The organism is Flavobacterium reichenbachii (assembly GCF_002217435.1).
Taxonomy (GTDB): Bacteria; Bacteroidota; Bacteroidia; order Flavobacteriales; family Flavobacteriaceae; genus Flavobacterium; species Flavobacterium reichenbachii.
In genome coordinates, this window is sequence record NZ_MUHF01000008.1 from 57,672 (window position 1) to 115,342 (window position 57,671).

General features: G+C 33.8%; 48 protein-coding genes (2 of these 48 cut by a window edge). 26 read left to right on the forward strand and 22 right to left on the reverse strand.

Features of this window, described 5'->3' with window-relative positions:
* The 5 genes from B0A68_RS09170 to B0A68_RS09190 form a co-directional block, all read right to left on the reverse strand.
* Positions 1-1,013, reverse strand: the 5' portion of a protein-coding gene (locus B0A68_RS09170; RefSeq protein WP_035679988.1) for a TlpA family protein disulfide reductase. It extends 994 nt beyond the left edge of the window; the window shows 1,013 of its 2,007 coding nt (coding positions 1-1,013); the start codon lies at positions 1,011-1,013; its stop codon lies beyond the left edge, outside the window.
* 62 nt (positions 1,014-1,075) lie between these two features.
* A complete protein-coding gene (locus B0A68_RS09175) occupies positions 1,076-2,473 on the reverse strand; it encodes a RagB/SusD family nutrient uptake outer membrane protein (protein ID WP_035679984.1) in 1,398 nt (465 codons plus the stop codon).
* A gap of 9 nt (positions 2,474-2,482) precedes the next feature.
* Positions 2,483-6,064, reverse strand: coding sequence for a SusC/RagA family TonB-linked outer membrane protein (locus B0A68_RS09180; protein ID WP_035679981.1), 3,582 nt, complete (start codon positions 6,062-6,064; stop codon positions 2,483-2,485).
* A gap of 95 nt (positions 6,065-6,159) precedes the next feature.
* Positions 6,160-7,362, reverse strand: a complete 1,203-nt coding sequence (locus B0A68_RS09185; RefSeq protein ID WP_051892412.1) for a FecR family protein — start codon at positions 7,360-7,362, stop codon at positions 6,160-6,162.
* A 99-nt stretch (positions 7,363-7,461) separates the two neighbouring features.
* Positions 7,462-7,968, reverse strand: coding sequence for an RNA polymerase sigma-70 factor (locus B0A68_RS09190; protein WP_165571315.1), 507 nt, complete (start codon positions 7,966-7,968; stop codon positions 7,462-7,464).
* A 590-nt stretch (positions 7,969-8,558) separates the two neighbouring features.
* Between B0A68_RS09190 and B0A68_RS09195 the strand changes: the two genes are divergently transcribed.
* The 5 genes from B0A68_RS09195 (at position 8,559) to B0A68_RS09215 (ending at position 14,012) form a co-directional block, all read left to right on the forward strand.
* Positions 8,559-10,946, forward strand: coding sequence for a TonB-dependent receptor (locus B0A68_RS09195; protein WP_084678950.1), 2,388 nt, complete (start codon positions 8,559-8,561; stop codon positions 10,944-10,946).
* Positions 10,947-10,972: 26 nt separating this feature from the next.
* On the forward strand, positions 10,973-11,692 hold the full coding sequence (locus B0A68_RS09200) for an HmuY family protein (protein WP_035679975.1): 720 nt from the start codon (positions 10,973-10,975) through the stop codon (positions 11,690-11,692).
* Between the two features lie 30 nt (positions 11,693-11,722).
* Positions 11,723-12,505, forward strand: a complete 783-nt coding sequence (locus B0A68_RS09205) for an HmuY family protein (RefSeq protein ID WP_165571314.1) — start codon at positions 11,723-11,725, stop codon at positions 12,503-12,505.
* A 19-nt stretch (positions 12,506-12,524) separates the two neighbouring features.
* Positions 12,525-13,259 (forward strand): hypothetical protein, encoded by a 735-nt coding sequence (locus tag B0A68_RS09210; RefSeq protein WP_035679973.1) that lies wholly within the window; start codon positions 12,525-12,527, stop codon positions 13,257-13,259.
* Between the two features lie 84 nt (positions 13,260-13,343).
* Positions 13,344-14,012 (forward strand): hypothetical protein, encoded by a 669-nt coding sequence (locus B0A68_RS09215; RefSeq protein WP_035679970.1) that lies wholly within the window; start codon positions 13,344-13,346, stop codon positions 14,010-14,012.
* A gap of 28 nt (positions 14,013-14,040) precedes the next feature.
* Here the strand turns inward: B0A68_RS09215 and B0A68_RS24760 are convergent, their stop codons facing one another.
* The gene (locus B0A68_RS24760) at positions 14,041-14,169 is read right to left on the reverse strand and encodes a hypothetical protein (protein ID WP_262486738.1); all 129 of its coding nucleotides are present in this window, start codon (positions 14,167-14,169) and stop codon (positions 14,041-14,043) included.
* An 83-nt stretch (positions 14,170-14,252) separates the two neighbouring features.
* Between B0A68_RS24760 and B0A68_RS09220 the strand changes: the two genes are divergently transcribed.
* Positions 14,253-15,275, forward strand: coding sequence for a hypothetical protein (locus tag B0A68_RS09220; RefSeq protein ID WP_035679966.1), 1,023 nt, complete (start codon positions 14,253-14,255; stop codon positions 15,273-15,275).
* Between the two features lie 133 nt (positions 15,276-15,408).
* On the opposite strand, the gene B0A68_RS09225 is transcribed toward B0A68_RS09220, so the two are convergent.
* From B0A68_RS09225 to B0A68_RS09250, 6 genes are all read right to left on the reverse strand, one after another.
* The gene (locus B0A68_RS09225; protein WP_035679960.1) at positions 15,409-16,476 is read right to left on the reverse strand and encodes an NAD(P)-dependent alcohol dehydrogenase; all 1,068 of its coding nucleotides are present in this window, start codon (positions 16,474-16,476) and stop codon (positions 15,409-15,411) included.
* Positions 16,477-16,503: 27 nt separating this feature from the next.
* Entirely contained in the window at positions 16,504-17,013 is a 510-nt protein-coding gene (locus tag B0A68_RS09230; RefSeq protein WP_240475217.1) for a (R)-mandelonitrile lyase, read from the reverse strand.
* A gap of 37 nt (positions 17,014-17,050) precedes the next feature.
* On the reverse strand, positions 17,051-18,034 hold the full coding sequence (locus tag B0A68_RS09235; protein ID WP_035687591.1) for an aldo/keto reductase: 984 nt from the start codon (positions 18,032-18,034) through the stop codon (positions 17,051-17,053).
* Positions 18,035-18,274: 240 nt separating this feature from the next.
* Positions 18,275-18,655, reverse strand: a complete 381-nt coding sequence (locus B0A68_RS09240) for a nuclear transport factor 2 family protein (protein ID WP_035679956.1) — start codon at positions 18,653-18,655, stop codon at positions 18,275-18,277.
* Between the two features lie 36 nt (positions 18,656-18,691).
* The gene (locus B0A68_RS09245) at positions 18,692-19,531 is read right to left on the reverse strand and encodes an aldo/keto reductase (protein WP_035679952.1); all 840 of its coding nucleotides are present in this window, start codon (positions 19,529-19,531) and stop codon (positions 18,692-18,694) included.
* A 35-nt stretch (positions 19,532-19,566) separates the two neighbouring features.
* On the reverse strand, positions 19,567-20,544 hold the full coding sequence (locus tag B0A68_RS09250; RefSeq protein ID WP_035679949.1) for an aldo/keto reductase: 978 nt from the start codon (positions 20,542-20,544) through the stop codon (positions 19,567-19,569).
* 192 nt (positions 20,545-20,736) lie between these two features.
* On the opposite strand from B0A68_RS09250, the gene B0A68_RS09255 reads away from it, so the two are divergent.
* The 6 genes from B0A68_RS09255 (at position 20,737) to B0A68_RS09280 (ending at position 26,219) form a co-directional block, all read left to right on the forward strand.
* On the forward strand, positions 20,737-21,633 hold the full coding sequence (locus B0A68_RS09255) for a helix-turn-helix domain-containing protein (protein ID WP_035679944.1): 897 nt from the start codon (positions 20,737-20,739) through the stop codon (positions 21,631-21,633).
* A 124-nt stretch (positions 21,634-21,757) separates the two neighbouring features.
* The gene (locus B0A68_RS09260; protein ID WP_035679940.1) at positions 21,758-22,441 is read left to right on the forward strand and encodes a response regulator transcription factor; all 684 of its coding nucleotides are present in this window, start codon (positions 21,758-21,760) and stop codon (positions 22,439-22,441) included.
* Positions 22,438-23,811, forward strand: a complete 1,374-nt coding sequence (locus B0A68_RS09265) for a HAMP domain-containing sensor histidine kinase (protein WP_035679937.1) — start codon at positions 22,438-22,440, stop codon at positions 23,809-23,811. The genes B0A68_RS09260 and B0A68_RS09265 overlap by 4 nt, the downstream gene beginning before the upstream one ends.
* A 141-nt stretch (positions 23,812-23,952) precedes the next feature.
* The gene (locus B0A68_RS09270) at positions 23,953-25,278 is read left to right on the forward strand and encodes a hypothetical protein (RefSeq protein WP_051892410.1); all 1,326 of its coding nucleotides are present in this window, start codon (positions 23,953-23,955) and stop codon (positions 25,276-25,278) included.
* An 11-nt stretch (positions 25,279-25,289) separates the two neighbouring features.
* Positions 25,290-25,700 carry a Dabb family protein gene (locus B0A68_RS09275; RefSeq protein WP_035679933.1) on the forward strand — a complete coding sequence of 137 codons (411 nt, stop codon included), beginning with the start codon at positions 25,290-25,292 and terminating at the stop codon, positions 25,698-25,700.
* A gap of 30 nt (positions 25,701-25,730) precedes the next feature.
* Positions 25,731-26,219: a cupin domain-containing protein gene (locus B0A68_RS09280; protein WP_240475216.1), complete on the forward strand. Its 489-nt coding sequence runs from the start codon at positions 25,731-25,733 to the stop codon at positions 26,217-26,219.
* Between the two features lie 80 nt (positions 26,220-26,299).
* On the opposite strand, the gene B0A68_RS09285 is transcribed toward B0A68_RS09280, so the two are convergent.
* Complete coding sequence (locus B0A68_RS09285) at positions 26,300-27,754, reverse strand: serine hydrolase (protein WP_035679931.1); 1,455 nt, start codon at positions 27,752-27,754, stop codon at positions 26,300-26,302.
* Between the two features lie 176 nt (positions 27,755-27,930).
* Positions 27,931-28,314 (reverse strand): winged helix-turn-helix transcriptional regulator, encoded by a 384-nt coding sequence (locus tag B0A68_RS09290; protein WP_035679930.1) that lies wholly within the window; start codon positions 28,312-28,314, stop codon positions 27,931-27,933.
* 94 nt (positions 28,315-28,408) lie between these two features.
* Here B0A68_RS09290 and B0A68_RS09295 point away from each other — a divergent pair, with 94 nt between their 5' ends.
* From B0A68_RS09295 to B0A68_RS09340, 11 genes are all read left to right on the forward strand, one after another.
* Entirely contained in the window at positions 28,409-28,852 is a 444-nt protein-coding gene (locus B0A68_RS09295; RefSeq protein WP_316930953.1) for an NAD(P)H-dependent oxidoreductase, read from the forward strand.
* Positions 28,773-29,018, forward strand: coding sequence for an NAD(P)H-dependent oxidoreductase (locus B0A68_RS24810; RefSeq protein WP_317044646.1), 246 nt, complete (start codon positions 28,773-28,775; stop codon positions 29,016-29,018). Before B0A68_RS09295 ends, B0A68_RS24810 begins: the two co-directional genes overlap by 80 nt.
* Before the next feature lie 5 nt (positions 29,019-29,023).
* Entirely contained in the window at positions 29,024-29,548 is a 525-nt protein-coding gene (locus B0A68_RS09300; RefSeq protein ID WP_035679927.1) for an SRPBCC family protein, read from the forward strand.
* A gap of 43 nt (positions 29,549-29,591) precedes the next feature.
* Positions 29,592-30,614 carry a beta-propeller fold lactonase family protein gene (locus tag B0A68_RS09305; protein ID WP_035679925.1) on the forward strand — a complete coding sequence of 341 codons (1,023 nt, stop codon included), beginning with the start codon at positions 29,592-29,594 and terminating at the stop codon, positions 30,612-30,614.
* Between the two features lie 386 nt (positions 30,615-31,000).
* Positions 31,001-31,588: an RNA polymerase sigma factor gene (locus B0A68_RS09310; protein WP_035679923.1), complete on the forward strand. Its 588-nt coding sequence runs from the start codon at positions 31,001-31,003 to the stop codon at positions 31,586-31,588.
* Between the two features lie 228 nt (positions 31,589-31,816).
* Positions 31,817-32,857, forward strand: a complete 1,041-nt coding sequence (locus tag B0A68_RS09315; RefSeq protein ID WP_051892409.1) for a FecR family protein — start codon at positions 31,817-31,819, stop codon at positions 32,855-32,857.
* Between the two features lie 261 nt (positions 32,858-33,118).
* On the forward strand, positions 33,119-36,421 hold the full coding sequence (locus B0A68_RS09320) for a SusC/RagA family TonB-linked outer membrane protein (protein WP_165571313.1): 3,303 nt from the start codon (positions 33,119-33,121) through the stop codon (positions 36,419-36,421).
* An 11-nt stretch (positions 36,422-36,432) separates the two neighbouring features.
* Complete coding sequence (locus B0A68_RS09325) at positions 36,433-37,827, forward strand: RagB/SusD family nutrient uptake outer membrane protein (protein WP_035679921.1); 1,395 nt, start codon at positions 36,433-36,435, stop codon at positions 37,825-37,827.
* 66 nt (positions 37,828-37,893) lie between these two features.
* Positions 37,894-38,841 carry an ABC transporter ATP-binding protein gene (locus tag B0A68_RS09330; protein ID WP_035679918.1) on the forward strand — a complete coding sequence of 316 codons (948 nt, stop codon included), beginning with the start codon at positions 37,894-37,896 and terminating at the stop codon, positions 38,839-38,841.
* Positions 38,842-38,852: 11 nt separating this feature from the next.
* Positions 38,853-41,120 carry a Gldg family protein gene (locus tag B0A68_RS09335; RefSeq protein WP_035679915.1) on the forward strand — a complete coding sequence of 756 codons (2,268 nt, stop codon included), beginning with the start codon at positions 38,853-38,855 and terminating at the stop codon, positions 41,118-41,120.
* 11 nt (positions 41,121-41,131) lie between these two features.
* Positions 41,132-43,942: a M16 family metallopeptidase gene (locus B0A68_RS09340; protein WP_035679912.1), complete on the forward strand. Its 2,811-nt coding sequence runs from the start codon at positions 41,132-41,134 to the stop codon at positions 43,940-43,942.
* A gap of 245 nt (positions 43,943-44,187) precedes the next feature.
* On the opposite strand, the gene B0A68_RS09345 is transcribed toward B0A68_RS09340, so the two are convergent.
* Positions 44,188-45,018: a M57 family metalloprotease gene (locus B0A68_RS09345; protein ID WP_035679910.1), complete on the reverse strand. Its 831-nt coding sequence runs from the start codon at positions 45,016-45,018 to the stop codon at positions 44,188-44,190.
* A gap of 555 nt (positions 45,019-45,573) precedes the next feature.
* Here B0A68_RS09345 and B0A68_RS09350 point away from each other — a divergent pair.
* Together B0A68_RS09350 and B0A68_RS09355 are read left to right on the forward strand one after the other, a co-directional pair.
* Entirely contained in the window at positions 45,574-48,288 is a 2,715-nt protein-coding gene (locus B0A68_RS09350; protein WP_035679907.1) for a S8 family serine peptidase, read from the forward strand.
* Positions 48,289-48,623: 335 nt separating this feature from the next.
* The gene (locus B0A68_RS09355) at positions 48,624-49,478 is read left to right on the forward strand and encodes a fatty acid desaturase family protein (protein ID WP_035679904.1); all 855 of its coding nucleotides are present in this window, start codon (positions 48,624-48,626) and stop codon (positions 49,476-49,478) included.
* A gap of 191 nt (positions 49,479-49,669) precedes the next feature.
* Here the strand turns inward: B0A68_RS09355 and B0A68_RS09360 are convergent, their stop codons facing one another.
* From B0A68_RS09360 to B0A68_RS09370, 3 genes are all read right to left on the reverse strand, one after another.
* On the reverse strand, positions 49,670-50,509 hold the full coding sequence (locus B0A68_RS09360) for a T9SS sorting signal type C domain-containing protein (RefSeq protein WP_051892407.1): 840 nt from the start codon (positions 50,507-50,509) through the stop codon (positions 49,670-49,672).
* Between the two features lie 934 nt (positions 50,510-51,443).
* Positions 51,444-52,262, reverse strand: coding sequence for a 1-acyl-sn-glycerol-3-phosphate acyltransferase (locus tag B0A68_RS09365; RefSeq protein WP_051892406.1), 819 nt, complete (start codon positions 52,260-52,262; stop codon positions 51,444-51,446).
* 519 nt (positions 52,263-52,781) lie between these two features.
* Positions 52,782-53,153, reverse strand: a complete 372-nt coding sequence (locus B0A68_RS09370; protein ID WP_035679902.1) for a winged helix-turn-helix transcriptional regulator — start codon at positions 53,151-53,153, stop codon at positions 52,782-52,784.
* A gap of 174 nt (positions 53,154-53,327) precedes the next feature.
* Between B0A68_RS09370 and B0A68_RS09375 the strand changes: the two genes are divergently transcribed.
* The gene (locus B0A68_RS09375) at positions 53,328-53,933 is read left to right on the forward strand and encodes an FMN-dependent NADH-azoreductase (protein ID WP_035679899.1); all 606 of its coding nucleotides are present in this window, start codon (positions 53,328-53,330) and stop codon (positions 53,931-53,933) included.
* Positions 53,934-55,209: 1,276 nt separating this feature from the next.
* Here B0A68_RS09375 and B0A68_RS09380 read toward each other — a convergent pair.
* From B0A68_RS09380 to B0A68_RS09395, 4 genes are all read right to left on the reverse strand, one after another.
* On the reverse strand, positions 55,210-55,404 hold the full coding sequence (locus B0A68_RS09380; RefSeq protein ID WP_089069724.1) for a hypothetical protein: 195 nt from the start codon (positions 55,402-55,404) through the stop codon (positions 55,210-55,212).
* Positions 55,405-55,502: 98 nt separating this feature from the next.
* Positions 55,503-56,510, reverse strand: a complete 1,008-nt coding sequence (locus B0A68_RS09385; protein WP_035679892.1) for an RHS repeat-associated core domain-containing protein — start codon at positions 56,508-56,510, stop codon at positions 55,503-55,505.
* 416 nt (positions 56,511-56,926) lie between these two features.
* Positions 56,927-57,229 (reverse strand): hypothetical protein, encoded by a 303-nt coding sequence (locus tag B0A68_RS09390; RefSeq protein ID WP_035679891.1) that lies wholly within the window; start codon positions 57,227-57,229, stop codon positions 56,927-56,929.
* 239 nt (positions 57,230-57,468) lie between these two features.
* Positions 57,469-57,671, reverse strand: partial view of a hypothetical protein gene (locus B0A68_RS09395; RefSeq protein ID WP_035679888.1) — the end only. It continues 226 nt past the right edge of the window; the window shows 203 of its 429 coding nt (coding positions 227-429); its start codon lies off the right edge, out of view; its stop codon occupies positions 57,469-57,471.

A 57,671-nucleotide genomic window follows, 5' to 3' on the forward strand; every position in this document is an offset into this window, starting at 1 on the left:
GGAATTGAAACCAAATGCCAGTGATAATCTAATAAATTGGTAAACGAAACTTTCTTGACGCTGTTAATGGCGTAATTGTAGTCTTTGTTGTTTACGATGTAAGTGTATGCAATTGCTTTAAACATTTTATCATAAAACAAACTCTCTGTGTCGGTATAAACATCTTCAAAACTGCTTTGAGGAAAATTCTTTTCAAAAGCTTCGTACAGTTTTACTTTTTTATCAAAAGCAGACTCCATAAAAACCTTTCTGATTTCCTGATCGCGGGCTAAAACTCCTTTTGGGTATTTTGCCAATAAAACGGTTTGTACAGAATCTACAAAAGCTTTGTTTGCTTCTAATGGCAGCAATGCAAGCGATTTCTGAATGCTGTATTGTGCTGTATTATCTAAATTATTATCTGCCAATACGAAGCGTAATTCTCTCTTAATCAGTTTAGCTTCATCTTGTCCTGTTACAAGCTGCTTTAATTTTAATCCTTCAAAAAAGATACGCTTGCGTGATTCCGGATGGTATTTTAGTTCATAATTCGCCCACATTAACCCAACTTCATTTTTTATGTATGCGCTGTCATGTACAATATTGGGTACCTGATCCTGAAAAGGTTTGCTTCGTAATAATCCCCAGCCTATATAGGCTCCGGGTACTTTTTCGAACATCCAGGCGTGAGGCATTTTTTCTCCTTTATCAACTAAAGTGTCTGATTTGAAAACACAGGAAATAAAAGACGCATGATCTGAAAGTTTCATTTTGGTCTGCCATTTTTTATCGCCTGCAGGCTGCATTGTAATGTCATTTGCCAGCCACTTAAAATTATCAAACGTATATACAACTCCAGTTACATTCTTTGCATTTTGTAATGGACTATCTGAAGCAATGTAGGTAATCGTTATTTCGTCTCCAGGATTAGGATGTTCCGGAGAAAGTGAAAATTTTTGTACAGGTGCGGCCTCTTGTGCCAATATAGCATTAGTGATACTGAACAAAAACAGTATCCATTTCATTTTTTTCATTTTTCTTTTTTTTGAAATTTAGTGCACCCAGAAATTCGGGTGCACTTTGATAATTAACCTAATTATGGATTTTTTTGTAAGTTTGGTGCGTACTCAAAATAAATAGGCGCATACGGCATTTGGTAACGATCACTGTTTGGTGCAAGTGTAAAAGTCTGTCCTCCAAAAACATGAGTAATAGTTTTGGCAAATTCCGGCTCTTTATTTAAACGTTTCAAATCAAACCATCTAAAACCGCCCTGCCCCATTAATTCTCTTCTTCTTTCTGCTAAAACTTTGATTAGAGCATCTTTACTATCTGTTGCAGTCATCGCAGTATATTGTGAAGCTCTAAATCTTTTTTGTCTTAATTTATTTATTTCAGCCATTGCCAATTCACCAGAACCTGCTCTTGCTTGACATTCAGCTTTTATCAACATCATTTCAGATACCGTTGGACCTCCATTTCTGCTTTCTCCAGTTATACCTTCTTTAGCGAAGGTTCTTCCTACTGTATATTCAGAATTAAAATTACTGGATGGCTGTGTTAACAATACATATCGTAAATCATTTGTATCAAACGAGTTAATTAATTCATTACTTAACGAGAGAATTTGAGGTGCATAAGAAAAAGAAGTATATCCATTCCATTTTGACAAAATTAGTTCTGCATCTAGTCTTCTGGTAGGAAAAGCATTAAACTCAAAATCTTGATAATTATTTAATGTACTTTGAATAGCCAATGCTTTTTGTGCATTTTCTAAAGCCAAAGGATAGTTACGCATATACAAATAGGTTCTTGCTAAAAGTGCATAAGCGGATGCTCTGGATGGAAATGCTACATTGTTACCAGAATTGATTGGTTTTAAACCTGAATTTACGGCATCATTTAAATCACTTAGAATAATATCATAAGCATTTTGAACTGTAGATCTCTTTATGTCTTCTGAAACTGTTGGAGTTGTAAAAAGCACAATTCCAAGATCTGTTGCGGCCGTTGTGGCATCATACGCTTTTCCAAATGTGTTAACTAAGGTTAAAAAGATGTAAGCTCTATGTACTTGTGCTTCTCCTTTTATCGCTAGTTTTTCAGCTTCTGTTCCGTTTTTACTTTTCATTACTTCATTGATTACAATATTTGTGTTGTACAATGACGTATACATACCATTCATATTATAATCTATCTCAGCATCAAAATAAATTTGATCTGCCCATTTGTAAAAATTAACAAAAGGACGATAGTAATCTGATGCTCCTAGTGCAGTGGTCTGCGCTTCATTCTGAAAACTTATATCATCTGAGGCAACATCTGCAGCACCATAGGTAAGATCATATACATATGAATTCTGCAAAAGATATCTATAGTTTTCGGTTTCTTCGGGTATTAATCTACCTTCGGTTTTAATATCGACATAATTATCGCAGCTTAAAACAATTGCTCCTAAAGCAATGATCGTGATGTATTTTAAATATTTTTTCATCTTTAAAAATTAAAAATTAACATTAAAACCAATTGAGTAGATTGCCATTGCCGGCAGCTTCATGTTAGTTCCTGTGTAAGGCAGAAAGTCAGGATCTAAACCGTCTTTATTTTTTCTCCAGAAGAAGCCAAGATTTCTTGCTGTAAAGGTTACAGACGCGCCTGTTATTGAACCTCTGTCAATTAGTTCTTTCAAATCATATTTTAGTGAAAGTTCTCTAAAACGAATATGATCTCCGTCGAAGATTTGATCTTCTCCATTTATATATCTTATGTAGCTTAGTCCTGTTGAACCTTGTATTCCCGGTACAGAAGTGGTAGCTTCATCTCCTGGATTTCTCCATCTTTGGTCTATGTCTGTATTCAAATCATATTGGTTAAATCTTCCTTGTCTGTTGACATAACCTCCGTAAGTTGGCTTAAACAATACGTAATCAAATTTGTAAGTTGCCAAGATGTACAATGAAACTTTTTTATAAGTGAAAGTGTGACTAAAACTTCCAAAATAAGAAGGAATATTGGTTCCCATATATTTCATATCATCAATTTCTTTAAGAGAAGTGAAAGAATTAACGATATTACCTGATTTATCATAAACCTGAGTTCTTCCTGTTGCATCTAATCCTGCAGATCTAAAAGCAAATACACTGTTTAGTGGATAGCCTTTAACGGGTGTTGTTCCGCCAGATCCATTTAAATATTGGCTGAAATTTTGAAAACGTGAATCGGTTACTTCTGAAGTATTATAAGAAACTACAAGACCTGAATCCCATGTAAAATCCTTACTTTTAAGAATGGTAGCATTTAAGCTTACATCTACTCCTTTTCCAGATATCGTTGCTGCATTCTGCTTTAAACTGTTATTTTGAACACCGTAAAATGGCGAAATTGGAAAATCTACAATTAGATCTTTACTATCCTTTGTGTAATATTCTATAGTACCGCCTAATCTATTGTTTAAGATAGAGAAATCTACTCCAAAATTTAAAATTGCTGTTTTTTCCCAACGCAGATTAGGATTTGCCGGCGCAGTAATAAATGCAAAAGGCTGCTGTGAAAAAGTATCTAAATTACTCAAACTAATGTTTGTAAAAGGGAAAACATCCAAATTGATATTCCCATTGTAACCGTAACTTGCGCGCAAAGACAGACTATTAAATAATTCGGATTCTTTAAGAAATGATTCTTCTTTAATATTCCATTTTGCCCCTGTAGACCATAGTGGAGTTCTTCTTAATCTTTTATCTACTCCAAAATTATTGTAGTCGTCTAAACGTGCACTTCCTGTAATGGTGTATTTATTTTTATAAGTATAACCAGCATTTCCATAGTAAGATAAAAATCTTCTGCGGACATCTTTATGATCGTTACCGTATTGAAGTGTATAGTTATATCCGTTCACATCAATATAATTCATTGAAGGAATATCGACAGAAGTTTGCGTTTTTGGATTATATCCAAACAATGTTCTGCTGTCTTGACTTTCTCTGGTCTCTCTGGCTTCAATACCTCCCATTGCATTAATCAAATGGTCTTGGCCTATTATCCCATCGTAATTTAATTGTCCTCTTACGGTGTAACTGCTTGTTCCAAATTCATTGTTTTGATAAATACCTCCTTTTGGAATTGCATTTACCAGATCGCCATTATTATTTATAGAAGTTGTCGAGTTGATTCTGTCACGCGCAAAAAATGTATCTTGGTTGTACATATTATCATTTGAGGTGCGTGAATCTTCTATAGAATACGTACCTACTGCGTCTAAACCTTTTAATATTGGTGCTGTAGCCGAAATAGTAGCACCAAAATTCAGTTCATTTGATGACTTATCGCTGTTTTTTAATTCATCGATATAATTGTAAGTCCATGGTAAATATCCGGCTTGCTCCAACGGAATAGTTTGCGCACTATAATAACGCTGATAATAATTTACTGAATTCCCGTCATCTCCAACAATTTGATCATAAGGCAGTAATGTATTCGCTGAAATACCCAACGGTTTAATTCCTAAACCATTATCCGCATATTTAAATATAGAACCTCTTAAACTTGTTGACATTTTTAAATAATTGAAGAGTTTAAAGTCCTGATTAGATAATAATGTCAAACGTTGTCCGCTATTTCCTTTTGCTTGAGTTTCTTCCTTAGAATACGATCCTGACATGAAATACGAATAATCGTTTTCTGCACCGCTGAATGATAAATTGTAATTTTGAGTAGTCGCAGCTTGCAGCAAATACTTTTCTGCTTGTCCATACGTGTTACGATTACGTAAAACATCTAAACCAGCATTTTTCTGAGCTTCTGTAATATCACCGCGTTTGTATTGAAACATCAAATCCATTCCCTGACTTACAGGAGTTGTCAGCATATAACTAATACTTGCCGGATCTGATACTAGGTTTTTATCTACAAATTCCTGCTCTAAATTCAGCACCTGAGACGAATTCATCAAAGGTAATTTTGACAAAGAAGGTTTGTTGGAAAAACCATAATTTTGAGAAAAATTGATTCTTGTTTTCCCTTGTTTTCCTTTTTTAGTATCAATTACCATAACTCCATTTGCCGCTCTTGCTCCATAAATAGAAGCTGATGCTGCATCTTTTAGAAACGTAATTTTCTCAATATCATTTGGGTTGATGGTTCTGATATCTAATTCTGTTGGTGTTCCGTCTAATACTATCAATGGCATTGCATTGGTTTCTAATGTAGATTTTCCTCTAATGGCAACATTATAACTATTTCTACCCTGACCGTCTCCATAGGTAGTTCCGTATACAAAAGTGTTGTCAGAATCTAAAATATTCAGCTGCAGACCCGCAACCTGACCTTCTAATCTATGAAGTACGTTGTTTACCGGAACTTTTTCTAAATCTTTAGCCGTAATTGCAACAAAAGATCCCGTAGAACGCTCCCTGTCAATTTTTTGATAACCTGTAGATACGATTTTTACTTCATCAAGTTTACTTACATCCTCCAATAAAATGGGATTAATAATTAAGCTGTCTGTAACTGTTACTTCTAATTTTTTGTATCCCAAATACTCAAAAATTAAAACGTCTCCTTTTTTGGCCATGATCTCATAAGAACCATCAAAGTTGGTAATCGCACCGTCTTTGGTACCTTTTACCCAAACGGTAGCCCCAATTAAAAATTCCTTTTTAACGTTTGTTACTACCCCTTTAATTTTAACTCTTTCTTCTGTAAGAGAAGATTTAATTGTTTTTGCTTTTTGGGTTAATGCAATAACAATCAATTTATTATTTACCAATTCGGCTTTATAATCATCGCCGATTAGTTCTTTTATAACATTCATTATATCAGCATTATTTACTGATATGTTTACTCGTCTCTGCGCATCGAAAACGTCATCACTGTAAAAAAACTCGACATTCGTTTTTTTCGTAATTGTTTTTAACACATTCGATACAGACTGGTTTTTCGCATTTATGCTTACTTTTTGGGAATAAGCAAATGCAACTATGTTAAAAAGAAAGATGGTTAATATTAGGGATTTCTTCATAATGTCAAGAAATTTATCCCAAAGAGCGGATTTTACCCCACAATCTTTTGCGGATAGTTTTTTTTTCATACTTTTAAATGTTTTGGTTGGTTAATAGATTTTAGACTCTCTTGTCGACTGAACAAATACTCGCCGGGAAATACGCCAATATTTTCCGGTTTTTTTTACTTAATTAAGGTTACTTCATACGTCTGGTTTACTTGGGTTATTTTATATTTAATATTGGATGTTTTAGTGATAATATCGAGCAGTCGATCTATTGGTTCTTCTTTGAGCACAATACCCGTAAACTTAATCTGCTCTAAAGATTTGTTCTCAAACTTTACATTAAAATTGTACCATCTCGACATTTTGGTCAGAATGCTTTTTAGGTCTTCATTTTCAAAATAAAACTTGCCGTCTTTCCAAGCTGTGTAAACAGACGGATCAACTTCTGCCACTTCTACACCTTGCTTTTTATGATATATTCTCCCTTGCTGTCCCGGTTTTAAAACAACAGTATTTTTATCTGAGGCATTTGCAGTTTCAGAAACGCTAACTTTTCCTTCGGCCAGAGTCGCTGCAAATACTTGATCTTCTATATACGAACTAATGTTAAAATGGGTTCCTAACACGGTTACATTACCTGATTTTGTTTTGACGGTAAATGGACTATGCGGATTTTTTGCTACTTCAAAATAAGCTTCTCCTTCTAAAACAACCGTTCTTTTGTTTCCGCTAAATTCTACTGGATATCGCAAAGATGATTTTGAGTTTAACCAAACTTTTGTTCCGTCAGAAAGATTTACGGCATAAATACCGCCAACAGGAACTATTAAAGTATTTTCTCCCGTTGAAGTACCTTGTAAATCTTTGGCATCATAAACCAAAACTTTATTTACGTTGGAGATCACACCATTTTTAGAAACAATCTTTTCTTTTTTAGGTTCTAAGGAAACCACTGTGCCATCTGCCAAAACTAAAGTTGGATTATTGTATTTTGGAGAAATACTGCTTACTACAATTTCTTGTTTTTGATTTTCTTTATTATTTCTAAAAATAAAAGCAGCAGAAAGTCCTGCTAAGACCAAAAAAACCGCTGCATATTTTAGCAGCTGTTTGTACCTGAATAAAGGAACAACAAGTGTATCTTTCTGATTGATCTTTTCTCTAATTTTTTCGAATGCAATATTGGTATTTATACCGCTGTAAAATGCTTCTTTTGATTTTAAGGTTTCGAAATTGATAACCTTTTGGTAATATTCCTGATTTTCGGACACAGAAAGCCATTCTTGCAAAAAAGCATTTTCTTCTATCGATAACTCTCCTACAAGCAATTCTTTCCTTATAAGATCAGCAACTATAAATTCTTTCTTTTCTGCAGCCATATTTTTGATATTAAGTATCGGTTATTAACACTTTAAGTAAATGTTATATAACTAAGAGTACGAAACATTAAAAATGGGTGGAAAGATTTTTGAAAAATTTTAAAGAAAAAGCAAAATAAATAAAAGTTCAGAGTGATTCTTAAGTTTTTCCTTTAATAATTCTATAGCGCGGGCACGCTGTGACTTGACCGTATTTACAGAAATAGCAAGCTGTTCGGCGATATCTTTGTATTTCATTCCCTCTAAACAAGAAAGTTCAAAAACTTCTTTACATTTTTCCGGCAGAGAATTTAAAGCTTCAATTAAGACAGAATATACTTCTTCTTCCAAAATATTAAAATCAAATTCTAATACCTCTTCAGAAATGGACTCATCAAGCTTAACGTTTTTTTGTTTCTGTTTTAATGCGCTTACAGAACCATTTTTTACCATTGTATACAAATAGGATTTGACATCGTTTACTTTTTCAAATTTTAAACGATTCTCCCATAACTGCAGCATAACATTTTCTACCACTTCTTCTGCAGCAAAATTATCCTTCAAATAGTTAAAACTATAGCTTACGAGTCTTGGATATAAGGAATAAAAAAGTTCCTTATAGTACACTTCATCGATTTTAATATTTTCTTGATCCGGATTAATTTCTCTATGCTTTTATATGCACAAATATAATTTTTAAATGAATAAAACTGTAATATCAGAACACAATTAGCATTAAATATCTAATATCATTAAAAAAAATGTAGGAAATAAACACTTTTTAGGAATTTATCCCAATGAATAATTATAAATCAAGGTCATTAAAAAATAATATGCTGCAGCGGGTATCTTATGAAGCACTATTAGAGGTATACTCTAAAATTATTTAAGTAAATATTTCTCTTATGATATTTTAACATTAATAACTTCTAAGAATAAGCAAGTTATAGCTTGCATTATTAGGTCTTAAAATGTTAAAATTTAGTTAAAGCAAAGTTATCGCTAAAAACACTTAAACAATAAACAAAATACTGATTTATAGCAATTTAAAACTTTAAAAAGTAAGTTTTACTTTAAGTAAATCTGCTCTTATTTATAAATTAATTATTATAAATGTAAAAAAAATACTATTACTAAATCATAAATAACTATTTTTACACAGTCTAAATAAGAATAGTATTCATTATTCTGTATAGAAAATTTACAATAAATAATTAATGAAAAATATAAGCTTTCCGCTGCCGATCACAAAAGCAATGATTACAATTTTGGTTTTAATACACGCTAACTTAATTCAAGCTCAAAATAAAACAGTTATAAGTGGAGTAATCAATAGTTCCGGCAGACCAATACCAAAAGCCGTAATTACATTGGAGCCTTCTGGTAAAACTATACTTTCTGATGATCAAGGCTTTTTCTCATTTTCTGGAATATCCAACGGAAGTTATACGATCAGAATTACGAATATGGGTTTTAAAGAATACATACAAGAAATCAGTTTAAACGGGCATTCACTGCAGCCGCTGCGTATTGAAATGGAACCCGGCATTGACCTGAAGGAAGTCAATGTAACCAGCCGCATTACAAAAAGCAATCCCGAAAACCTCGTTAATGCGCAGTACAGCGCAATGCCTGTCACTATTATAGACCGAAGAACTATAGAACTTATGGGCAGCCGCAGACTGGACGAAATATTAAAAGAACAAACCGGAATAGCCATCGTGAACAACATTGGCGGAGGCGCAAGATCTGTTGGAGTTCAAATGCAGGGTTTTGGCAGTGAATACATTATGGTGCTGATAGACGGCCAGCCTATGGTAGGAAGAAACAATGGAAATTTTGATTTATCGAGAATCAGCGTTTCTAATATTGAACGAATAGAGATTATAAAAGGTGCCTCTTCCAGCCTTTACGGAAGCGAAGCTCTTGGAGGAACAATTAATATTATTACGCGTCACGGCGTGGTAGATCCGCAGATGCAGGCAACTCTCAATTATGGTTCATTAAATATAATTGATGCCACTGTAGAAGGAGAAACTCCTTTTTTACAAAATAAAGGAACTGCCAATATTGCCGCAAATTATTACAGAACAGACGGCTTTAATACCAATTCAAAATACATTCAAGGTACAACTTCACCTCCTTACGACAATTACAGCCTGCAGGGACGTTCTCGTTATCAGGTAAGTGAAAATAGTTTTTTGGCGTTAAGCGGCCGTTACGGACTCAGACGTTCGTTTATGCAGAAAGATTTTGGGCTCGGTCACATATCCGGCGATCATCAGGACGAACAGGATCTTAATCTTTCTGTTTCTTTTGATCATCGTTTCAGCAGTAATTTAAGAAGTATTACCCGATACTATTTAACGCATTATTCGGCAGATATGAGTGTGGCATGGCAGCAAAATAATAGTGCTGTGAGTCAGGATGTTTTTAAACAAACATTGCATCGCGCTGAACAGCAGTTTTCATACAGCAGCAATAATTCCTATCAGCTTGTTGGTGGTTTTGGAGGCAGTATCGAGAATATGAACGATGATGCGTTGACCGGAGCAAACTCATTAGAAACACTATTCTCTTATGTTCAGGGAGAATGGACACCTTTTAAGAAAATAAAAGCGGTCGGCGGTTTACGATACGATTATACTAATAATTTTGGAGGAAGATTGAATCCAAGTTTTGGACTGCAGTATTTTATTACTCCAAAAATAACCTTTAAAACAGGAATAGGAACCGGTTTTAAAGCACCAGACTTCAAAACAAATTATCTTGTTTTTTATAATTCTAATGGAAATTATCTCGTAATCGGAAACGCTGTTTTGGCTCCCACGCTCCAACAGCTTCAGCAAGACGGACAAATAAGTGAAATCAGGCAGTACGTATTAAATCAGACGGCAGGAAACCTGCAGGCTGAGAAAAGCACTTCGTACAATGCGGGATTAATTTATGAGCCTTCTAAATCTTTAAAAATAGAAGGAAATGCTTTTTATCATAAAATAACCAATCAGATAAACAGCATACAAGTTGCTACGGGTGCGGGTAACAGAATTATTTATACGTACCAAAACCTGCCTGAAGCGGTAAACAAAGGTTTTGAGCTTGCCATAAAATTAAGTCCGCTCAAGAATCTGGAAATAAGTGCAGGTTATCAATATTTAATTGCTCAGGATCTCAGCGTTAAAGACAGCATCAGAGCAGGAAAATGGCCTTACAACCAAAACATACACGATCCTGCAACGGGAAATTCGTATAAACCCCGCCCTTCTGATTATTGGGGAATCGAAAACCGTTCTCGTCATATGGCCAATGCATCGATCTTTTACCGCCATGATCCTTGGAAAATCAACGCAAATGTCAGGGTGAATTTTAGAGGAAAATATCCGTTTGGAGATCGCAACGGAAACCAGTTTATAGACAAATACGACATTTTTGTCAAGGATTACGTTCTCACAAATGCCAGCATCGAAAAACAGATTTTAAAAGATCATCTCACCATTCGGTTTACCGCCGACAATATTTTTAATTACACCGATCCCTTAATGCCGGGACAGCCGGGAAGAATTCTCCTTGCAGGGGTAAGTTATCGTTTCTTTAAAAATAAATAGAAAATTTAAAAACTAAATAGTACCAAATGACAACAATTCAAACCATTAGAAAAAGCTCTATACTCCTACTTACATTGGCTGTGATGAGCTTTATTTCCTGCAGCAGTAATGAAGAAGATACAGCAGCCTCGCTTACAGACGGAAAAAGTAATGTTATTACAGATCTTGCGGGAGATACAGGAGCTTCTATGGGAAGCGGAACTGACGGAAAAGAGCAAAGAAGCTTTCATACTTTTTTATTTCGCTTCAGCGATCAAAAACAATTCTGGCTGCACACAAAAGCAGATTCTCTCCAATACATGAAAACAACCGACTGGGATCTTGCTTTTACGGGACCGTATAACAGTGAGGTTTTTGTAAACAATGCCAAATACCAATACAATCCAGGTTATGGCGGTCCAGCAGAAACTACGGCTGTTATACTCTTAAAAGAAGCCTATAAAAATGTAACACAGGCTCCTTCTGATGCTGATTTTAATACCAGCGAAATAACCAAAATTGGATGGTCCTCTTCTGAAAGTTCTGCCGGCTGGTTTTATTATAGTTTAAGCAGTCACATCATGCAGGCTATTCCGGATCGCACGTATGCTATACGACTTCCAAGTGGAAAATATGCCAAGTTACAGCTTGTAAATGCTTATAAAGGAAATCCTCCGGCGGTTACAGATCTTAACTGGCCTGCTCCCTATTTTACCTTTAGATATTTTGTACAAACTGACGGAACTAAAAATTTAAGCACAAACTAATACTGCACTATGAAAAAAATGAAAGCCCTAATGAATAAAATACCCTCTGGAATAATGATGGTGTTTTTTATCGCTGCACTATCTACAGCATGTTCTTCTGATGAAAAAACTGCCGAAGAAAATGGAAGCGAAGAAAATCCAGGTACCGAAATACCAGATCCAAATCTTTATAATAAAGTTATTCATGTAAAAAATTATCAGGGAAGTACTTCAGATGCAAATCCAACCGCTCCTTCAGCAACATTATATTACAGTCTTGAAGAAAATAAAGCGGTAGAGGGTTCTTATAAAAAAACTAAAAAATGGGATTTAGCTTTTGGCGGACTTTATGCAAGTTTCTTATCGGGAAATAACAGCAGTAATATGCAGAATAACGGTTACTTGGGAGGCGGCGCTGGCGGTATTACGATTGTTGCTAAACATTTTAATGATGTAGTCGATGTTCCTGCTGACAGTGAGTTTAAAACGGGTATCGACCTTATTGGAACAGATGACGCGGGTTCTTTTGGCAACGGAATCGGATGGTATTTATACGATTTTGGAGGTGAAGTGGTAACCGATGGAACTAATCCGCAGAAAGCTCACGTGGCTTATGCGCTTGGAGAGCCTCTTAAAATTAACAACGGAACTGTTATTCCGGCCAGAACTATTATTCTTAAAACCGCAAACGGAAATTATGCTAAAATTAAAATGATTTCTGTTTACAAAGATATTTATACTCCGGCAGAATGGTTTAAAGATACCCCACATATGTACTACACTTTTGATTACGTGATGGTTCCAAGCGGAAGTACCAAATTTGAAATTAAATAACCAATCCAAATAATAATCAATGAATACTAAAATCATTACATTAAAAACGCTTTTGTTTTTTACTGCTTTTGCATTCTTCGGTCTCTTAACTTCATGCGATAATGAAGAGGAAAGATGGACAGATGTAAAAGAAGATCCTGTTACAGAAATCATCACCGATCTGGATGCCAGAAGAATTATATCTTTTAAAGTAACAAATCCCGGTGAAGCTCAGGCTATATACAGTGCTGTAAATAATCTTGAAAAAACAATTACTGTTTATCTGCCGTCTTATTATGAATATCAATATCTGGAAACAGCAATAGCACTTCCTGAAAAAACGACTATTTCTCCTGCAGCAACAGAGCTGATTCCTGTATTCAGCAAAACTCCTGTTACGTATACAACTAAAGCCGCAGACGGAACAACAGCAGTTTACACCGTCAAAATTGTGATACAACAGCCTAAAATAATTTTAAATGAATTATCGACTGCGACATCTACGTATACCGTTCAGGCAGGAGGTTCTATAACAGTGAAGGGAGAAAATTTTGTGCCGTCGTACGAAGTAACCAAAATGTTTATTGTAGATGCACAGGGAAATAAGAAACTTCAAATGAAGCAATATAATGATGGACTTGATATTGCAAGTTTTTACATTACATACTCTTTTGGAGCTATTGATACAGGACTTCAAACCGATACTGATTATTGGATACTCATAGAAAGTTATAACCTGTCTGCTACTATGAAACTCCCTTTTAGAATAAGATAATAAATAAAATTTAGAAAATATAAATGCCTGTATTGAATGTTGAGGTAATGAAAGAAGCCAACTAATCTATTAATATAAATAATTATGAAAAAATTAATTTTATCAATTGTAGCATTGGCTGCTATTTCACTTACATCTTGCAGCTCTGACGAACAAACTAACGATTTACAAGGGCAGGCTCAAGAACAACAAGTTTCAAATAATACGCGTAAAGCAGCTTTAGCAGAATTATGCTCAGTTACCTCAACATCTATAACGGTAACAAGATGGCAGGCACCATCATCTGTCGATTCTAACTGGACACCAGTATCTGCCGCTATCGGCGGTGTTAATGTACAGTGGGAAGGTATTTATGGTGCTTCTATTCGTCCAACTGGCAACGCAGCACAATGGTATGTAGGTACAATAGCTTTAAACAGCAGCTGTGATGAGTGGGATATCTGGAAAGCAAACATTCTGGTTAAAAATGCATCTGCAAATTTAGGAACCGCTCCAACAGATCCGTACAATGTATTAGGATATCATGGAACTATCTCAGGATCAAATTATGGATTAGGATATTATTCTTATGATATTTCTACACATATAATGACTCCGGCAAGAGCAATAGTAATCTGGAAAACATCTGGAACAAATTCTCAATCGGTTACTAGTCCTTCATCAGCTACAGAAGCTTATCTGGTTAAAGTAACGGCTGTTACTCCTGGAACTTCAAGCAGTACTATAAGCTATAATTGGACACAAGTATTGTAATTAATAACAACGTAAAAAGAACATGGGATCACGAAATAGACAAAGGTAATTGCAGCAAAAGCTGACCGGCAATCTCTGCAGGCACCCAGCCCCATATCATTCTCCCATGATTATCAAACGGCTTTATAATTACCGTAAGCATTGAATATACAGGCATTTTAAAATATAAAAGCCCTTTTCAATAAGTGGCAAAAGTAACAATAAATAAAATTATTTAAAAATTAAATAACGAATAAAATCATGAATAAAAAAAACAATCTGAATACCTTTCTATATGCCATTGGAGCACTTTTTTTATCAGCATTATTTTTTTCTTGTGATACCGAATATATTGATAAGGTCAATTCTGTTCCCGGCGACGTAATAAAAGTCTCCGGATATACCCATATTGAATCCTTTATTATAAAAGATACAGAAAATAACGCCATAAGTGCTGCGCTTACGACAGACAATATCGTAGTTACATGGAGCAATTATATGGCTCTTCCGGCAACTATTAAACCCGAGATTGTTCTGGGTACCGATGCTGTGATTTCTCCAGCATCTGGTCAAGAAGTTCCTTTTAAGGATGGTACTGTTTATACTGTTACCTCAAAAGCCGGTACAAAAAAACAGTATACGCTAAAAATAGACCTCAGACAAAAAGAACCTAAAGCATGGAATTATAATGGAGGGGATGTTTTAAGCAAAGGAGCATTGCTGAAAATGACAAACGATGCTCAAACAAATGCTATATCCGATTTATGGCTGAATATAAATGAAACAAGAGTCTATTTTGTATCTGCAACTGACCAGACGGAATACACCGCAGAAACAGTTTATGTGGGCAGCGGAGAAACTACAGGACCGTTTAATACTTATGGAATTTATTATTTTCTTCCAGAAAACATAGCAGTAGGAATGTATGATATGCGCATAAAAAATGGTGCCTATACATTGCAGAATGCAAGTGTCGAAAACAGATTTAAAATAGAAATCATCGAGCCGGTTAATTTTTCAGCCACATTATATGGTTCTCCTGCGACAAAACAAATAGGAGAAACACTAGAAATAAGAGGTGCATTATTAAATACTACTACATCTGTAGAAATGTATGATAGCAGTAACAGTGCTGTAATTTACCCTGTAGAAATTGTCAGCCTTACACCATACAGAGCTGTATTAAAAATCCCTGCCGGAACGCCCGCCGGAATATACAATAGAATGAGATTTAGAAGAGGCACTTCCAGTACACTTACCGCTTACACGGTAACTGTAAAATAATAATATTTGAGGTTAAGAAAATTGTTTAAAAAAGCCTTTAGATTCTTATATCCAAAGGCTTTTTATATGAAATTTTATATTCTGAAAACTAATTTACACAGCCAAAGAATACTATTTCTAAAGCTGGTTTTATTTATTCAGCAGAAAGAGAATTCATGTCAATTACAAATCTGTATTTTACATCACCTCTTTCTAAACGTTCAAAAGCTGCGTTTACATCCTGAATATTAATAATCTCACTTTCAGCAGTAATATTATGCTCAAAGCAGAAATCAAGCATTTCCTGAGTTTCAGCTATTCCTCCTATATTAGAACCCGAAAAACTTTTTCTGCCCATAACAACATTAAATGCCCCTATTTCTAAAGCTTCTGGAGGCAGACCCACAAGCACAACACTTCCATCGTGACGAAGCAGGTTAAGATATATATTGACATCATGCTTTGCCGAGACAGTATCTAGTATAAAATGAAGGCTTCGAGCATATTGCTGCATTTTTTCATTGTCTGATGACAAAACAGCTTCGTCTGCTCCTAATCGTATAGCATCTTCTACTTTTGATGGCGAAGTGGTAAAAACGGTTACATGCGCACCCATCGCTTTGGCAATTTTAACAGCCAAATGTCCAAGACCGCCAATTCCTAATATTCCTATTTTTTTTCCGGGTCCTGCCTGCCAGTGTTTCAATGGAGAATAAACTGTGATTCCCGCACAAAGTAAAGGTGCAGACGCAGCCAAATCTTGGAACTCGGGCATGTGCAATACATATCGCTCATGACATACATATGTTTTTGAAAAACCTCCTAAAGTTGCTCCTCCAAGATATTTATCCGGACTGTTAAACGAATACGTTGTTCCCTCATCACAGAATTGTTCTATACCGTCATTACAATATTCGCAATGATCACAGCTATCTACGATACAACCAACTGCTGCAAGCTCACCAACTTTAAAATTCTTTACATGGTTTCCTACTGCTGTTACTCTGCCTACCATTTCGTGGCCGGGAACAATAGGAAACATAGTTCCTCCAAAATCATCTTTAATCTGATGCAGATCAGAATGACAGATCCCGCAGTATAAAATTTCAAATTCTACATCATGAGCCTGAATTTCCCTGCGGTCAATTAACATTTCTTTTAGTGGTTCTGCTGCAGACGTTGTTCCGTATGCTTTTGTTTGTTTTGTTTGTTTTGTTTGCATGCTATTATTTATATATTTTATTCGTATTTAATATGTATTGTATTCTTCGTCGCTTACAGGCTGCAACCATTCTGTTTTATCCTTATCGTATTCAGGAACAATTGCAATATGACGCATCATGCTGTCGTTTGAAGCTCCATGCCAATGCTCTGTATTTTTTGGAATTTTAACCACATCACCTTTTTGTATTAACTGAATAGGCTTGCCTTTTTCCTGATAATACCCAATTCCTTCAATTACAAATAATAACTGACCGCTTGAGTGTTTGTGCCAATTGGTTCTGGCTTTGGGTTCAAAAGTTACCGTTCCAGCATTGATGTTATAACCTTCCTCTGGTTTTACATTCATATTTACCCAGACAGTTCCTGTAAAATTTGCTGCGGGTGCCGCGTTTCCTTTATCTGTAAATGATGTCATTTTTTGATTTTTATAATTACTATTAACTTGTGCTTTTACTGCAGCTATTCCTATAAAAAGAAAACCAAGCAACGTTAGTAAAAGTCTTATTTTCTTTTCTCTAAGATTTGAATTTATCATTAGCTGCTTTTAATTTTTAGACGTTATAATAATAGTTTTACTTACCCACTCTATCCTGTAATTGCTGCGGATAACGTGCGCCGACAATTTCTATATCTTTAAGTGCCAAATCGATATTATCCAATTCGTCTTTGCTTAAATGAACAGCTGCTCCTCCAATGTTCTCCTCTAGACGATGTACTTTCGTCGTTCCCGGAATTGGCACAATCCAAGGTTTTTGTGCAAGTAACCAAGCTAATGCAATCTGCGACGGCGCTGCTGTTTTTTCTGCCGCGATAGATTTTATTAAATCTACTAATGCCTGATTCGCTTTTCTATTTTCTTCAGAAAATCTGGGTACGATGTTTCGAAAATCAGAAGCTTCAAATTTTGTTTCTTCGTTTATGGCTCCGGTCAGAAAACCTTTTCCTAATGGACTGAAAGGCACAAAACCAATTCCTAATTCTTCTAAAGTCGGAATAATCTCTTTTTCAGGTTCCCGATAGAATAATGAATATTCGCTTTGCAGTGCAGCAACCGGCTGAATTTTATGAGCTCTGCGAATCGTTTCTGAACCTGCTTCAGAAAGACCAAAATGTTTTACTTTACCTTCCTGAATTAATTCTTTTACCGTTCCTGCAACCTCTTCTATAGGTACATTAGGATCGACCCTATGCTGATAAAGCAAATCAATATAATCTGTTTTCAACCTTTTAAGTGAAGCTTCTACAACTTCTCTAATTCTGGCAGGACTGCTGTCTAAACCTTTGGTAGAATCACCACCCTGAAAACCAAATTTGGTTGCAATAACTGTTTCCTTTCTAAACGGTTCTAAAGCTTCGCCTACTATTTCTTCATTTGTAAAAGGCCCATAACATTCTGCAGTATCAAAAAAAGTGATGCCTTGTTCAAATGCTTTTCTTATCAAGGTAACGGCTTCTTGCTTTTCTGTTGGTTTACCATATCCGAAACTTAATCCCATACAACCCAATCCAAGAGCCGAAACTTCTAATCCATTTTGTCCTAATATTCTCTTTTCCATAATTTCAATTTTTATTATTTTTATCTGTTGGGTGTAATTATTTTCAACACATAGAAACATAGTTTTTTGAAGATTAAAAAAAGGCGTTTCACTAATCTAAATGCACATAGTCTATCTAGGTGTGGAAACTGGTTTCTTTTGATCTCTTTTTCGACACAATCCCGTCCAGATGCTTCGGGATCTTTACTATGTTTCTATGTGTTAAAGTATATTCTTATAATTTTTTCCAACAGGTTATTTTTAAAATATAACAGCTGTAGATTTTAGAATAACCCAGCTCTTATTTTGTTTTTCAAGAAGCATTGTCTGCTGCAGACGCCAGGTATTCCGTGTACCCCAGATTCTCGCATCCAAAAGATTTTGGCCAACAAATGTGGCTTTGTCGCCCTCAATTGTAACAGAAGTTTTTACCTCCTGATAGTAGTAATATTTCATTCGTTCGCTTTCAATTTCTGCAAACCATTCCTCTTTAGACTGAACATAACCTGTAATGTGTGTGAGTGTAAAATTTACATCTACTATCTTATTCATTCCTGCCGTATTCTGGTCAATCATAAAATCTGTGAGCTGACGCGTTACATCAAGAATTTGTGTTTTATTATCTGTAGCAGCCGATTCCATATTTACTTTTGGTTTTGATTGTGATTGATTTAATAATTACATACTGCCAATCCATTTTACAATCTCGGGATCACGATGATCAAAGAATGCGCTCTTTTTGGTATCTAAAATGGAAATTACATCCATGTCTTCCAAGCTTAACTCAAAATCAAAAATGTCAATATTTTCTATAATTCTTTCTTTTTTAGCCGATTTAGGAATAGATACAACATCTCTTTGTACCAGCCAGCGCAAAATAATCTGAGCCACACTTTTTTCGTATTTTTCTGCTATTGAAACCAATAATTTATTGGTAAACATATCATTTCTACCTTCTGCAAACGGTCCCCAGCTTTCGATCTGAACATTGATTCCTTTTAAAAAATTTTGGGTTTCCATCTGCTGGCAGAATGGATGTGTTTCAATTTGGTTTACCGCAGGTACGACTTTATTATGAATAATTAAATCCATCAAACGATCGGGTTGAAAATTACTCACACCAATTGCTTTAGTCTTTCCTTGGGCATACAATTCTTCCATCGCGCGCCACGAACTGTAAACATCTCCGTATGGCTGATGGATGAGGTATAAATCAAGGTAATCTAACTGCAATTTTTTAAGCGAAGTTTCAAATGCTTTTTTTGTTTTTTCAAAACCTGTATCCGAAACCCAAAGTTTTGTTGTTACAAACAATTCTTCTCTTTTTATGCCGCTTTTTTTAATAGCTCTTCCTACTGCTTCTTCATTTCCATAAGCAGCCGCGGTGTCAATTAATCTGTAACCTGCTTCGATGGCATTTATTACACTTTTTTCACATTCATCTGCGTTTGAAATCTGGTAAACACCAAATCCGAGAATAGGCATTTCGATTCCGTTATTTAAAATAATATTTTTCATTTTTTTTATTTAAAAATTGATAATAAACTGCCTCTTTATTCTTCTGACAAACCAAGCAATTCGTCGTTAAGTCTAGCTCCCTGAAAAGTTATTTTTGCTAATCCTTCTTCAATTTCCTGTAAGTCTTTTGCAGCAAGCTCAACAGCTACAGATTTAATATTATCCTCTAGGAATTCGATTTTATCCATTCCCGGAATCGGCACAATAAACGTTTTTTGAGCCAATAACCAAGCCAGTGCAATTTGTACCGGTGTAGCATTTTTTCTGTCAGCAATTTTCGTAAGCAGTTCTACAACAGGCATGTTGGCTCTAATTGCTTCTGGTGTAAATCGCGGAAAAGCAGCACGAAGATCTGTATCACTGTCAAATTTGGTATCAGGAGTAATTTTACCCGTTAAAAAACCCGTTCCAATTGGCGCCCAAGGCACAAAACCAATTCCTAATTTTTCGCAAATTGGTAAAACGCTGGTTTCCGGTTCTCTCGTCCAGATTGAATATTGATTCTGAACCGCTGAAACAGGCTGAATATTGTGAGCACGCTGAATCGTTTCGGCACCCGCTTCTGAAAGTCCAAAATATTTTACTTTTCCTTCCTGAATTAAATCTCTAATAGTTCCTGCCACATCTTCAATAGGTACATTTGGATCTACACGATGCTGATACAATAAATCTATATAATCTGTTTGCAGTCTTTTTAAAGACGCTTCGACTACCTTGCGTATGTGTTCCGGTTTACTGTTTATTCCAGTGTCTGAAATCATTCCGAATTTTGTAGCAATAATGACATCTTTACGAAAAGGTTTCAACGATTCGCCAACTAATTCTTCATTTGTATAAGGTCCATAAGCTTCTGCAGTATCAAAAAAAGTAATGCCTTTTTCATAAGCAGAACGGATTACTTTAATTCCATCATTTACAGCCGCAGCTTTTCCTGTTCCGAAACTTAAATTCATACATCCCATTCCTAATGCTGAAACTTCTAAACCCTGCGTGCCTAATATTCTTGTCTTCATTTTTAAATATTTTATAATTCTTTATATAATGATCTTGCCAGCATTTTGATACTACAAAGTTCTTTCAATAATATTGTCGGGTTATTATACATATTACTGTTGTTATTACCATTTTTACTGATTTGAACATGCTTGCTAACTAATTAGCAATCTGAGTAGTATATTTGTATACTCATTTGAACTGCTCATGTTATGGAACATATTATAAAACTTGAAAAAATTGCTGCTTATAATAAATTGAAAGGTGTTGAAACCCAGCATCCTTTAATAAGTGTATACGATAATTCAAATTCCAAAGCGCTGCCCAACAACAATCGTATGCATTTTGGTTTTTATGCAGTATTTCTAAAAGCCGGAAACTGCGGCGAATTAAAATATGGACGTAATAACTATGATTACGACGATGGTACAATGGTTTTTGTAGCTCCTGGACAAGTACTAGAGGTTAAAAATGAAGATAATTACCAGCCAACAGGAATGGGACTTCTTTTTCATCCTGATCTGATAAAAGGGACTTCGCTGGCAAAATTAATGAGTCAGTATTCTTTTTTCTCGTATGAATTTCACGAGGCTCTTCATTTGTCTTTAAAAGAACAGCAGATTATAAAAGATTTGTTTAATAAATTACAATACGAACTCAGCCAGTCTATTGATAAACACAGCAAAAGTATTATAGCAAATAATATCGAACTGATGCTGAATTATTGTGTGCGCTTTTATGACAGACAGTTTATAACCCGCGAAAACATCAATACAGATATCTTATCAAAATTCGAAAATCTGCTTAATGACTATTTTCAATCAGAAAATGCGCAGCATATTGGTCTGCCTACAGTTGGATATTTTGCAGATCTATTGCATCTTTCTCCTAATTATTTTGGCGATCTGATTAAAAAGGAAACAGGAAAATCTGCTCAGGAAAATATTCAGTTAAAGTTAATTAATCTGGCAAAAGAGCGAATTTTTGATACCGAGAAATCAATCAGCCAGATCGCATTTGAACTTGGATTCAAATATCCACAGCATTTTAATCGAATGTTTAAAAAGAATACAGGATATACTCCGATTGAATATCGAAGTTTAAACTAAAAAAGTTAGAGATTACGGCCCATAATAATTACTCACGAATATCCTTTATAACTATACACTTTTAGTATAAAGGTGTAATTTATAAAATAACCGTATTTTTGTATTTCTACAAAACGATTTATTCATGCATATTTTAATTATTGAAGACGATAAACGCGTGGCCGAACTTATTCAAAGAGGTTTAGAGGAGCAGGATTTTCAAACTTCTGTGGCTTATGATGGTGTTTCGGGTTTAAAAATGGTTTTGCATAATGAATTCGATTTTGTGATTACCGATATCATTCTTCCTAAAATGGACGGTCTGGATTTATCTCGGGAAATTAGAAGTTTAAAACCAGATTTACCTATTATTATGCTTACCGCTCTGGGAACAACTGATGATAAAATTGATGGTTTTGATGCCGGAGCAGATGATTACATGGTAAAGCCATTTGAAATTCGGGAATTGGTAGTACGCATCAAAACATTATTAAAAAGATATCAATACCGAAGTTCAAATCCTGGTTTTATTTTGCGTTTCAGCGATCTTGAAATGAATTTGAATACCAAAATTGTAAAGAGAAATAATATAGAAATAAGCCTGACACCAAAAGAGTTTAAGCTTTTAGAATACATGATGCAAAACTCAGAAAGAGTACTTTCCCGCAATGAAATTTCTGAAAAAGTATGGGAAACAAATTTTGACACAGGTACCAATTTTATTGATGTATACATTAACTATCTTCGAAAGAAAATAGACAAGAACTTTGATAATAAACTGATTCACACAAAATCAGGAATGGGTTTTATTCTAAAAAATGAAGAATGAAAATTACCTTAAAACTTACCATTCTTTTTACCATAATTACAGCCGGAATCTTATTTCTGTTTGCTTTTATCATTTTTCAATACGCCAAAAATGACCGCGAAAATGAATTTTATGACCGCATAAAAATCAAGTCTTATGTAAAAGGAGAATTGTTTTTTGATGCAAAAGCCTCGCCATCTACACTTCAGGATATTCATATGAATAATCTTAAAGTTATGAATGAAGCCGAGATTGCCATTTATGATGCTGATTTTAATTTGCTTTTTCACGATAACAAAGCGGCAGACAGAATCAAAGAAACACCAGAAATGTTACAAAACATTCTTAAAAATGGTGAACTAAAATCTTATATAGGCGATTGGCAGATGGTAGGTGAAGTATATCATTTTGGAGAAAAAAAATACATCATTACAGCTATAGCCTACGATCATTACGGGTATAACAAAATTGACGATATGTATACGCATATGGTTTATGCTTACATACTTTCAATTGTAGTAATTTGTCTTTCGGGATTGTTTTTTTCTAAAAAAGCTTTTGAACCTGTGAAAGACATGACCCGAAAAGTAAATAAAATTACAGCCAGTAAATTTAACGTAAGACTGGATGTTAAAAACAGCAAAGATGAATTGTCTGCTTTAGCCATTACTTTTAATGAAATGCTCGACAGATTAGAAAATTCTTTTGAAACCCAAAAAAGCTTTGTTTCTAATATTTCGCACGAACTTCGAACTCCGCTCTCTGCTATTATTGCAGAACTTGAACTTTCTCTTTCAAAAAATCACAAGGAAGAAGAATACAGACAGGCTATTGAAAATACAATGCTTGATGCCCAGCGATTGGTGAGATTATCATCAAGTCTGCTGGATCTTGCCAAAGCAAGTTATGATCCTTCTGAAATTTCTTTTAAAGAAATACGAATTGATGAAATTTTACTCGATGCCCGTCAGATGGAACAAAGACTAAATTCTGAGAATAAAATCGACATTCATTTTGATGTTGATTTCGAAAACGATCAGGAAATGCTAATCTCCGGCAATGAATATTTATTGAAAGTAGCATTTGCCAATATTTTTAATAATGGCTGTAAATATTCCTTTGATAAAAGATGCAGTGTCGCAGTATCTTTTGAAAATAATAAGATCATTTTACTTTTCTCTAATAAAGGAATCGGAATTAATCCCGAAGAATTGGATTCGATTTTTAAACCCTTTTTCCGTGGAGAAAATAAGCAGATTGCTCACGGTAACGGAATTGGACTTTCGCTAACGCAAAAAATAATTGCACTTCACAAAGGAACTATTTCTGTTACTTCTGAAATTAATAAAGAAACCAGCTTTAAAGTTATTCTCCCTTTGGCTGCTTTCTAATGAAATTCTAATTTTTTTCTATAACCTTTCTAATGGCTGTCATTGCTGTTTTGGAGGAAATTTGTAACGTCTTTAAGGACTGATACTTTAATCAGTTTTTTAAAAACTTCAATAAATTACAAATAGAAAAAGTTAGTTAAAATGACACTTAAAAAGTTTAATCTTTTGTTGATAATTGGTGTTTTGAGCATTTTTAAAAGTAATGCGCAAAATACCGATTTCAAAAATCCCGCTTTAAAATATTATTTAAATCCAGAGAAAACCCGTTTTATTCAGTTTAGCGGTTATATGGAGTTTTGGGCAAGATATTCTGAACTCAATCCGGGAAGTTTGGTTAACGATCAGCACGAGACAGAAGTTTACGATTTTTCGATCAGAAGAATACGTGCCAAAATGACCATGCGTCCTACCGAAAAACTTACTGTGGTTTTGCAGATTGGACCTTCAAATGTCAATGTAAATTCTAAATCTAATACTTATATGGATTTACTTGATGCTTACGCAGAATACAAATTCTCAGATTACATTTCTGTCGGCGGAGGCCGCTCAACTTGGACAGGTTTATCAAGATTTTCAACAGGTCCAATGGCAACACTGCTTTATGACATGCCCGCTTTTGCAACAGCAAATGCTGGAAATACAGATGTAACGGTTAGAAAATTGGGTGTTTATATAAAAGGACAAATTGGAAAATTAGATTACCGAATGACTTTGGCAGATCCTTACACAGACGGAGCTTCAACACCAAAATTAAATACCGCAGTTTTTAATACCGATGGCGCGCACCAACTCGTAAGCGGGTATTTTAAATACCAATTTTTGGATAAAGAAAGTAATGAAACTCCTTTCAGCCCGGGAACTTATTTAGGAAAAAAGAAAGTATTCAATATCGGAATTGGAGCTGAATACATGGCTGATGCACTTTGGCATACGACCAATTCTGGAGAAGTAGTTCATGATGCTATGAAAAATATGGCGGTCGATATTTTTTATGACACTCCAATAGATAAAGAAAGAGGAACTTCATTTAGTGCCTATGCAATTGCTTTAAAAAATGATTACGGACCAAATTTTATCAGAAACATTGGAACTAATAATCCTGCAACAGGAGTTGATGCGACCGCTGTTTCTTTTAACGGAGCAGGAAATGCTTACCCGGTTGTTGGAACAGGAAATACCTATTACGCACAAATTGGAGGAACCCTTCCCTACTTCGATCATGAAAAAAAAGGCATGCAGTTAATGCCCGCGGCTTCTGTACAGTATTCAACATTTGACAGACTTGCAGATCCGGTGGTGGTTTATGATGCCGGAGTTACTTTATTATTCAACGGACATTCTTCTAAAATGACTTTTGATGCGCAGCGCCGTCCCATTTTTGGCAATGTTGCGAGTCTGGAAGATCAGCCTGCGGTGACAGCACATAGAATGACTTATCTTTTAAAATACAGAATCGATTTTAATTAAAAACAAATACAATGGAAAGAAGAAAATTTATAGTAAGTACTGCAATAGCCGCTATTTCGACTGGTGCAATGGCAAACGTTTTAGGAAGTGAACCTTTAGTAAATACAGAAAAAAAATTCTACAATCATTATCTATTATTCTGGCTGAAGAAAGACCTTTCTGAGAAACAAGTAGAAGATTTTGCTCAGTTTTTTAGAGACTTAAGCAAGCTTCCTTACTTAAAATCGATTCATTATGGCAAACCGGCCAACTCTTCGCCGCGTGCCGTTTTGGATAACAGTTTCAGTTATAATGTCGTAATGACTTTTGATAGTCTGGATGATCTTGAAACTTATGGAAAACTGCCTGAACACTTAGCAATTGTAAAAAAATACAGTGTCTTTTGGGATAAAATGCAGGTTCACGATTCTGTTTTAATTTAAATATTTAATAATTATAATAATTTTTCAAAAATGAAAAAAACTCTTTTAATTCTAGTTTTAGCGATGTTAACAGGAATAAATTCTAACGCAAAAAATAATGTAGACGGCAGCAGCAAGAAAAAGTCTAAAAAAGAAAAAACTAAAGCAGTAGAACACGATCACTATATTAAGGCCATCCGATTATATAATACCGAAGATGGAAAATGTACTTTTGAGATTGGAAAAATTCCAAACAAAACTACTATTGACTCTAAAGGTTTTTTTGCTCAAACTCACGTTGATGCTTATGAAAAAGTAGCACACGCAGCACCAAGAAAACAATATGTAGTTACTCTAAAAGGTAAATTAAAATTTAAAGTAAGTAATGGCGACACTTTTATTATTGAGCCGGGAGTTATCTTAATTGCAGAAGACACAAAAGGATCAGGACACACTTGGGATCTTGTAAAAGGAGACAAATGGGAACGTTTGTATATTCCGTTGACAGAAGATGGATCTGATCAGTTTATTAAAGATTAATTTCTTTCAAAAAAGCAATTAATCCTATTTATTTATAATACACAAAAGTCCGATTCAGAAGAGTCGGACTTTTGTGTAATTTACAAATTCGAATTTAAACGCTCTATAATTTTTTTTCCATGTTCATTATTTGGATTCAACTCAATTGATTTTTTATACATTTCTATTGCTTTATCTTTATTCCCTGTTTTCAAAAGGATTTCGCCATAACTATCAAAAGTATTCCAGCTCTCTGGAAATAAATAGGCGTTTAATTTTAAAATCTCCAAAGCTTCTTTATTTTGTTCTTTAGACATCATACGGTACGCCCATTCATTCAGTTCAAATTCATCGGGTGTAAAAGATGGGTTATTTTCCATTTCTTTTTTTGAAAACGGAATGGCATTCTCAAAACCAATTTTGCGCAATGTCGTACGAAGATTTGTTATCGGGTCAGCTTTTGGGATTCCCGCATTATATACTCCTGCTATTTCTTCTAGAAAATCTTCTGGATAACTTCCTCCCAAATTAGTAAGAACAATAACCGCCAGATCATCATCAGGATATATTAAAAAAGCAGATCTTCCGCCTCCAGACATTCCAACGGCGCGATGTTTTTTTCTATATTTATTCATTCCCCAGCCCAATGACCAAGGTGTAGATTTGCCATTATTAAAAACAGAAGGCGACCACATTTTCTCAAGTAAACTTAAATCATTCAGTAATTTACCTCCCTGCAGCGCAATCACCCAATGTGCCATATCTTCTGCCGTACTATTTAAACCCGCCGCAGTTCTTCTAAAATAAGGAAATTCATAGTAATTATTGATCAGCTTAGAATTTTCAAATGATTGTCCGTCTATATTTTTTCTCCAGAAATAAGTAGGAGCAAAATTTGGAATTACATCACGAGAATCTCCAAAAACAGTATGTTTCATTTCAGCTGGTTTAAACTGCAAATCCTCAAAATTTTGTGTAAAAGGCTTTTCGGAATATTTATCTATTAGTTTTCCCAATAAATATGCATTCGTTTGATTATAGGCAAACTTCTCTCCCGGAATAAAATCCATCGGCATTGTTTTGAGTTTTTCCCAAACGGCTTCCTCCGTTTTTAAGATGCCTACTCCGCCTGTAATTGGATCAAGAACCTTGAGTAGATCTGGAAGTCCTGAAGTATGTGTAAGTAAATGTTTAATTGTAATAGAGGCATTCCAGTTCTTTGGAAGTATATCCAAATAATGAGATACAGGTATTGAAAGATCTAATTTCCCTTTTTCTACTAACTGCATTACAGCTACACCAGTAAAAACTTTTGTAATTGAGTTTAAGGCAAATACAGACTGGCTGTTTACCGCAATACTATCCTGTATATTTGCGAAACCATAACTTTTGCTTACGGCAATTTTTCCATGCTGAATAATAGCAAGCTGCAGTCCTGGTATCTTTCTTTCCTGCATTTCCCGTCGAACAATAGCGTCTGCATCTTTTATTTTCTGCTGAGCATTTATCTGTGAACTAAATAATAGAACGATTATCGTAGAAAATAACTTCTTCATTTATTGCTAATTTTAAAGTTCGTACTTACAATTAGATAAATAAAGAAATAAAAGGTTTAATAACAGGTACTTTACAATATTTATGCTACTGTTCGAAATAACCTTAAAACCCAGCAGCTTCTTAAAAAAACAAAGAAGAATCAAAAAATTAGCAGATTTATAAATCGGCTAAAAAATTAATTTTCTGATACAAATTGTCCTTTTTCACTAACAACCTGATTTCCCCAATTGGTTATTGCTTCCAGAGCCGGAATAAAAGTTTTTCCAAAATCTGTCATTTCGTAAATTACTTTAATAGGCGGTTTTTCGCCATACACTTTTCGTGTTATCAATCCATCTTTCTCCAATTGTTTCAACTGCAGGCTTAAAGTCATTTCGGTTACCATTGGAATTTCCTTTCTCAATTCGCTAAATCTTTTTTCAGCATCTTTTAAGTGATACAGAATTACCGCTTTCCATTTTCCTCCAATTAAATCCATTGCCAGGCTTACTGTACAAGGATAAATCTTGCCATCTACTTTCACATAATTCCCTACACATTCTTTTCCCTCTTTTCCCACTTTACTCTTTTTTAGAAGACTATCTAATTCGATAGGTATTGCAAAATTATTAAACTATCAATAATTTTGCAACTATAATTTTTATAGTACCAAGATGAAAAAAATATTCGTGATAAACGGAGGAAAGAAATTCGCCCATTCCAAAGGGAAATTAAATGAAACCATAACACAATGGGATAAAGATTTTTTTAATGTTCAAAACGGTTTCGAACTTCAGTTTACTGAATTAAGCATTCCTTATGAAACGAATGTTGAAATCGAAAAATTCTTATGGGCAGATGTTATCATTTACCACTTCCCGATATGGTGGATGTATATTCCGTTTCAGCTAAAAGAATATCTTGACAATGTGCTTACGGCAGGGCATCGAAAAGGAATGTATTACAGCGACGGACGCAAGGCAGAAAATCCGCAGCGTAATTACGGGCACTGGAGGATTAATGCAGGACACAAAATATATGGTTACGACGACATGGAATGCACCAGAAATGGCTTTTATACTGCCCGAAGAATTCTTTCAGGGACGCAGTGTAGATGATGGAATACTATTTCCTTTTCATCGCATGAATGCGTTTTGCGGTATGCAGCAACTTGAGAGTATTCATTTTCATGATGTCGAAAAAAATGGTTCTCCAGAATTGATTGCTTCTTTTAAAGAGGAATATTTGAGCCATCTAAATAAAACTTTTATACTTAATAAATAAAAAACATGACACAAAATGCAATTATATGGCCGGAAAAATACCTTCCGGGCACAACAGACAATTATTGCTCGAATGAGGTAATTGTTGCCGGTTTAACGACAAATGAAGTTTGGCCTTACTTAAGTAATCCTTTTTTCTGGCCAAAATATTACAGCAATTCTTCTGATATAGAATTTATTAATAGAGAATCTCAATTATTAAATCAAGACGTTCGCTTTCGTTTTAAGACTTTTGGTTTTCCAATAGAAGCTCAAATAACCGAATTTGTCAAACCAGAATCAGGTCAGCCCGCAAGATTAGCATGGCACGGCTGGGCCGAAGGTGATGCAGAAACAAGATTAGATGTTATTCATGCATGGCTTATTGAGGATTTACCAGGCGGAAGAGTTCGAATCTTAACTCAGGAATCTCAAATTGGCAAACCAGCAACAACATTGGCAAATACAAAACCAAACCCAATGATAAACGGACATCAGGATTGGCTGGATGGTTTGGTAAAAGCTGTGAAAGAAAATGTGAAAATTGACTGATCTTAAAAGTTTTAAAAACTATATTTGATATTATACCATAGCAATGAAATTCTTAAAACACACTTCGGTAATCATTTCGCTTATTATTTATAATTTCTCTTTCGGACAAAGCAAAAACTATATTTTGATTTTGGCTAAAGCCGAAAAGAAAATGATTGTTTTAGATTATACTACTCTGGATACAATTGCGAAGATTCCGGCTGGAGAAGATCCGCACGAAATAGTCACAAACGATGACAATTCTCTTGCGTATATCTCTAATCCTGTAATGAATGGAAACGGGCACGAGATTCATGTGATAAATTTAAAAACATTAAAACCTGAAAATGTTATTGACACTAAACCTTTTGTGATTCCGCACGGATTGGTTTATCAAAATGACAAATTATGGTTTACGGCACAAGGTTCTAAAAGTGTGGTATTGTACGATATAAAAGAAAAGAAGATTGATCAGGTTTTTGGAACAGGACAAGATTTTACGCATCTTATTCAGGTTGCTCCTGACGGAAATCGTTTTTACACCACAAATGTTGAATCTGGTACGTTAAGCATTTACGAGAAAAAAGAGATTCCGCCCTATATGCCGCCAACCGGAGTTTTACCTGCAAATGCTAAACCTCGCCTTGAGTGGCGACAGGATTTGATTAATGTTGGTTTTGGAAGCGAAGGATTTGATATTTCAAAAGACGGTACAGAACTCTGGACAGCCAGACCAGACGGTTATATTGTTATTGTAGATTTGGTAAAAAAAGAAATTAAAGCCAAAATCGATTCGAAAGTTTTAGGACTGCACCGTCTTAAAATAACACCAGACGGAAAAACAGTTTGCATTGTAAGTGTCAAAACAGGCGATCTTTTATTTTATAATGCACAAACGCGAAAATTAGAGCAAAAAATAAACATTGGTCAGGGAGCTGGAATTTATATGGATGCGAAAAGCAACCGAATGTTTATTTCCTGTACACCAAACAATTATGTAGTAGTTATAGATTTAGCAACGAGAAAAGAAATCAAACGTATCACTGTTGGAAGACCTGATAATATAACAAGTGTCACTATAAAATAATAAGTCACCCGGATATGAAATAGTGTCTGTAAGAGATTTCAGAAACTTTATATGGATCATGTCAATGCTGTTAAAATAAAAAACGGTGTAAAAAGAGCAGCTATTTTATTTAAAGGTCTATAGTTTTTCTACTGATTCTTTAAAAAAGCTTTTATTTTTTATTTAATAATACTATTATTCTTAGTAAAACGGGAGTTAAGCTGTAATTATTTAATTACACATTGGTCCGGCAAGAAAGATTTATGCAAAACGCAGGCTTAAATTTTTATAATTCCATATTATAAAGCCCGCTAATTATCAAAATGGCATTTTTAGGGCAGATATAAAATAAAATATCCAGCTTTAAAAAAATTTAAATAATATTGCTTAACAATTTATTTTTGCAAATGGCTGTTAATTCTACTTTTGATGAAACTAAACTTATTCGTGAGTTATCTCAGGGAAGTGAGCCAGCGTTTACAAGTTTATACAATCACTACAAAAATGCTGTTTATGCAACGGCTTTAAAAATTACAAAGTCAAAAAATCTTGCAGAAGAAACAGTTCAGGATGTCTTCTTGAAAATTTGGCAAAATCATGAAAATTTAGGCGAAATAGCCAATTTCGAAAATTATCTTTTTATTATTTCTCGCAATCACATTTTTGATATGCTGAAAAAAATAGCAAGAGATACGAGTCTAATTTCAGACATTAAGTACAAAAACACTTCTTCCAGTGATACTGATACGGCTATTAAAGATGCCCAATATGCCGTAATTTTAAATCAGATCGTAGAACAGCTGCCTCCACAACAGCAGAAAATCTACAAAATGGCCAAATGGGAAGGTTTAAGTCATCAAAAAATTGGTGAAAACTTAGGCATTTCTACAGAAACCGTCAAAAAACATATGGCGCAGGCTTTAAAGTTTGTGCGTCATAAAATTTCTCCTTACATGAATATGTTTATGAGTCTGTTTTTGTTTTTTAATCTCTAGAGCTGCAGACTTTTCTTTCAAAACAAAACACAGAAACATTTCTTTACGTTTTTTTTACATTTTTTTTACTTTTCACTACTCCCTCCTGTTTTTTTAATCGTCTTTATATAAAAGAGCAGCATTTAAATGGGCTTAACCCCTATTTTTTTGATGATTTGAAAAAAAAAAAAAAAAAAACTAGCCCCCAATTTATCATTACAAACAAGTACTAACTTAATTTACGAGCAAATGCAGCAAAAAAAATTCGAAGAATTATTTGAAAGTTATCTGCAAAATAATCTATCAGAAGTCGAGCAGCAAAAAATGATGGAGATTATTGCACAAGGCGCACATGATGATTTCATAAAAGAAAAAATTCATATGATGCTGAAAGGAAATCATACTACAGAAGCAATAGACAGCGAGCAGGGAGAATTCATTTTAAATTATATTTTATCTAAACCAGAAAATGAACCAAAAGTGATTACACTGGAACCGGTAAGAAGAAACAAAAAAATCGTGCGTTTTGTTTTTGCTGCCGCTAGTGTTATTGTTTTAGCATTTGTTGGGAGTACTTTCTTTTTCAAATCAAGTCCTGTGGTTCCTGAGACGGTTATAGAACAACCAGCCGCTGCAGAAAGTGCTTTAATTGCTTTTAGCGGAAAACAATTGGTTCATCTCCCAGACGGAAGTACGGTTCTCTTAAATGATAACAGCAGCTTAAAATACAATCAGGATTATTTTGGCGGTACAACCCGCGAAGTTACTTTGACCGGAGAAGCTTATTTTGATATTAAAAGAAACGAGCAAAAACCTTTTATCGTACATACTGGTAAAGTGCAGACCAAAGTTTTGGGTACAGCATTTAATATCAATGCCCGCAGTTCGTCTGACAATATTGAAGTTACCGTTGCCCGAGGAAAAGTTCAGGTTGGAGATACCGAAAAAATATACGGCGTAATTACGCCAAATCAGCAGATTAAAGTAAATAAAAACACTTTGAACTTTGAACAGAATAAAATAAACGCAGCTGTGGTAACAGAATGGAAAAGCAATTACCTGATTCTGGATGATATCAATATGCAGGAAGCAGTTGCTTTAATTTCTCAGAAATATAAAGCACAGATTTTACTATCAAATGAAAAAATCAAGAATTGCAGAATAACAGCGAGTTTCTTAAATGAAGAAGATTTAGATCATGTTCTAAAGGTAATCTGCAGTGTTATTGAAACTGAATATCATTATAACAAAGCCGGTACTATTGTTTTAGAAGGAAAAGGCTGTGAATAAAATTTAAATAAAGAAATAAGGCCGACTAACCTCCTACTTAGAAAGCTGAAAAAAAAGAATATTAACCTTTAAAAACAAATACAACTAACCAAAAACTAAAATAAAAAAGCCATCCAGCTCCTACACCAGATGGCCAAGATTCCTAATAATTAATCCAGTAACCATTAAAAAACATGCAAATTTATGAAATTACGCTGTAAAACAACCATGTTTGACAGGGAAAAGAAATCATCTTTTTTCCATTTGTCAAAAAAAACAATTATGATTATGCGAATCAGTTTATTCCACATTTTCTTACTGACCTGCGGCACTCATATGGTCTTTGCTACCGAAATGAACGGCCAAAATTTAGAATCAATATCTGTTGACATTGAACTTCACAATCAAGATATTAAGACTTTATTTAAAACAATAGAAAATAAAACGGGATTACTGTTTGCTTATCAGCCGCAAACCATAAAAGATTTTCCAAAGGTAACTACACAAAGAGGACGCCGCAGTGTGAGTGAGCTTTTGAATTCTGTATTTCAAGGCAGTAATTTAGTCTACAAACAAGTAGATAAAAATGTTGTGATTTACAAAAAAGAGATTGCCAAAACTGCTGAAAAAACAGAAAATAACAGTGAAGCAAACTATATGCTTAACGGAAAAGTTCTGGACGAAAACGGACAACCTTTGCCTGGTGTTTCTATTGCAGTTGCAGGCGGAAACAAACAAGGGATTTCAGATTTTGACGGACAATTTTATATTGAATTACCAACGGGAAAACACGTCTTGAAAGTATCTTATTTAGGATATAAATCACAAGAAGTTACGGTCGAAAATCAGACTTCGATTATCATAAAAATGCAGCCCGATTTGGCAAAATTAGATGAGGTTGTCGTTATTGGTTATGGTACTACTACCAGAAGAACTTCTACCGGATCTGTAGTTAAAATTACTGCTGAAGATATTGAAAAACAACCCGTAACTAATATTTTGCAAACTTTGCAGGGAAGAACTCCGGGAGTTTTTGTTTCTCAGACTTCTGGTTATGCAGGAAGCAACATTAATATCAATATTCGTGGTTTAAACTCTATTTTATCTAATAATTTACCTCTTTATGTAGTCGATGGTATTCCTTACATCTCCAATGACATCAAAGAGCAGGTTCAGGGAGACCGTGTTATCAGAGGTGCACAAAAATCAACAAGCCCATTAAATATCATCAATCCAAATGATATAGAAAGCATCGAAATTCTTAAAGATGCAGATGCTACGGCTATTTACGGTTCTAGAGCTGCAAATGGTGTTGTACTTATTACAACCAAAAAAGGAGAATCAGGAAAAACAGTATTTACTGTAAATACAAATTCTGGAATCTCAGAGGTTGGGCACATGATCAAAACGCTGGATACGCCTACTTATCTTAATATGCTGCGTACGGCATTAAACACGACAAATACTGCCCCTACAGGATTTAGCAACGGAATTGCCTTAACAGCATTTGACCAAAATGCTTATACCAACTGGCAGGAAAAATTAATTGGAGGCGCTGCTAATTTTAATGACTTTTCTGGAAGTTTAAAAGGCGGAAATGACACTACAAATTTTCTTTTAAGCAGCAGTTATCACAAAGAAAGTACTGTTTTGCCGGGAGATTTTGGTTATAATAAATTTTCTACCAACTTTAATATTACTCACAGCACATTAAACAAAAAACTAAAGGTAGGAGCTTCAGTTTTGTATTCTGCTGACAATAATAAACTGCCATTTTACGACATTACCAATTATGCTGTTGTTACGGCACCAAATCATCCTATATATAATCAAGATGGATCTTATTATTGGTCACCAACTTATTTTAGTGATGTAAACCCAGTTGCCGCTTTAGACAGAAGAGTTGAAGACAAAGGGAATAATTTGATTACCAGTTTTAATTTTCAATTTGAACTTGCAAAAGGCTTGTCTTTTAAAACCGATTTAGGATACGGAAAAGCAGAAATGATTACAAAGCAGATTTTGCCTGCGTCGGGTATGAATAATGTGTATTATACAGCGAGTAACCTTTCGCTAAACCTTTCAAGATCTTACACGGTTTCAAACAATAATACCAACAACTTTACTATAGATCCGCAGTTAAACTATACAACTCCTTTATGGAAAGGTAATCTTTCTGTTTTGGTTGGTGGCTCCTGGCAGAACAGAAAATCAGAAATGCCGTCTTATGTAAGTACATCTGGCTACAGTGCAGATAACTTAATAGGTATTACAGGTTCTGCAACCAATATCACTTCGTACAATGGTACTTCAGAATATAAGTATGCTTCTCTTTTCAGCAGGGTAAACTATAATATTTTAAGTAAATATATCTTGAATGCCAATTTTAGAAGAGATGGATCGTCTCGTTTTGGCGCCAACAAAAAATATGGAAATTTTGGATCTCTTGGTGCTGCCTGGATTTTTTCTGCAGAAGATTTCTTAAAAGACAGCTCTGTTTTAAGCTTTGGTAAACTTCGTTCCAGCTATGGAGAAGTTGGTAATGATCCGTCTGAAGAATATGGATATGCTGACACTTACAGTTCTAGTACTTATGGTGTTGGAAACTCTGCTTTGGCTACAACCCGTATTGCAAATCCAAATTACAGATGGGAAGTTACTAAGAAATTTGAAGCTGCAATAGATCTTGGTTTTCTTAATGATCGTTTATCATTTAGTGCTGCTTTTTACAGAAATACTTCTGGAAACCAATTGGTTACTGCAACTCTTAGCCCTCAGGCAGGTTTTACAGGTTATATAGCAAATTTAGGTGCATTAGTTGAAAATAAAGGATGGGAATTTACACTTAATTCAACCAACATTCATACTAAAAACTTAAACTGGTCGACATCGCTTAATTTTTCTACAAACTCAAATAAACTTTTAGAATTCGAAAACTTACAAAATTCAGCATATTACTCTCAATATGTTGTAGGAAATTCAATATCTGCAAGGTATTTATACAACTATACTGGTGTAGTAAATGGAATTGCTCAGTTTGAAGATACTAATGGAGACGGAAGAATTAGTACTGGTTTTGCTCAGACGGGTGCTGGTGACAGAAAATATTATGGTTCTACCGCTCCTAAATATTACGGAGGAGTTTTAAACTCTGTAAGTTATAAAGCATTTTCATTAGACTTTTTATTTCAATTTGTAAAACAAGACGGAAGAAGCATGTTGGCTTCTACTGCAGTACAGCCGGGTTACCCATACGGTTTAGCCAATTATCAGGTTGATGAATACAATGAATACATTGCTCAGGGAAATATTTTGAGTACAGCGTATCAGCCAAGTTTCTTAAACTATGCAGGTTCTACTGCTACGATTGTTGATGCTTCTTACATTAAATTAAAAAATGTAAGCGCGACTTATACTATTCCCCTGGATCAAAAAACGCAAAAATTCATTCAGAAGATTCGTCTTTCCTTACAAGGACAAAACTTGGTGACTTTTACTAAATACAAAGGATTTGACCCTGAAACTCAAGGTTTAGCTTTACCTCCACTACGTACGATAACTCTTGGAACTCAGTTTACATTTTAAATCTAAAAATCATGAAAAATAATTCTATAAAATACTCGTATATATTTTCGTTTTTTCTTTTAGTAGGACTAACGAGCTGCGAAAGCTTACTTGAAGTTGAACTTCCGAGCAGTGAATTATCATCTGCTACGGTATATGCTTCTGACGCTACTGCTGAAGCTGCTGTAAACGGAATTTACCAAAGTATGGTAACACTTACTTATTATAATTCACTGCATATTATTCCCGGACAAACATCTGATGAACTTTTACCGGTGTCATTGATTGAAAATGTTTACACTACAAATGAAATTCCGATCACAGACGGTACCAATGGAAGTATGTGGACAGAATTTTATAAAACCATTTACAATGCTAATGCCGTTATAGAAGGTATAACTGCAAGCAAAACTCTTACTGAAGCCAAAAGCACGCGTTTTGTTGCTGAAGCAAAATTTATAAGAGCTTTCTGTTATTTTTATCTGACCAATTTATATGGCGATGTTCCTTTAGTTTTAAGTACAAGTGTAGAAAAGTCTTCTCTGGCTCCCCGCAATACTCAAACTGAAGTTTACAATCAAATTAATATTGATCTTGAAGATGCTTCAAACAATCTTCCTGTTAATTACAGCAATTATACCAATCAGCGTATCAGAGCTACAAAATGGACTGCACAAGCTTTATTAGCAAGAGTGAATCTTTATTTAGGAAAATGGACTGAGGCATCAACTTATGCAAGTGCAGTAATAAGCCAGAATGGGACTTATAAAATGATCAACGGACTAACAGCAACAAACAGCCCTTTTATCGCAGATAATACAGAAGCAATCTGGCAGATTCCTTACTTTAATACGGCTTATACGTATGAAGGAGGCGCTACTTTTACAGCACCAAATGCTGCTACACAAATTGGTGGTACTTTTATTCTTAGAAAAAGTGCAACGTTATTTGAAACCGATGACGCCAGAAAAACAAACTGGACTGTTCCTATTAAATCATCTGCAGGAGTTTCTATAGGAATTGGTCCTAGAAAATACAAAAACTCGTATACTACAGCTCCTGTAGAACGCTCGACAGTATTGAGATTGGCAGAACTTTATTTAATTAGAGCAGAAGCCAGAGCAAAACTAAATGATATAACCGGAGCGCAGCAAGATATTAACGTAATCAGAAACAGAGCGTTATTAGCATCTACTACATTGACAGATCCAAATCAATTGTTAGACTTAATCGCTTTAGAAAGACAACGTGAATTTTTTGGAGAATTTGGCCACAGATGGTTTGATCTTAAAAGAACTGGAAAAGCTGATGAAGTATTAGGAATAATACCTGCAAAAATCTGGGCAGCTACAGATAAACTCTATCCTATACCAGAAACGGCTACTCGTTCTAATCCTTTTTTAACTCAAAACGAAGGATATTACTAAAATAATAAAAATGATGCAGGAATGTATTTTCAATAAAAATACATTTCTGCAATTTTAAAAAACACTATGGAAACAACAATTGTAAGAGTTGAGGATTTGTCACATCAATACAGCAAGGATTGGGCAATACAAAATATAAATTTTGAAATTAAAACAAATAGGATTTTAGGTCTTTTAGGATCTAATGGCGCAGGAAAATCAACCACAATGAATATACTTTGCGGTGTTTTAAACCAAACCAGCGGTAATATTTTTATTGACGGAATTAATCTGAAAGAAAATCCTGTTGAAGCCAAAAAACTAATTGGTTTTTTACCGCAGACACCGCCTTTACATTTAGACTTAACTGTAAATGAATATTTGATTCACTGTGCAGAATTACGTCATGTAAAAAAAGAAGATTTAAAAAATGCTTTAGAGAAAGCCAAAGAACAATGCGGTATTTCACATTTCAGCCACCGATTAATTCGAAACTTATCTGGAGGTTACAGACAACGTGTGGGTATTGCGCAAGCTATTATTCACGAACCTAAATTAGTAGTTTTAGATGAACCGACGAACGGACTTGACCCAAACCAAATTCTAGAAGTTAGAAAATTAATCAAAAAAATATCAAAAGATAAAGCGGTTATTTTCTCTTCACACATTCTTTCTGAGGTTCAGGCTACATGTCAGGATATCAGAATGATAGAAAACGGACATATGGTTTTTTCTGATACGCTGGATGCATTCAACAATTATATTGAAGCTGATAAACTAACGGTAAGTTTTGAAAATCCGCCGCAACTTACTTCTTTAACTGATATTCCAGAAATTACGGACGCCGTTTTTATTTCGCCTAAAAAAATGCAGATCACTTTTACAGGAACACAGGAAATTGCTGAAAAAATTGTATCGCTCAGCGTTAACAACAATTGGAAATTACGTGAGATTCAATTTGAAAAAGTATCACTAGACGAAATTTTTGCTCAATTATCTAAAAAAGCGCCATCTAAAAACGCTATTCTTTCTTAAAAAACAAACAAATGAAAACAATATATAGAATTGCTAAAACAGAGCTTAACACTATGTTTTACTCCCCTGTCGCGTGGGTAGTTTTGGTAATATTTTCGATCCAGTCCAGCTGGAAATTCTTCGGTACAATTGAACGTTTTGAAAAATCACAAAAAATTGGGCAGCACATGGACAATCTGTCTCAAGTTATTTTTTCTGGTTTCAGCGGTTTATATACCGAAATGCAGAGTTACTTATATCTTTATGTACCACTTTTAACAATGGGATTGGTAAGCCGTGAAATCAACAGCGGTTCTATTAAACTCTTACTTTCTTCACCAATTAAAATTAAAGATATTGTATTGGGCAAATATTTAGCTATTGCCGTTTACTGCCTTTTATTCATTGCAGTATTGGGCTTACAAGTTGCTATCGCCTACTTCTCTATTGAAAATTTAGATTTAAAATTTGCAATATCAGGACTTATTGGTTTGTATTTATTGGTTTGCACCTATGCTGCTATTGGTCTTTTTATGTCTTGTTTAACATCTTATCAAGTGGTTGCTGCGATCAGTACTTTGGTGGTTTTGGCAGGTTTAAATTTCATCGGAAAACTTTGGCAGGATGTAGAAGTTGTAAAAGACATTACCTATTTCCTTTCGATTGCAGGACGTGCCGATGAAATGCTGGAAGGACTTATTATCAGCAAAGATGTATTTTACTTCGTTTTAGTAAGCAGTCTTTTTATTGTATTGAGTATCTACAAATTACAAACAGGAAGAGATGCACAAAGTATCTCAAAAAGAGTTCTAAAATATACTTTATTGATTACGATTGTATTATCATTGGGATACATTACCTCAAGAGCTTCTCTGACATCATATTATGATATGACTCGTACAAAAGACAGAACGCTGACAAAAAACAGTTTAGCTATTGTTAAAAAAATAGACGGGCCAATAAAGTTAACAACATATGTAAACTTATTAGATATTAATTATTACATGGTAATGCCTTATTCTCAAAACCAGGATATTTCCAGTTTTGAAAAATATACACGTTTTTTACCTCAAATGGAAATGGAATATGTGTATTACTATGACACGTCAAACAATACAGCTTTGTATGCTCAAAACCCAGGATTGAATGACAAACAGCTTGCAGAGAAAATGATCGAAACACAGAGCATGAAACTCAAAAAGTTATATTCTCCTGCAGAAATCAACAAAATTATTGACCTTAAATCAGAGCAGAACAGAGTTGTAAGAACAGTTGAATACAACGGGAAGAAAACATATTTAAGAATGTTTGATGATATGTTTAAAGTTCCGATGGAGAAAGAAATTTCAGCAGCTTTAAAACGAGTAGTTGTCACAGCGCCAAAAATTGTTTTTGTAACCGGAAACATGGAAAGAAGCGTTGATAAAATTGGAGATAAAAATTATAAAACAGGATTTAACGAAATTTCTTTTAGATACTCACTTATTAATCAAGGATTTGATGTTTCTTCTGTAGATATTAATGCACATAATATTCCCAAAGAAACGACCATTCTGATCATTGCCGATCCGAAAACGCAATTGAGCCAAGGTGCTGTAGACCGAATCAATAAATATATTGACGAAGGGAAAAATCTAATGCTTTTGGCAGAACCAGAAACCAACTCAGCTTTGGCGGCAGTAACAGACAAATTAGGATTGAGCTTTACGAAACAAGCACTGGTTCAGGAAAGTGAAACCAATTCTCCTGATTATTTAGTAACCGAAGTTTCAAAAAACATAGACTCAACAGTTATTAAATTAAGTAAAAACAGAAATGAGAGTCCAATTCCGTTTTTAGGAAGCTGCGGTATCAAAACAGTAAAAGATACAGGATTTAAAGTTACACCGCTTTTAAAAACAAATCAGCATCCGGCTTGGGAATCACAGACTGGAATCACTTCAATTACTGAAGATTTAAAAAAACAGCCTTCCGTGACTTCTGTTCCACTTGCTGTTGCTTTAACAAGAAATGTAAATGGAAAATCGCAAAAAATAATTGTAGCCGGAGATGCCGATTTTATGGGTAACGCCGAGTTAAGCCGAAGCGGATCTGGAACATTTCAGTTTGTAACCGATATTTTCAGCTGGTTCAGCAATTATGAGTTTCCTATTGATACCACTCGTCCAGAGCATATTGACAGCGGCATAACAATAAATGCGAATCAGGTTTTCATCAATAAAATTGTATTTATTGCTTTGTTTCCTTTATTGATTATTCTGAGCGCTGCTTTTATCCTAATTAGAAGAAACAGAAGATAAAAAACATCAAAATGTATACTAAAAAAACTATCATTATTGGGATTATGGCCTTGTCTTTTCAAGGCGCATTTTCTCAATTTAAAACCAACATTCCGCTGGATAAAAACGTGACGACCGGAAAATTAAAAAACGGACTTACGTATTATATTCTGCATAATGAAGAACCCAAAGACAGAGCCAGTTTTTACTTTGTTCAAAACGTTGGTGCCATTCTAGAAGATGACAACCAAAACGGATTGGCACATTTTCTGGAACACATGGCTTTTAACGGAACAGAACATTTTAAAGGAAAAGGAATCATTAAAATGCTGGAAAAAAACGGAGTAAGTTTTGGTAAAGATATCAACGCTTATACTGCTCAGGATGAAACTGTTTACAATATCAGCACTGTTCCGGCTACCAACCAAAAACTAATTGATTCTACGCTTTGGGTTTTACACGACTGGTCTGGCTCTTTATCTTTGACAGATGCCGAAATTGATGCTGAAAGAGGCGTAATCAGAGAAGAATGGAGAACCCGCAGAACAAGTGGTTTTCGTTTAAAAATGCAGACGGATCCAGTTCTCTATAAAGGTTCAAAATACAGTAAACGCGACGTTATTGGTGATTTAAATATCATCAATAACTTCAAATATCCTGAATTGCGAAACTATTATAAAAAATGGTACAGACCAGATTTACAAGCTGTAATTATTGTTGGTGATATTGATGTTAAAGTAATGGAACAAAAAGTCAAAGCTATATTTTCTGGTATTCCTTTGGCAAAAAAAGTTGCTGCGAGAACCTATACCGAGATTCCAAAACATGATGAATTGTATTTTGGAACTGCCTCTGATAAAGAAGCTTCTTCCACCTCAATTACATTGCAATATGTTCTGGATGAACCTTTGTTAAAAGACAGCATCGTTACGCGCAAAAATGTAATGAACTCTTTTTATACCAGTATTTTAAACAATCGTTTTAAAGAATTAATACTAAAAAATCAAGGTCTGGCATTAAATTTAAAAACCTATTTCGAACCCATTTCAAGATTAAATACTTCGTTTAATATTTCGGCTTTAGCCAAAAAAGGAAAAACAATCGAAGCTTTTGAAGAAGCCTACACAGAAGCGGAACGTTTGAAGCGTTTTGGCGCTGCACAAGCCGAATTAGACCGAACCAAAAAGCTTTTCATCAGTTCATACGATGATTTTATCAGCAACAAAGATAAAGTTCTTAATGACAGCTGGGCAGATAAACTGACGAACTACTTTTTGAAAGCAAAACCCTTTCTTGCCCCACAAGAAGATTATAATTTAATTGTTGGTATTATAAAAAACATCACTTTAGAGGAGTTAAACGCTTACGCGAAAACCATTCAAAAGCCAACAAATCAAGTAGTTTTGGTTACAGGTTCAGATCAGGACAAAAATAATTTTCCAACAAAAGAAGCGGTTGTTAGTGTAATGAAAAAAGTCGAAAACATGACTTTAGAACCTTACACAAAAAAAGAAAACAATGCGCCTTTGATAGATAAAGACTTAAAACCTGCTGCGATTAAAAAAACATTTGAAGTCGCTGGAATAAAAGATGCAAAAGGTTATATTTTAGAAAATGATGCTAAGATAATTGTGCTTCCTACAACCTATTCTCAGGATCAGATTGTATTTTCTGCTTTTTCAAAAGGTGGTAAATCGCTGCTAAAAACAGAAGATTTGGCTTCTGCCGAAATTACAACTACAATTGCAAGATCCTCAGGTTTAGGGAATTTTGACAATATTGGTTTAAAAGAAAAACTGACAGGAAAAGTAGCGTCTGCTGTTCCTTTTATTGGCGAAAATACACAAGGTTTTCAGGGAAGTTCTAACAAAGCCGATTTAGAAACGATGCTGCAATTGGTTTATCTTTCTTTTGAAGCGCCTCGTTTTGATTCTAATATTTTTAATATTCTAAAAGAGCAATATAAAAATCGCTTAGAAACCATTAAAAAAGACAATGGAAGTGCTTTTAAAGATTCTATAGATTTAGCCAGTTCAAATCATAATCCGAGAACTTTTATATTCAACGAAAAATTTCTTGAAACAATTGATCTGAAAAAAGCAGAAAGTATTTATCGTGACCGCATTAAAAATGCGTCTGATTTTACTTTTATTTTCGTTGGAAATATTCCAGAATCAGCATTAGAATTGATTCAGAAATACATCGGAAATATAAAATCAAATCCAGCTTTAAAAGAGAATTTCGTCGATCATAATATCGAACCTAAAAAAGGAAAAACGGCAGTTCATTTTAAACGTCCAATGGAAGTTGCAAAATCAACTGTTTATTTGAGTTTGACTGGAAAAGTAGAATATACAAAAGAGAATGCACTGCAAATGTACATGATCGGAGAAATATTGTCTAAACGTTTTTTACAGACTATTCGAGAAGAAGAAGGCGGCAGTTACGGCGTAAATGTAGGCGGTAATCTGGAATTGATTCCGAAACCTTCTTTTAAACTTGCATTGACTTTTGACTGTAATCCTGAAAAACAGGAAAAATTAATGCAGATTGTCTGGAAAGAAATCAATGACTTAAAAACGAATCCTGTTAATGCAAATGATTTAGAAGACATTAAAAAAGCACTTCTTAAAAACAGAGAAGAATCGCTTAAAACCAATTCTTTTTGGAACAGCACAATTTACAATAACAGCTTAAATCAGATTCCGTTTTTGCAGGATGAAGAATATAAAAACTTAATTTCTAAAATTAATCAGAAAACTATTCAGCAGTTTAGTAAGCACGTTTTGGATAGTTCTAGTAGTGTCGAAGTTATTATGAGCCCTGAAAATACAGGAAAGTAAGAACTTTAGAATACATTTTTTTTATTTTATTAGTCATTAAAGGTTGTCTTTGCCAAGACAGCCTTTTTTGTTTTCAAAAAACAGTATGAAATCTCGTTTTTATAAATCATAACAAGCTAATTTAAAAATCATTAACTAAAAAAACAACGTGTAATTCAGTAAGTGACTTTCATCAAAGAAAGGCTGCTTCACAAATAGGAAGCAGCCTCTTATTATATTTTGTAAAGAGAACTCTAATTCAACTTCTAGTATAAATAATTTAGAGCTGTAACATCATTTCCATTAAAAGCTCCTGTCTCGCTAGAACTGAAACATGCTCTCATGTAAGAAGTTGCATCATATCCTGAAGGTGTTCCCGGAATAAGAACTGCTCCAACACCAGCTGTGCCTTCATTTGAATTCTGTCCGCAACTTTGACGGCTGAACCAGTCTGTATGACGTAAACCAATACAGTGGCCTATCTCGTGTGCTGCTACGTGCGCATTTACACCTGTTGAATAACTATCTAATCCAGAATATAGTGTAACTGAATTATAAGGTGCCCCTCCAGAAGGGAAACCTGCTACTCCGCCGGCAGAACCAGTCTGTCTTCTTACAACAATGTTTGCACCAGAAGTACTTGAACTAAAGGTTAGTGTAAAGTTAATAGACAATCCTAAATTATTGTATCTATTTATTGCCGCCTGCAATCCAGCGCGCATATTTGTAGATAAAGCTGTTGTACCAGTTCCTGTTAATCCAACAACTCTTATAGTTCTTGGAGCAGATACCAGATTAGTGGTACGGTATTGTTCTGTAGTAATACCTCCGTGAAGATCCATTTTGTTTAATTGATCTTGCGTAATGATGATATCTCCTTCTATCAGGAAAGCATCCTCAACGGTACCATCTAAGTTAGTATTCTTAATCACCTGAACATCTGTTGTATTAAGTGAAAGAGCACTGATTTTATTTAACACCTCTGGTGTTACTTTAAGAGAAGCTTGATCTGCTTGATTTGACTCGTCTTCTTTGCTACAAGACAAAATTGTTAGCGCTATAAAGGACAAGGCTAAAATTGATTTAATTTTTTTCATAATAGGTTTTTTTCGGTTATTAAAATAAGTTGATAAATAGGGGTCTTTACAAAATATTAATAATATTTGTAATCAAATTTAGATAATTTTAATCTTAAAATAACTACAAGACAGTTATTTAACATTTTTTCTTACATTATTTTTTGTGATTTTTTAATAATATAAATCTGATTATTAACGCAAGCCCAGTAAAATCAATAACTGAATACAAATCAGGTTGTTATGTGAAATATTTATAATTTTAATGCATTATAGTGCTTAAAAAGTTCCAAAACGACGTTTTTGCGGTTTTTTATAACATTTAAATAGAATAAAATGACAAAAAAGAATATTACTCGTACAGATTTTAAAATTCAATAATATAAAAACTCATAAAATTTTTACAAATATTTTAATAACTTTGAAATACCTGCAAAAGAAAAATATTTCAATTAGAAATAATTACCACGAATTTCATCTTTTGCGTTATCTAAATTAAAATGTGACAAACAGCTGCAACAGTCAATTTTTGCACTACTAATAAGAATGTTATAATTGCCCTAACCTCTATAGTAAATGAAGACACAAATTACATTTCTACTTTTTATGATAACTACAATCAGTTTTTCACAAAGTTCTGAAAGATGGAAACAGTACATAAAAAAGGAAAAAGAAAGAAAATTTGAGAAATACTACTTTACATCTTTAGAAAATGCACATCAAAATAAATACAAGGTTGTAAAAAAACTGGACAGTACTTTTTGTATTGTTGAAAAGGAAGGTTTAACCTCTAGTACGTCTTTAGAAAAAATTGTCCTGGTTAATAATTTATGGAAATTACCCTTAAATTTTTCAAATCATAAAGAAGACAAACAGTATATAATAGCTACCGATACTCTCAACAGGTTAATTGCGGACTTGAAATCAATAAACATTTCTGACATCAAAATACTGGATAATCATCTTGTAGTCATAAAAAGTGATTCCCAAAAAATCATTGATCATATTATAGTTTTGAACAGTGTCACTTCTATCTCGCAGGAATCGCTGCAGCCAAAAAGTGAATCAAAAATAATTGATCAAAATTTTAGTATCAATTATATTAATAAAGCCAATGCTGATTTTCCTCTTTTAACAGGCGAAAATGAAATTGCAGCCATCAAAGATGATTTTTTTGATGTAAATGATATTGATCTGCTAAACAAGCACATTCCTTCGCCAACACAATCTTCTATTGTAGCGAGCCACGCAACTGCTATGGCAACTATAGTTTCTGGATTAGGAAATAGTTCTGTATTAGGAAAAGGAGTTGCTCAAAAAGCTAAAATACAATCGTCTGATTTTTTGAACATCTATCCTGATGAGATCGTAACTTTACAAGGTGCTTCTACTCAAAATCATTCCTACGGCACTGTGATTGAGAACTTTTATGGTTCGCTCGCTAATGCCTATGACGCTCAATTATTCTTAAATACTAATTTGACTCATTGTTTTTCTTCTGGAAATAGCGGTCTTCAGGGTTATAAATCTATTACTGGTAATTTTAAACAATCCAAAAACAGCATCGCAGTGGGATGTGTTGACCAAAACGAGGTAATTCTACCGTTTTCTTCTAAAGGTCCGGCATACGACGGCCGAATAAAACCCGAGTTAGTTGCCTATAGCACACAAGGAACTTCAAACTCTACAGCATTGGCAACGGGAATTATTACGCTTATGAAACAGCTTTATAAAACGACAAACAATACTCCTTTGACTAATGCGCTGACCAAAGCAATCTTAATAAACAGCGCTAAAGATTTGGGCAATACAGGCCCGGATTACACTTATGGTTATGGGAATATCAATGCTGACAAAAGTTTAAAAACGATCAGCGAAAATAGAATTATATCGGGTAATCTTGCATCTGGCCAGACCAATCTTCATGTTATTACGCTTCCGGAAAATGCGAAAAACTTAAAAATCACATTAGTTTGGAACGATTTGCCCGCTGCAATCAACAGCAATATAAGTTTGGTAAATGATTTAGATCTGGAAGTTACTTCGGCTGACAACACTACTTTTTTACCGTGGATTCTTAATCCTGATACTCCTGAAGAACAAGCTGTAAGAGGAAAAGATAAAATCAATACTATAGAGCAGGTGACTATAGAGAATCCTGCATCTGGATCTTACACGATCCATATTATTGGTTCTTACGTCTCAAATGTATCTCAGGAATACAGCATTGCTTATGAATATGAATTGAAAAATCAATTTGAATGGAATTACCCTGTCAGCAATGATAATTTTCCTTATGATGGTAAGAATACTTCACCTTTTAAATGGAATTCTTCATTTTCTAATATCCCCGGACAATTGTCTATTAGTTACAATAATGGACAGACTTGGGAAATTGTTGCGAATGATATCAATCTAGACAGCGAACAATTTACTTATGCGCCAGTGGAAAAAAAATTTTCAAAAGCAAAATTAAAAATGACGATTGACAATATCGATTATATCTCTGACAGCTTTACAATTTCTTATGATTTGAATATCAATACGAGCTTAGTTTGTGACGGCACAACAGAAATTAACTGGGACAAACCTGCCGATGTCACTTCTTTTAATATTTATCAGCTGGCAGGAGATCATTTAGAATTTAAAGAACAAATAACAAACGCAAATTATACTTATGCAGATGGAAAAATTTACACTGTTATTCCTGTATTCGACAATAGTGAAGGAATAAAAAGCGAATCAGCATTGCAGTATGCTCAAAATTCAAATTGTTATTTTGAACTGGCTTTGGCAGAAGTTTATGAAGAGAATAAAGTAAAGATTAGTGCGAGTCTATTCAGTTTATATAACATCAAAACAATTGAGTTAGTGAAAATAATAAATAATGGCGAATCTATTATCAGCAGTACAAACGATATTAATTCAAAAACATTTTCTTTTTTAGATGAAGCGCCGTTAAAGGGAAGCAATAAATATAAAATAAATATAATTTTAGAAAGCAATAATGTCGTAAGTTCTCTAATTCTTAATACTAATTATTTAGGCGATGATTTGTTTTTTGTTCATCCTACTTTATTAAGAAAAAATGAGGAATTGAATATTGAAGCAAAAAAAGAAGAAAATGCTATTTTTTATTTGTACAACATCAGCGGACAAAATACTATTACTTCGCCTTTACTTTCTAAAACCAATAATATCAATCTAAAAAATACTGCTTCAGGAATTTACATTTATAAAATAATTACAAGCTTAGGTGAAATTCAAACAGGAAAAATTGCGGTTTATTGATCAATTGTTGTATTAATTTTCAATTATTTTATTTCTAACATCAACAAAAAATCTCAAATTCAGAGTGAGAGCGACAACTTCTTTTGCTTAATTTTTATCGATATTCTAAAGTGATTCTCCAAACTAATCTGAGGCCGTTTTTGAGTACTTCTATTTTTATGCTTTGTAAATAAAAAGTCTTATTACAACATTTTTTTAACTTTTGGCAGTCACAGAATAAATAATATATATTTAAGTTTACACGAAAAATTAACCTACAAAAACGAAAAGATTTTTAATATCGTTTTCAAATTAATTTTTACCAACTAAAACCATATAACTATTTATCAGCCAAAATGAAAAACAAATTACTAATCATCGAAGAGCTTGCTATTGAGAAAAAACTTCGAAAAAAACCTTTATTAATTCCTCTCTTCACACTTTTTTTTTCCACGCTTTTATTAATTGCAATTTGGTATTGCATGAGTTTATATGAAAAAGGCTTCTTATGGGCATTTATTCCAGCAGCTTTTTGCACCCATTCTTTTTTAATACTCACTGTTCATGACGGCTCACATAAAACAATAACAAAAACTAAATTTGATCGCTTTATTGTAAATTTTTCTTCAGCTTTAGTCTTTTTACCGTTCTATGGTGAACATTACAGAAAATATCATTTAATTCATCATGGTTATACAAATACAGATTTAGATCCGCTTGCTTCTCCAAAGTCACAAAAAATATATCAAAAAAATCGCTTTTTATATATCTTTTTAGAATCAGTTCCTGTATTATATACATTCTATTTAATTTTTGATTTTAACAAAAGAGAAAGTACTCAAAAGGTAAACAATACACTAAAAATCAATAAAATATACTTTGCTTTATCTATTTGTATTAGTGTAATTTGGTTTTTTATTATTGATCCGCCGATTTATTTTGTTTTGCTTACACTTTTATTCTTAAACATTATTTCTGCAGTAAGAAGCTGGTGTGAACATATGGGAACTTCTCTGGAACATAAAACAAACACTTATTGGTTTCCCATGGGATTTGGTATTGGTAATCATCATATACATCATGAACATCCAAATTTGTCCTGGCTTACGTTGACAATTGGCTTACTAAAACGCGAAAAAAATTCTAATCCTATAAAAACGTTAAAAGGCATTTTCTTTGATAAAGCATTTACTTTTTATAAAATAAAATAAAAGACTCTCTCCCCTGCTGTCTCTGATTTTCTGGCATTGCAAACAAATATCATTAAAAACGAAAAAAGATTCGTAAAGTCAGAGACTTTTACGCATCTTTTTATGAGGGAATACTCTTTAATCACTGGTATAAAAAGCCCGCGGAATCGAAGTGATTTCCGCAAGGCTTGCTTTTTTTTACTGTCAGAAGATTAAAAAAGTATCTTCTTGGTTATTGTACTTCCATTCTCTAATGTTGTTTTAATTAATAAAATTGGAGTGCCGGACTGAATACTGCTAATCTCAAACTGAGCGGTTCCGATTTTCTGCTTGCTGTAAACCAGTTTTCCAGTAATATCGAAAACACTAACTTCTCTTAAAGAGCTGTGAGCCGATTGTAAAGTGATCGTTTTGTCTTTTGAACTCACAATTAAATCCTTCGAGTCCGGTTTAAATTTATCAACCCCTAGCTTTTCATCGGTATTGTATCTGATTACAAAACGATTGGTATAAGTACCAGTTGTGGTCGAAAAGGTATAAGCGCCATGTTTCAGGTTGTGGATAATACCAGTCTGATTGTCCTGCAAATAAATATCTGTGTTGGATAAATCGCCATCTGCATCATCAATGGATATCTTAAGATCGCCCTTTATATTGGATCTATATCCCAAAGGTATAGTGTCAGATGGATCAAATGGAACAGCACGTCCCTGAATAACTAGTTTTCTGTCTTCGTTAATGCTGTAAAAATCTGCATATGTATTGGCACCTATTGTCACCGCATCATAATTATGATCCCATCCATTAGTTGCTCCAGCTACATAAGCTATCAGAATTTGTTTAAAAAGTCCCTCATCATTTGTCAAATTAAGCCATACGCGGTGTCTATCTTGTTCGGCTTCTAAATAGGATTTTGAAAACGGACTAGCAAGCTTAAAAGTGTAAAAGTGGCTGCGTACTGGTGCGGGTGCACACTGAACATTCATTGGATTAAACAAAAGAATCCATAAAATGGTATAAAAAAATATTGGTGAAACGAAAAGTTTTTTCATTATTTAATGATTTAAAATTATTAAAGGTTTACGCGCCGGCGCTTGTTCTCTTTAAATTTTAAATAACATCAATAGAAAGACAGGGGCATTATAAATGCCCTAAAAAACAAATAACATTATGGATATAATTATGAGTAGTTTTTTCCTATTGCTGATCTTTAAAATTTAAAAATTGCATTGGATCGGCTGAAGTAAAAAACATTTAATAGAGTGGCCATTCTCAACAAAACTTAAAATGCAGATGCCTTTTGCAAGGTATTACATCGGTGTTTTTTGCTTTTCAACGATCAAATACTATATTAAGTTAAGAATTTATGTATAATTAAAAAAGATTTTTAAGAAGAAATAAACCGAATTTATACTGCTTTCAGATTAATCCATGCTAACGATTTATTTTTAAATTATTCATTACGGTAAAGAATCTAAATGCTTAACACTTGGCTGAACTGGCGATATTAATAATTCAAAATCTCTTTTGTTAAAAATGTAATAACGATATAAAACAAAAAAACCACTCCGTTATGGAATGGCTTTTAGATTTTGATGCCGGCACTGATTGCAAAGCTGCGCTATACACATATCCGAGCGGTCGGATTATAATAGATATAAAATGAAATTTAACAGCTTAGTGTAAAATCAGCTGTTTCGTAAAATGGATGTCAGTTGTAGTTTCTTAAAGTTTTCCTTCATCTATTAACACATCTGCAATTGCATTTGCCTTTTTAAAAGCTTCGCCCGATCCTAAGTTTGTAAGTACAACAATAGCAGCTTTTTGGTCTGGAAAACGAATTAATTGAGTACTAATTCCATAATCACCGTCGTCCCACGCAACATAGTTATAACTTCGATATCTCTATAATAGGTGCACTTCTAAGATGCTTTCACAATCTTACAAAACTGCTATCATAATTATTAATATCTTGGCTTGAGTCTTTTAATTATGTAATTGATTTTTGAGTGCGTAAAGCTTGCTTCTAAGGTTTCTCAACATTAACGGATCGGAAACTTTTCCTCTAACCCTTTCTAAAGAAATGGTTTTTCCGATAGTCATCTTCAAAGTATGTCCTTGTTTATTAAACAATTCCGAAATTAGTTTAGAGGTTTGGAGCATTGGATGAATTGATTTTAACATACTAAAGAAAAAACCATTATTTCCATGAAAATATATTGGCAGCACCGGCACATCTGCTTTGCAGATAATTTTTCCCACCACAGGATGCCATTCCGGATCTGTGATTTCACTGGTCTTAAAATTATAAGATGATACTTCTCCTGCAGGAAATATAGCAACTGGAGTACCTTCTGATAAAGCTTTAAGAGTCATTTTTAATCCCGTGATGCTGGCAGAATTCTGTATATTTTCAAATGGATTCACTGCAATAATGCACTTTTCAAGATTTGGAATTTCCTTTAATAAAAAATTTCCCATATACATTGTATCAGGGCGCCTTTTCGCAATTGTACTTAATAAAGCTAATGATTCGATTCCTCCATAAGGATGATTGGCAACCACTATAAATGCTCCTTCACTAGGAATATTTAGTAATTCAGCGGCATCAAATTCGACTTTTACACCAATGTTCGTTAAAACATAATCGGCAAATTCTGCACCTTCAAGATTACCTGCTTCTTTTACAATAGCATTTAAATTATTAATTTTCATTACTTTCATTAAATAAGAGGATAATCCGGGTATTGGAATTTTAGAAAGGCCGGCCGCTTCAGAAAATTTTTCCTTGGATATCAATGTCATATGCTATATTTGTTAAGTTTGGATTTGAAAACTAATAAAAAACCTGAAATGAATTGGAATTAGCAATGGTATTATTATACTGCTTTTGGTAAGGAAATAAGCTTTGTTATCTTCATATTCTTTAGCACAATATGGGGTAAAGATAGTCTGATTTTATATGCAAGCATTCAATATTTCAAATAAAACAAATATAAATAGTAAGGATGTTTTTCTTATATTGCGAATCTGCCGTTTTAGTGAATGTCTAAATTCAATAAACATAAGGATTTATTAATCAATCAAAACCATAAAAAACTTTAATCAATAAATTGCAGACTTATATTCTTGTAAACCTAAGATTACATAAAAGATTATACCTCAAGCAGAATCACTCAAAATTCTTTACAGCACCGTCTTATAACTATAAAGTTTTAGAGGTATTGACTACTCTTCTTAAAATCAGTTTTATAAATATTTAATGAGATTAGCAGATTGAGAGTAAAATAGATTCATAATCCAAAATTATCAAGATTAAGATTTTTATTTCCTCATGCTTTCTTTGATTTTCTCTCTATGCATTTTGCCCCAGTTACTAAGCTCATATATTACATTTTTTAAGGTTCGGCTGTAATCAGTTGCTTCGTAGATAATAGTAACAGGAATGGTTGGATTTACAGTACGTTTAATAAAATCATTCAATTCCAGGTCTTTGAGTTCTTTTGCTAAAATCTTTGGTGATATTCCTTCGATTTCTTTTTTTATTTCGTTAAAACGTTTTGGAGATTGAATGAGACTAAGAATTAAAGCAATCTTCCATTTTCCATTTAAAACATATAGTGCATCTATAATATTCCTTAGTGATCCTGCGCATTCATCTTTAGTGGGAAGCTCCTGTTTTTCAAGTGTTTTCATAAAAACAAAGATACAAACTTTCCTAAAAGTAACTAGTTTCCTTTAGGAAACTGCACTCTTTTAAACAGCTTGGAACTGTAACTTTGCTCAAAATAAATGCTATATCTCTAGATATTATTCTTAATTGTTAAATAAATATTAGAGTATAAAAATAAACTTAAAAACCTATAAGCTATGAAACACATTCTTCATTTAATGTCAAGCATTCAGCCAAAAGATTCATACAGTATTAAGCTGGGAAAAGCCGTTATCGAAAAGATTCAGGAAAAGTACCCAAACAGCACATTGGAGGAATCAAATCTCGTTGATCTTGAGATACCGCATCTTAATTCTGAATCACTTCGAAAATTATTCACTCCTGCAGATTTTCTAAGCGAAGAAGAAAAAAAATCGAATGCGTTTTCTAATAATTTACTGCAACAATTACAAGCTGCAGATATCATTGTTATTGGTGCTCCACTTTACAATTTCACAATCCATTCTGCACTAAAAGCATGGATCGACCATATTACAAGACCTGGAGTAACTTTTGGATACGGTGAGGATGGACGGCCAATCGGGTTGGTGACGGGAAAAAAAATATATGTAGCAATGTCTTCCGGAGGTGTTTATTCAGAAGGTCCCGGTCAGGTCAATGATTTTGTAGTTCCTTATTTAAAGGCTTTCCTCGGATTCTTAGGCATGACAGATCTTACAGCATTTCGGGCAGAAGGATTAAAAGTCTCAGAATTAAAGGAACATGCTCTAAGTAAAGCAATTGACAGTATAGTGATTGATTAAACTATTTATAGGATGAGACAATTTTGCTTGTAATGAAAACCGTCCACATAATTGGTGTAAGGTTATATTGTTTTCAAAAGCCACTCCGTTATGAAATGGCTTTTGAATTTTGATTATCTTTGTCGGCACAGATTGCAAATCTGCGCTATTGCTACGCATATCCGAGCGGTTGGGTATCAAATATCTTCCAGTACAGTACTTATATACATGCGGGAATTAAAACTTTATATTTCAGTAAAAAAGTATAAATCAAAGACTTAAAAATAATGCTAATTTGACTCATCTTTCTAATCATTTACCAGTATTATTCCATTACCGACAGAAATTAACTTTCCTTATTTAAAATGCTTAGCGCTGTCGAGGTACAAATAATACAACTAAATCTTAAAAAAATCGTTTGTATTGTATCCTGTAATGCAGATTTTTTATTTAAAATTGAACATGAAAATAAAATTTTATTCCCGATTATTGCCCCTTCATTATGCGGTATAAAGTCTTCAACAATGTTTTTATTTACACAATTTTTAGCGTATTGACCATTGTTGTCCTCCACTATTCAATATAGCATTGTTTGATTCAATCCATTTGATTGCAGATTCAGAACAATAATAGTTCTTAGAATATTTTTTTTAATCTTTCGAAATATCACCAACACATCTGAAACACCTTGTCTGGTTTGACTCCATTTTTTTTGATTTACGGCATTATAATATAAAAAAACAGCCTAAAGGCTGTTTTAATTTTCATGCGATATTAATATAAATATCTGATTTTCTGTGAATTTGAGAGGCAATAATTAACCACCAACACATCTGATACATTACCGGTATTAACCAGATGAAAAAATATTTCTTTAACTACTTTATTTTAAATTTCTTCTTGAAAACACTATAATATTTATCATCTTTAAATTCGACAAATTTTTTTTTAAATATTTTTCTGGCTAGGTAAATATGTGTTCCAAAATGACACACTGGTCAGTAGAATTTGAAAAACTGTAGAGTTTTCACTTGGAACACGGATGGTATCGGTTGGTATAAGTACACAATTTTATAGTACGGGGAGGTAATTTGAACCTAAAATCTCGGTCTCTGATATCAAAACAGCCGATACAGGGAGGGAGGATATTCTAAATACTATTTTTCAAATTTATTTAGATACCGTAGCAGATGCAGGCTAACATGAATTCTATTTTAGCAGTTTAGTACACTTTGAAACGCTATAAAAGCAAAAGCCACTCCGTAATGGAATGGCTGTGCTATAAATTAAATAATTTCTATTTTGAAAGTATCCTTATTAAAAAGGAGATTAGTCCTATTACTATACCAAATATAACAACTCCGATAAATACTTTAAACATAATTTCGAAATCAAAATAAACAAAACCTGCAATTGTCAATAATATAACTCCGAGCAATATATTTATTACATCAGGGTTTTCATCAATATATTTTTTTATTTTTTTCATCATTTCTTCTCTACTTCTTTTTTTATTTTATTTGCAACTGTCGATGCAGTACCAGATGAAACGGCAGCTGATACCGCAGCTCTTTTTCCGACATAACTTTCCTATTTCTTTGTTGCCCCACTGACATTTGCTTTCGCTTTAGAAGCCACATTAGATTTTCCGCGAGCTATATTCTTTTCAGTGTTAACTGCAGCTGTCAATTTTTTACCTGTTGAAGAGTTTAGCACTTTCTTTTCTATTTTACCAGCAATTCCAGCCGCTAACCTTCCTGCTCCAACGTCAACAAGTGTACTCCCTACTGAGATTTTGCCATCTTTAATTGCTTGACTTGCGACACTAACTCCCGTATCTGTAGCTACATCAACAGCTATTTTCACTCCTCTAGCAGCATTTTTATACTGATTTAGAGATGAGATTCCTCCACTCAAAGCTCCTGCACCAGCTGAAACTGCTATAGAGGTTAAACTTACATCAGTCCAAGCACGAGAACCAGATTTACCTCCTGCATAGTTAACAGCTACTTGTAATCCATAATCAACAGCAGCTCCAATTACTGCTCCCCATATACAAGAAGGACATCTTCCATCTGGGTCATCAAAGCTTACAGGATTATTATATCCATAACCGTAAGGATTTAAATTGTCTGTATTATATATACCACCACCAACTTCGAAGTCATTGATAATAGACATATACACTGCTTCCTTATCATCTTCATCTACATCATTAATATCGTGAGCAAATTTTAAATCATTTAATAATGGGTCAGATTGTGACCAACGTCCAATATCTGGCATGTAATTCCTCCAGCCATAATCATACATGTTCAGTCCCAGCTCATCTTGGAGCTCTTTGCCGTTGTACTTATACTTATTATTAGTCCCTTCATAAACACTGTATCCATTGTGTTTTAATCCAAAAGGATAATAATTGTTCTCATCAATAATTTCCAGAACGTTTAAGGCGTTTTTAGTATAACTGACCCTGATGTTTCCTAAATGATCCTTGTACTGAAAGACATAGGAAAGCGCACCGTTGTCGTTTTTCACATAACCTTCTGCCGTGGGGAAAAACTCCAGAACATTTTCCTTGTACTGATAACCGTCCACATAATTGGTGTGTAAGGTTATATTGTTTTCGGTTACATTTTTCTCCAGTTTCTGCCCCGAGGCATTGTAAATATACTCAATACTGCCTGATGGTTATATTTAATCTAGTATAGATCACATAAATTTATTGCTGTGAATTTCTTGATTATATTTCTTGGCAGAATATAATTTTTCAACTTATTTTATATAAAGAATTTCTAACAGCAATTTTTTATAAGCAACACTTCACAGAACGGGCGATATTAATAATTCAAAATCTGTTTGCTAAAAATGCAATAACTATATAAAATCCAAAAACCACTCCCTTATGGAATGGCTTTTGGCTTTTGATTCTCTTTGTCGGCAAAGATTGCAAATCTGCGCTATCGTTACGCATATCCTAGCGGTCGGGGTTCTCTACAAGAACACAGAAAAATCTAAAATTTAATATAAAATGCTGTTTTATTTAAATCATTATCATACATAAGTAGCATATTAAAGTAACATCCTATCAAGTAAACATCTTTTTCTAAAACAGGATTGTCTTCAGATTTATTTCGTACAAATTTTATTTTATTTTTAATTAAAACAAAGTCTTGATCGTAACCTATAGGGTCACCTAAATAACTACCCCCACTATAACTCCATCCTGCTTTAAGCCTATATTCCATAAACAATAATCTATCAAATAATAGAATAAAAAGTAATAAACTGCAAATGATTAAAATCTTCTTTTTCATCTTATCTTTTCGTACCTGGTTGGTGTGAATATCCCGTAAATTTACTTGATATATTGACAAATTCTCAATTTTAATAATTATGTTCTAAACAAGATTCTTCATAAACCTATTTACCTTTTTCTTCTCCATTATCTAAATAGCTCTTAATTGGATTATAATTTATATTTTAAAAGTTTTTCTATAGATTCAACACCATTTTATAAAAACCTAATCTGAAACACTATTATTCATTAATAGACTTAATTAAACCAATTACTCCAAAATGGTGGTGGATTATTCAACTCTCCTAAAATTATAATTAAAAAAAGAAAACCAAATATTGAAATTATCACATAAATACCAGCAATAAAATTTAATTTCTTAACTAGATTTCGATCTTTATTGTTAAGTGAATCTTCTATTTCTTCAATATTTACATATTTATTATATCTAATAATAACTA

Excerpts from the sequence above, each read along its gene's own strand:
- B0A68_RS09175 (WP_035679984.1), bottom strand. The coding sequence starts at position 2,473 with ATGAAAAAATATTTAAAATACATCACGATCATTGCTTTAGGAGCAATT.
- B0A68_RS09180 (WP_035679981.1), bottom strand. The coding sequence starts at position 6,064 with ATGAAAAAAAAACTATCCGCAAAAGATTGTGGGGTAAAATCCGCTCTT.
- B0A68_RS09185 (WP_051892412.1), bottom strand. The coding sequence starts at position 7,362 with ATGGCTGCAGAAAAGAAAGAATTTATAGTTGCTGATCTTATAAGGAAA.
- B0A68_RS09195 (WP_084678950.1), top strand. The coding sequence starts at position 8,559 with ATGAAAAATATAAGCTTTCCGCTGCCGATCACAAAAGCAATGATTACA.
- B0A68_RS09200 (WP_035679975.1), top strand. The coding sequence starts at position 10,973 with ATGACAACAATTCAAACCATTAGAAAAAGCTCTATACTCCTACTTACA.
- B0A68_RS09205 (WP_165571314.1), top strand. The coding sequence starts at position 11,723 with ATGAATAAAATACCCTCTGGAATAATGATGGTGTTTTTTATCGCTGCA.
- B0A68_RS09210 (WP_035679973.1), top strand. The coding sequence starts at position 12,525 with ATGAATACTAAAATCATTACATTAAAAACGCTTTTGTTTTTTACTGCT.
- B0A68_RS09215 (WP_035679970.1), top strand. The coding sequence starts at position 13,344 with ATGAAAAAATTAATTTTATCAATTGTAGCATTGGCTGCTATTTCACTT.
- B0A68_RS24760 (WP_262486738.1), bottom strand. The coding sequence starts at position 14,169 with ATGCCTGTATATTCAATGCTTACGGTAATTATAAAGCCGTTTGATAAT.
- B0A68_RS09220 (WP_035679966.1), top strand. The coding sequence starts at position 14,253 with ATGAATAAAAAAAACAATCTGAATACCTTTCTATATGCCATTGGAGCA.
- B0A68_RS09225 (WP_035679960.1), bottom strand. The coding sequence starts at position 16,476 with ATGCAAACAAAACAAACAAAACAAACAAAAGCATACGGAACAACGTCT.
- B0A68_RS09230 (WP_240475217.1), bottom strand. The coding sequence starts at position 17,013 with ATGATAAATTCAAATCTTAGAGAAAAGAAAATAAGACTTTTACTAACG.
- B0A68_RS09235 (WP_035687591.1), bottom strand. The coding sequence starts at position 18,034 with ATGGAAAAGAGAATATTAGGACAAAATGGATTAGAAGTTTCGGCTCTT.
- B0A68_RS09240 (WP_035679956.1), bottom strand. The coding sequence starts at position 18,655 with ATGGAATCGGCTGCTACAGATAATAAAACACAAATTCTTGATGTAACG.
- B0A68_RS09245 (WP_035679952.1), bottom strand. The coding sequence starts at position 19,531 with ATGAAAAATATTATTTTAAATAACGGAATCGAAATGCCTATTCTCGGA.
- B0A68_RS09250 (WP_035679949.1), bottom strand. The coding sequence starts at position 20,544 with ATGAAGACAAGAATATTAGGCACGCAGGGTTTAGAAGTTTCAGCATTA.
- B0A68_RS09255 (WP_035679944.1), top strand. The coding sequence starts at position 20,737 with ATGGAACATATTATAAAACTTGAAAAAATTGCTGCTTATAATAAATTG.
- B0A68_RS09260 (WP_035679940.1), top strand. The coding sequence starts at position 21,758 with ATGCATATTTTAATTATTGAAGACGATAAACGCGTGGCCGAACTTATT.
- B0A68_RS09265 (WP_035679937.1), top strand. The coding sequence starts at position 22,438 with ATGAAAATTACCTTAAAACTTACCATTCTTTTTACCATAATTACAGCC.
- B0A68_RS09270 (WP_051892410.1), top strand. The coding sequence starts at position 23,953 with ATGACACTTAAAAAGTTTAATCTTTTGTTGATAATTGGTGTTTTGAGC.
- B0A68_RS09275 (WP_035679933.1), top strand. The coding sequence starts at position 25,290 with ATGGAAAGAAGAAAATTTATAGTAAGTACTGCAATAGCCGCTATTTCG.
- B0A68_RS09280 (WP_240475216.1), top strand. The coding sequence starts at position 25,731 with ATGAAAAAAACTCTTTTAATTCTAGTTTTAGCGATGTTAACAGGAATA.
- B0A68_RS09285 (WP_035679931.1), bottom strand. The coding sequence starts at position 27,754 with ATGAAGAAGTTATTTTCTACGATAATCGTTCTATTATTTAGTTCACAG.
- B0A68_RS09295 (WP_316930953.1), top strand. The coding sequence starts at position 28,409 with ATGAAAAAAATATTCGTGATAAACGGAGGAAAGAAATTCGCCCATTCC.
- B0A68_RS24810 (WP_317044646.1), top strand. The coding sequence starts at position 28,773 with ATGGTTACGACGACATGGAATGCACCAGAAATGGCTTTTATACTGCCC.
- B0A68_RS09300 (WP_035679927.1), top strand. The coding sequence starts at position 29,024 with ATGACACAAAATGCAATTATATGGCCGGAAAAATACCTTCCGGGCACA.
- B0A68_RS09305 (WP_035679925.1), top strand. The coding sequence starts at position 29,592 with ATGAAATTCTTAAAACACACTTCGGTAATCATTTCGCTTATTATTTAT.
- B0A68_RS09310 (WP_035679923.1), top strand. The coding sequence starts at position 31,001 with ATGGCTGTTAATTCTACTTTTGATGAAACTAAACTTATTCGTGAGTTA.
- B0A68_RS09315 (WP_051892409.1), top strand. The coding sequence starts at position 31,817 with ATGCAGCAAAAAAAATTCGAAGAATTATTTGAAAGTTATCTGCAAAAT.
- B0A68_RS09320 (WP_165571313.1), top strand. The coding sequence starts at position 33,119 with ATGATTATGCGAATCAGTTTATTCCACATTTTCTTACTGACCTGCGGC.
- B0A68_RS09325 (WP_035679921.1), top strand. The coding sequence starts at position 36,433 with ATGAAAAATAATTCTATAAAATACTCGTATATATTTTCGTTTTTTCTT.
- B0A68_RS09330 (WP_035679918.1), top strand. The coding sequence starts at position 37,894 with ATGGAAACAACAATTGTAAGAGTTGAGGATTTGTCACATCAATACAGC.
- B0A68_RS09335 (WP_035679915.1), top strand. The coding sequence starts at position 38,853 with ATGAAAACAATATATAGAATTGCTAAAACAGAGCTTAACACTATGTTT.
- B0A68_RS09340 (WP_035679912.1), top strand. The coding sequence starts at position 41,132 with ATGTATACTAAAAAAACTATCATTATTGGGATTATGGCCTTGTCTTTT.
- B0A68_RS09345 (WP_035679910.1), bottom strand. The coding sequence starts at position 45,018 with ATGAAAAAAATTAAATCAATTTTAGCCTTGTCCTTTATAGCGCTAACA.
- B0A68_RS09350 (WP_035679907.1), top strand. The coding sequence starts at position 45,574 with ATGAAGACACAAATTACATTTCTACTTTTTATGATAACTACAATCAGT.
- B0A68_RS09355 (WP_035679904.1), top strand. The coding sequence starts at position 48,624 with ATGAAAAACAAATTACTAATCATCGAAGAGCTTGCTATTGAGAAAAAA.
- B0A68_RS09360 (WP_051892407.1), bottom strand. The coding sequence starts at position 50,509 with ATGAAAAAACTTTTCGTTTCACCAATATTTTTTTATACCATTTTATGG.
- B0A68_RS09365 (WP_051892406.1), bottom strand. The coding sequence starts at position 52,262 with ATGACATTGATATCCAAGGAAAAATTTTCTGAAGCGGCCGGCCTTTCT.
- B0A68_RS09370 (WP_035679902.1), bottom strand. The coding sequence starts at position 53,153 with ATGAAAACACTTGAAAAACAGGAGCTTCCCACTAAAGATGAATGCGCA.
- B0A68_RS09375 (WP_035679899.1), top strand. The coding sequence starts at position 53,328 with ATGAAACACATTCTTCATTTAATGTCAAGCATTCAGCCAAAAGATTCA.
- B0A68_RS09380 (WP_089069724.1), bottom strand. The coding sequence starts at position 55,404 with ATGATGAAAAAAATAAAAAAATATATTGATGAAAACCCTGATGTAATA.
- B0A68_RS09390 (WP_035679891.1), bottom strand. The coding sequence starts at position 57,229 with ATGAAAAAGAAGATTTTAATCATTTGCAGTTTATTACTTTTTATTCTA.